Below are 55,778 nucleotides of genomic sequence, written 5' to 3'. Positions count from 1 at the left end.
CCTCATTGCTGAAACGAGCGGGCAGGATTTGCAGACGCTCCCAGACCACGGTGCTGAGCATGCTCTGCACCTTGTTTTTCAGCGGGTTGAAAATCAGATCTCCAGCCTGAGCCACGCCGCCGCCGATGACGAAGGCGTCCGGGTTCAGAAGCCAGGCGATGCTAGAGATAGCGGTGCCAAGCCAGTCGGCCACTTCGGCCCAGATCTGGCGGGCGATGTCGTCTCCGGCCTGCGCGGCGTCGGCGATCTTCTTGGGCGTGCATTCGGCCATGTCCTTCTCGATGCCTGCCTCGGAATAGCGCAGCACGGCATGCTCAGCGATCTGCTGGTTGCCAGTGTACTTTTCCAGCGCGCCCAGATTGCCGTAGTGGCCGGGCTTGCCGTTGTAATCAATGCTCATCTGGCCGATCTCTCCAGCCACGAAGCCGCTGCCGCGGAACATCTTGCCGTCCAGCACCAGACCACCACCGATGCCTGTGCCCAGGGTCATGCCAATAACGTTTTTCAGGCCACGCGCCGCTCCATGGCGAAACTCCGCGTAGGTCATCGCATTGGCATCATTTTCCACCAGCACGGGCAGGCCGGTCTTCTCGCCCAGAATGGCCTTGAGCGGCACATGCTTCCACCCCGGAACGTTGGTCAGCTCATGCACAAAACCATGATCGAAATCGACAAGCCCAGGCACGCCCACACCGATGGCGCAGATGGCGGGATAGGTGGCGCGCAGCTTGGCCACGCGTGCGGCCATCTCGCCGATGAGCGCGGCCGGCCCGTGAAACTGCGTGGTGGGGATGGGCTCGTCGGTGACGAGAAGTTCATCGCCACGGCAAACCCCGAGTTTCACAGAGGTGCCGCCGAAGTCGATGCCGATGGAAGTTTTGTCAGATTCAGCCATATCGCGTCCCGCTTCACAGCAGGGCGCGGAGATTGCCCACCAAACGCAGCCCGTGCAAGGTCAAATCGGGGTCGGTGGCAATGTCTTCTCCCATGCCGGAGATGATCCATTCGGCGTCTCCCCCGGTGGCGACGACGCGGATATCCGCTCCCCCAAGCTCCTTTTTCAGGGCCTCCAGGATGCCCTTTACCATGCCGCGATAACCAATGGCGGCACCGGCGAGGATGGCACCTTCGGTGGATTGGCCGATCGCGGTCTCGGGCTCGCGCAAGTCCACGCTGGGCAGCAGGGCGGTGCGCTCATGGAGGTAGTCAGTCATGAGGCGCAGGCCGGGGGCGATAACACCGCCGATGTAGGACTTGTCGGCAGAGAGGATGTCAAACGTCACGGCGGTGCCGAAGTCGATCACGATGCCGGGCGCACCATGCATGTGAGCGAGCGCCACAGCGTTGGCGAGGCGGTCTGCGCCAATGGTTTCGGGTTTTGGATAACGAATGCCAATGCCCAGCGGGGCATCATAGCGCAGCTCGATCAGCTGGCTGCCGAAGACCTCGCGGAAGGCCGGAAGCACCTTGGGCACCACGCTGCAGATCACGGCGCTGTCAAACTGCCAGCCTTTCACCACCTCGCGAACAGCATCAGGAGAAAGTTCACGAGTAGGATGTTCACGACGCTCCAAGATTTCTTCGCTCGATGCGAGACCGAATTTGGTGCGCCCGTTGCCGACGTCGATGAGCAGCTGCATGCGGCTCATGGCTTGGCCTGTTCTGCTGGCTTCTGCCCGCCTTCCTTTGGCGGCTCGCCAAAGGTGCGCACTTCGATCATGCCTTCGGGTGCGGTCTTCTTGGCCGGCTCTGGTTCGACAGGTTTCACAGGGGTGGTGGCAACAGTGGCACCCGCAGCCTGGGGTTCCTCCACGGGCAGGGCCTTCAGCGGATCTTTGACCACATGCACACAGGGATAGAGCATGTTGTAGTTGTGCCTCAGAGCAGCAGGAAAGGCTACACGGCCAGGCTCGGTGACGTTCTCCCGCAGGAGCTTGCCTGCCAGGCTGCCGAAGACATCACTGCCGATCTTGGCGGCCTGGGCCACGGTGCCGCCGACCACCTGACCCGCAGCGCCAGCCGCCTGTTTGCCTGCACTGCGAAACATGTCGCTGCTGATGCGGCGCTCCTGGATGGAGATATAAGCCTGCGCAGAAAGCAGCGTTCCCTCCGGGCTGAAGCTCATTTCCAGGCTGGCATGATCATCCGCTGAGAACATGCCGCGCACGTGGTCCACACGCATGGAGATGAAGATACCGCCGTCCGGCGAGCGTGAGATCTCAGGCTTGTAGCTGCGGTATTCACTCTCGGAAAACTTGTACTCCGCCGCCTTGCCCTTCTCCTTGTTCCAGCCACCTAGACTCTTGCCAAGGGCATCCAGATCCACCTCCACACCCGCACGGGCGGTGGTGGCCAACAGGATGAGCAAAGCAAAGGAGCGGAGGTTCATGACGCCGCACATTGCTGCAAGAAACATTTTTTTCAACTTCGGGGTGGGGTAGGCACGTTTCCCTGCCGCCTAAATGCCAGTCCCAGTGTCACGAAGAACTGGAACACAGCCACGCATGCAATCTTGATGGCATAATCATCGTAGGCGCTGCCACGCTTGCTATTGTATCGCAACAGCGACTCCTTGACGCTTTTCACTTGCTTCGCGTATTTGGGGCTGTTTCTGTCTCCTTCGTAGCGTTCCAGCCCCCCTCCATGGAAAACACAATCTCACTGCCGGAGTGAGCCATGACAAGGACCACCTGTGCAGCGCACCAAACTAGGTACATGCTCAGTATTAAGGATGCGATGATGAAAAAGCGAGCCATGGGAAACTAATGCGATCGTATCCAGCAGTTCCACAGTCGCCAAGACCAAACCTCCGATGCAATGCCTGCGGGCCATTCCCGCTTTCAGATAAACAGGTCGCAGGCCGTGTTCTTCTGAGCCGGCATGCCGGCTGGTCTCACTCCCAGCAGTAGCAGCGCAAGAATCAACTGCAGCCCCGCCATGGAACCTATTTTGAGCGCATAGACCTCGAAGGCGGAGTCGCGTTCATCATGCATCCTGAGCATCAGGTTTGTGGTGTCCCGCAGCAGCGTCGCATATTCCGGGCTGTTTTTGTCGCCGCCGTACGCCTCCAGCTTCTGGATCGGAGACTCAATGTCGATTTGAGCGTGTGATCGGATTTTGAAAAGACCCAAGGCGCACCAGGCCATGTAGAAACTCAGTACCAGGGATGTGAAGCTGCAAAACCGCACGGCGGCGGAACCCGCAGCCTTGCCCCCTCTCAGAGCCAGACAAACCATCACAATGCACTGCACCACCGCCGCACGACCAGTGCTGGCGGCCTTTCTCTCGAAGTTCCGGCCAAACGCATGGCTTGTCTGGATCATACGCCTCTTGTAGTATTGAAACAGCTTTGCATATTCTTGGCCGTTTTTGTCATCTTGGAAGTCTTCCAGAAACTCCATCGACAATCGAATGTCGCTGCCGGAGTGCGCTCGAGCCATGATCAGCCCAAGTGCACAACAAGCCAGGTAGAGACTGGGCAGAAGAAGCAGGATCTTGAAAAACCTGATCATGAGAAATCAGGAATCATCGTATCCACAAACAGCCTTTGCCAGCAAGGCAGAAAACCCAATGAGGTCTTTCCTCCCCGCCTCAAGTCAGTCGCCCAGTAATGTAGGCCTCCGTCTGAGGATCACGCGGCTTATTGAAGATGGTCATCGTGTCGTCCTCCTCGATGAGGCGGCCTTTGTAGAAGAAGGCGGTGCGGTCGGCGATGCGCTTGGCCTGCTCCATGTTATGCGTGACGATGATGAAGGTGTACTGCCCGCGGAGCTGGTGGATGAGCTCCTCGATGCGCGCGGTGGCGATGGGGTCGAGAGCGGCGCAGGGCTCATCCATGAGCAGGATGCGCGGCTGCAGGGCGATGGCGCGGGCGATGCACAGGCGCTGCTGCTGACCGCCGGAGAGGCCGGTAGCCACTTCGTGCAGGCGGTCTTTCACCTCGTCCCAGAGAGCGGCGGCACGCAGACTGCGCTCGGCGGCCTCTTCCAGATCGTGGCGGTTTTTGACACCGGCCACGCGCAGGCCATAAACGGCGTTTTCAAAGATGGAGCGCGGGAACGGGTTGTACTTCTGGAAGACCATCCCCACGTTGCGGCGCAGGTTGATGACGTCCACCTCAGGTGCATAGAGGTCGATCCCGTCGATCTTGATCTTGCCGCTGACGACGCGTGCGGAGTCCACGAGATCGTTGATGCGATTGATGGAGCGGAGCAGCGTGCTCTTGCCGCAACCGGAAGGGCCGATGAGGGCGGTCACGTCTTCGCTGCGCATGTTCAGGTCCACATCAAAGAGCACCTGGTTGTCGCCATACGCATAGTTGAACTTCTCCACCTGGATGAGCGGCTCTGTGTCGGCGGGAGCTGGAGTTTCGGCGGCCATTTCTCAACTGAAAGTACCACGCAGGTAGGACTCGGTGAGCCGTTCGCGCGGATTGGTGAAAAGTTCTTCGGTGGGGGCAAACTCCACGAGCTTGCCCAGGTGCAGGAAGGCGGTGTAATCCGAGACGCGCACAGCCTGCTGCATGTTGTGAGTGACGATGACGACGGTAAACTCCTTAGCCAGCTGGTGCATCAGCTCCTCGATTTTCAGCGTGGAGATGGGATCCAGTGCGGAGCAGGGCTCGTCCATGAGCAGCACGTCCGGCACTGTGGCGATGGCCCGTGCGATGCAGAGGCGCTGCTGCTGGCCGCCTGAAAGGGCCAGCGCGTTGGCATGCAGGCGGTCTTTGAGCTCCTCCCAAAGTGCCGCGTGCGTCAGCGAACGCTCCACAGCCTCGTCGAGCACGCTTTTGTTTTTCTCGCCGTGAATGCGCAGGCCGTAGGCCACGTTTTCGTAGATGCTCTTGGGAAAAGGGTTCGACTTTTGGAAGACCATGCCCACCTGCTTGCGCAGCTGCGTGAGGTCCACATCGGCGTCGTGGATGTTCTTGCCTTTGACGAGGACTTCCCCCTTCGTCACACGAGCACCGGTGACGCGGTCGTTCATGCGGTTGATGCAGCGCAGGAGCGTGCTCTTGCCGCAGCCAGAGGGGCCGATGAGCGCGGTGACGCGGTGGTACTCCACCGAGAGATTGATGTCGTGCAGCGCCACGCTGGTCCCATACGAGAAATCCATGTCGCGCACCTGCACGACAGGCGGCGGGCTGGACTGGGAAGCGGCGGCGGGGGTCATGAGAGGGGCGGTCATTACCAGCGGTACTTGGCGCGCAGCCGTTTGCGCAGCATCACGGAGCTGGCAGCCAGGGAAGCAACCAGCACGAGGAAAACAAAGACCGAGCCATACTGCGCACGCTCGGCGTACTCGTTCTGCGGGATCTTGGCGGCCAGGGTGTAGATGTGGTAGGGCAGGGCCTGCACGGACTCGGTAAAGATGCCAAGGAAGCGGGCCACGCTCTGCTCCCAGTGGGCAAAGATGGACGCATCTGCCGGGAGCGGCGGCATGTCCTTCTGCCAGGGCAGCTTGTCCTTGAAGGCCAGCGCGGCGGTGAACATGATGGGGGCGGTCTCGCCTGCGGCACGGGCGATGCCGAGAATGCTGGAGGTGAGGATGCCAGGAGTGGCAAAGGGTAGCACGCTGTAGCGGATGGTCTGCCAGCGCGTGGCTCCAAGCGCCATGCTCGTTTCACGGAAGCCCTGCGGCACGGCCTGGAGGCACTGCTCGCTGGCGGTGATGATGACCGGCAGAATGACGAAGGCTAGGGTGAAGCCGCCAGAGAGCACGCAGGTGTCCCAGCCCTCAAAGCTGAGCGTGGTGAAACCGAGCGGGATGGCCAGCACGGAACGCTCTGCGGGCATGTCCACAAACTTGGGCGCAGTCAAAACGAAGGCCCCAAGGCCAAAGAGGCCAAACACCACCGAGGGCACACCGGCGAGGTTCAGGATGGCGAGGCGCACGGTTTCGAGGAATTTGCCATGCTTGGCGTACTCGCTGAGATAGATGGCGCAGGCCACGCCAAGGAAGAGCGCTACACCCACGCTGACGATCACGAGCAGCGCCGTGCCGATGATGGGTCCCAGGATGCCGCCGCCGGAGTAGGAGATGGTTTTCTCCGCACGGAAGTTGTCTCCCAGCTGCTTCTTGATGGCGTCGGCGCCGTTCACATCCGTCTCGATGTGGTTCCCCTGCTGGTCTTCGATCACGTGCAGGGTGGCGGGCAGCTCAGTAAGGAACTTGGTGTTCACAAACGGCCACTTGGACTGGAAGGCCACAGGCGCACCTTTGATGAAGATGTGCAGCATGATGGCCAGCGTGATCAGCACCACGATGTAGCTGCCTGCGCGCAGAGCCCAGCGCGCGGCGGTCTCGCGCTTCTGGATGCCGGAATTGTCTCCGGCGAAGGGATTGTCGTTGGAGGGAGATGGGGTCATGCCTTGTGGGGTTCAAAGCGGCGGGCCACAGCGCGGGCGCACCAGTTGACCAGCAGAGAGATGGCAAAGAGCACGATGCCGACCATGAAGAGCGCCTGCCAGTGCGAACTGCCGCGAGACACCTCGCCAAGCTCCTGTGCGATGATGCCGGTGAGCGTATGCGCCGGATGGAAGATGACACCGGGACCCGCGCTGAAATCGGGAATGGCGATGCGGTTTCCGGCAACGAGCAGCACGACCATCGTCTCACCCACCACGCGGCCGAGGCCCAGCAGGATGGCCGAGAGGATGCCGGAGATGCCAGCGGGGACGATGACACGGAACACGGTCTGCAGCTTGGTGGCGCCGAGGGCGTCCGAGGCATCGATATAAGCACGAGGCACGTTGTTGAGCGCGTCCTCGGAAAGACTGAACATGGTGGGCACGGCCATGAAGGCGAGCAGGCAGCCCGCATTGAACATGTTGAGACGCTCCTGGATGGGGAAGCCGGGCACCCATTGCAGCCAGCTCCACTCACTGACGTCCTTGATCAGATTCCCCAGCAGCGAGATGCCGATGAAGCCGAGCACGACAGACGGGATGGCCTGGATGAACTCGATGATGGGTTTGATGATCTCCTTCTCCCGGTCGCTGGCAAACTGGTTGGTATAGATGGCGGCCACCACGCTGACCGGTGTGGCGATGATGATGGCGATGGCGGCGATGACAAGCGAGCCCGAGAGGAGAGGCACGAAGCCGAAGAAGTCCTGCCAGGAGCTGTTGGTCAGCCACTGGGTGCCAAAGAAGAAGGCGCCGATGACGCTGAAGATGGAGACGGGCTTGTCCCAGTGCCAGCCTTCCAGACGTGCGGCGGCGGCACGCATTTCACGGGCATGGGCGGGCATGTCAGCACGCACTTCATTGATGAGCCTGAGTGCGGCCTCAGTGCCGGCTTCCTTGGGCAGAGCGGCGGCCGCTTTCTCCACGACGGCGGCATATTTCTCCACCTGCTCCCGTAGCTCGGCGGTGCGGTCAGTGATTTCCTTGGTGCTCTCCGCCAGATTCACGGGTTCGGCCACCGACGCCTCCGCCTCCTTGGTCAGGCTGGCTTTTTCATCGGCGTCTGTTTCCTTGGCGGCGGCTTCCAGCAGGCGCTGGCGGTTGTTTTCCAGTGCTTCAAACTCCACCGCCTTTTCCTTGGTTTCCAAGGCTTTGGCCTTGAGCTCGTCCAACACTTCCTGGAGCGGCTCGGCGGATTCTTCAAACTCTTCCTGGGCGGTGACGAGGGCGGCAAATTTGCTGCGCGCCTCACGATCCTTGGTGCTGAACTCCGTCGAGAGGGACTGGAGCAGAGGTGGCATGTCGGTGCTTTCCGGAGTGAGGGTGGCAAATTCGCTCTTCAGTTGCTCACGCTCTGCGGCGGTGAAAAGATCGGGGTAGGCCAGTGACTTGGCGGCTGCAGTGGAGGCCTCTTTCAGCTCACGGCGCAGCACCTCGATCTGGTCTGCCGCAGGAGGAGGAGTTTTTTCCAGAGCCTGCGTCAGCGACTCACGCGGGCGGGCCGTTTTATCCTCGACCTGCCGCTTGAGGAGGAAGGCGGCATCGCGCCGGTCACGGGCGGTCTTGCTGAGGGTTTCCAGCGATGCGCTCAGGGCCTGGCGCAGGCTGCTGGAGAGCGCCTGGTTGCGCTGCAGCGGCTGGTCGATGATGTCGCAAAACTCCAGCCCGGCCCGGCGGTAGGTCTGCAGCTCGCGCTGGTAGGTGGGCAGAAAGTCGATGCCCTCCCGCATGAGGAAGACCATGATCAGGACCAGCACGATGATGGCCACGCTGGCATTGCTGCCGAAGAAGTATTTGATCAGTTTCTGAGGATCGAGGCCGAGAATCGTGTGCTTGCGACTCCGGAGCAGTACGCTACGCAGCGGCGGTCTGCTGGGCGGCGTCTGGAGGCTGTTCATGCGGGCGGTAAGATTGGGCGGCCGGGTCAGAAAGCAAAATCCGGCGGCGAGACTTTTTCTCTTCCGCCGGACAAGCGATTCGGTCAATCAACAGTTACTTTGCAATGCTAAGCGGCACGAAGCCAGCCTTGCTGACAATGGCGTCGCCGGCGGGGCTGAGGCAGAAATCGATAAATTCCTTGGTCGTGCCGGCAGGTTCGCCGCTGGTGTAGAGGAAGGTGGGGCGGGAGAGTGGGTAGGATTTCACGGCAGCGGGGTTGGGCAAGGAGCCGGCAATGGAGACGACCTTGAGGCCCTTGGCACCGGAATAAGCGTAGCCGACGTAGCCGATGCCGTTCGGGTTGGAGCCCACTTCAGCGGCGATCTGCTCGTTGCCAGCCATTTTCTGGCTGTTTTTGCCATATTCACGGCCCTTCATGGCCAGACCGATGAAGTCTTTGTAGGTACCGGAGGAGGTATTACGCGTGTAGACGGAGATTGGGCCGGGGGTGCCGCCGACTTCGCTCCAGTCCTTGATGTCGCCAGCGAAGATCTGCAGCAGCTGCTTCTTGGAGAGGTCGGAAACGGGGTTGTTCTTGTTCACCACCACGGAGATCATGTCCCAGGCGACTTCGAATTCGACGATGGACACGCCCTTGCTGCGGCAGAGGGTACGCTCGTCGGCCTTGACCTTGCGGCTGGACATGCCGATCTCGGCGGTGCCGGAGGCGAGGTTGGTAAAGGCGGTGGAGGAGCCTTCGGCAGCAATGTCAAAGCTGACCTTGCCGCCCTGCTTTTTGAAGGCTTCAGCCAGCTGGGGCACCAGCTTGGCGCCAAGGGTGTCCGAGCCACGGATGCGCAGAGTGGTCTGGGCCTGGAGCGAAAGCGCCGCAGCAAAGGTGGTGGCAAGGGTGAGGAGGGCGATCTTCATAGATAAGAGGGGTGTTGAAACAGAGCGGTTGGCGTAACTGCCGCGCATAAGAATGCGGACGGCGCGGATATTGATGCCAGGGGGCGGGTGGTCAAAATTCAGACTGTGACGAAACCGTCACAAACAGGCTATAGAGCTCGAAACGCCAGCTCAAGCACCTTTTGAATGTGAATAACCTGCAATTAGTGACGAAAGCGTCACATTAAGAATCTGGAAGGGGTCTTTGGTTACAGGCATGTGACTTTGCTGCCCGAGGGAAGCCATTTTCCCGGAGGCGCCTGTTTTTAACTCACCTGAACACCCGCACATGCGCATCATACGTTCCCGCCTCTCCCACACCTTGGCCGCCTTGGCGGCTGCCATCCTCGCTCTGCCGCCACAGATGCCCGTCATGGCCGGTCCGGCCATGGAAAAGCTCTTTCTCCTCATGAAGGCGAAGGGCACACTGAGTCAGGAAGAGTATGATATGCTGGTGGCTGCCTCCCGTGAAGAAGACAAGGAAAGAGACAAAGCCGTGGCTGCAGCTGTAGCCGCCGCACCTGCGACCACGAGCACTCCTGCCGCAGCTGGAGCGGCCCAGCCGGCCAGCACCACAGCGTTGGAAAAACGACTGGCCGCCACTGAAAGCAAGGTCGGCCACCTGGAAAACGCCCTCGGTCAGACCACGAATGCAGCCTCGCTGGACAAGCGCCTGGCACAGACGGAGAGCAAGGTGGGCAATCTGGAAAGCGCCATCTCCACCACCCGCGGCCAGATCGAGGACATCTCCAAAATCACCGACAACACCTCCCCCTCCACCATGTCTGCAGCAGAGCTCGACACCTTGCTGGCCGACAAGTGGTATGAACGCCTGAAAATGAAGGGCTACCTCCAGGTGCGTGCGGATTCCGTCATGCGCGAAGACGGAGGCCCGCTGCATGTTCAGAATGACGCGTTCGCCAATGACCAGTCGAGCATCGGCATCCGCCGCGGCCGTCTGGCCTTTAGCGGCGACCTGACCAACCACGTCTATCTTTATTTCCAGGCAGACTTGTTTGGCGGCGTCAATGGTAATGGCGGTGTGCAGGCGCGCGACTATTACGCCGATGTTTCCCTCGACCCTGCTCGTGAACATCGCGTCCGCATGGGTCTGTCCAAAGTTCCTTATGGCCATGCCATCTTGCAATCCTCCCAGAATCGACTCGCCTTGGAGCGCCCTGAAGCCATCAGCACAGCTATTGAAGGCGAGCGTGACTTCGGCGTTTACTACATGTATGCCCCTTATGAGATCCGCGAACGTTTCAAAAACCTCGTCAAGATGGGGCTGCGCGGATCGGGTGACTATGGCATGATCGCCTTTGGTGCTTTTGCTGGCCAGGGCATCAACAAGCCCGATACGAATGGACAGCCGCACTGGGTGGCCCGTGCCACCTATCCCTTCGAGTTCGAAAACGGTCAGTTTCTCGAGCTCGGCATTCAGGGCTACGCTGGGAAATTCAACACCACCACGGCACCCATCCCTGGCGTGGGCACTCCCGCCAATGGCAACGGAGGCAACCGCGGTTTCACCGATGCACGTGTCGGTATTTCCGCCATCTTATACCCACAGCCTTTTGGCATCGAAACGGAATGGAACTGGGGTAAAGGACCTCAGCTTTCCAATGACATGCGCACCATTACCTCTTCCAGTCTGAGTGGTGGCTATGTGCAGGCGAATTACCGTCACGTGTTTGCCAACCAGAAGGAACTCATTCCTTTCGCCCGCTGGCAGACCTACAATGGCGGACGTAAATTTGCCGTCAACGCTCCCAAGGACAAGGTCAACGAAGTGGGCTTTGGTTTCCGCTTCATCCCCTACCCGGAACTGGAACTCACGGCAATGTACATGCACGGCATGCGCACCAACACCAACCTGGCTCCCTACAGCAATGTGAATTATGACTACGTCGGCATCCAGGCGCAGGTGAACTTCTAAACCCCCATTTTGCTTTAGGTTGAGTTGGCAAGCCGGGCGCATCCGGGAATGCGTCCGGCTTCTTCATTTTCAGTGATTCAGGGGGAACAGGAAGAGGGGTTGCTTTGTCTTAAGTCTTCCCTTAACTTGTCCTTTTACGTTTACCCCAGTTCACCGGGCCCATGGAAACCACACTCCAGCAGATTCTGTATGTCGCGGCGGCTGTCGTTTTTGCCATGGGCTGCCGGTCCTATGACAACCGCTTTATCCAGAAGCTGGGCTGGCTGGCTCTGCTGGGAGCCTCCTACCTGGGCGGCTACTTCCTGACCAACACCCATGTTGGCGGGGCCATCTTTGTGGGAGCATGGTTCATGCTGCCATGGATGGAGATCGTCTTCCGCGTGCGCCGCCTGCGCTTTCCGATCAAGAGCGAGGTGAAGCACCGCTTTCCACCTTCACGAGAAGTCTTCCCCGAACTCTCGGACCTCAGCAGCGAGGCGGACAACGAGGGCTTTGTGGAGGTGGGAGACACCGGCTGGCAGTTCAGCCAGACGGACTACTTCATGCGGCTCTTTTACCATGAAGCCAAGCGCACCCAGGCCTCCATCGCGCTGGTGCAGCAGGGAGATTTTGGCTTTCCCTACGTCAGCCTGACCTCGCGCGCCAGTAGCGGCGTGACTTTCACGACCACAAACTACCCCTTTGCAGCCACCATGAAGCACTCGCCCAAGCAGCGGCTGAACCGCTTCATGCACGCGGGCTCCTTTGCGGAGCTGATGGACCGCCACGAGCACTTTCTACAGAGCGAGGGCATCCGCGTGGAGGATCTCTCGCTGCAGGACACCGAGTACCTGCACGCCTACATCGAGCGGGACATGAGCATGCAGATCGACCACAACATCACCGCCGGCGTGATCGAGCCCACGGGCAACGGTGAATTCCGCTACTCCTGGCGCGGCTGCATCTTTCTCTACTGGCAGGTGGTGAAGGACATGCTGCGGGTGTGAGTAGCCATTATGACCCCGGTGCTGGCTGCGGCTGATTGCGTGCTGCCTCGGCCGCACGGCGGGCGGCTTCTTCAGCGCCACGACGTGCCTGCTCTTCAGCCTGTCTCCTGGCCGTCTCCATGGCTTGTTGCGCTGCTTCCTGCTGAGCTTTCATCTGCTCTTCCATCTGACGACGCGCCATCTCCTGGGCTCGCTGTGCGGCCTCCTGCTGGGCTCTCATCTGCTCTTCCGCCTGCCGACGCGCCATCTCCTGCGCCTGGCGCTCGGCTTCGCGTTGTGCTCTCATTTGTTCTTCGGCGGCACGACGGGCTTGCTCCTCAGCTTGGCGCTGGGCCATCTCCTGGGCTCGCTGCGCTGCTTCCTGCTGGGCTTTCATCTGTTCCTCGGCAGCGCGACGGGCCTGCTCCTCAGTTTGGCGCTGGGCCATCTCCTGGGCTCGCTGTGCTGCTTCCTGCTGGGCTTTCATCTGGTCCTCGACAGCGCGGCGGGCTTGTTCTTCAGCCGCACGACGGGCCTGCTCCTCAGCTTGGCGCTGGGCCATCTCCTGGGCTCGTTGCGCTGCTTCCTGCTGGGCTTTCATCTGTTCTTCGGCAGCGCGGCGGGCTTGTTCTTCAGCCGCACGGCGGGCTTGCTCATCAGCTTGGCGCTGGGCCATCTCCTGGGCTCGCTGCGCTGCTTCCTGCTGGGCTTTCATTTGGTCCTCAGCACCACGGCGGGCCTGCTCTTCAGCCGCACGACGGGCCTGCTCCTCTGCTTGGCGCTGGGCCATCTCCTGGGCTCGTTGCGCAGTTTCCTGCTGGGCTTTCATCTGGTCCTCGGCAGCGCGGCGGGCTTGTTCTTCAGCCGCACGGCGGGCTTGCTCATCAGCTTGGCGCTGGGCCATCTCCTGGGCTCGCTGCGCTGCTTCCTGCTGGGCTTTCATTTGGTCCTCAGCACCACGGCGGGCCTGCTCTTCGGACTGACGCTGGGCCATCTCCAGACTGCGACGGTTGGCTTCTTGCTGTTGCTGCATGGCGGCGGATTCTGCCGAACGGCGGGCTTTTTCCTGGTCTGCGGAAGCCTGTTCGGCAGCTTGGCGCTGCTGAGTGGCTGCCATCTCCTGCTGCTGCGCGGCGGCTGCCTGCGTGCGGTTCTTTTCCGCGTCTGCGGCGGCTGCCTGATCTGCGGCCCGTTGTTTCTCGGCATCGGCGCGTCCGCGCATTTCATGCTCACGGCGCTGGCGCTCCTCCGCCATGCTGCGCTGTTGATTCGCGGTGGCTTGTTGTTGCTGCTCGGCTGCCGCTGACTGCATAGCACGACGCTTTTCCATTTCTGCAGACGCCGCCTGCTCTGCGGGACGACGTTGCTCTGACTGGGTGCGCTCATGCATCTCCTGTGCATGCCGCTGTTGCTCGCCTGCCATGCGCTGCTGCTGTTCAGCAGCAGCCTGCTGCTGAACGGCGCGAGCCTGCATGCGGTTTCTTTCGGCCTCTGCTGCCGCTGCGGCCTGCTCTGCGGTGCCTCTATCGGTCATGGCACGCTCTGCAGGAATGGCAGGGCGCATGTTTTCCTGCGGACCCACACCCGGTGTCACAGACGAATGGCGGGCAGGACCAGCGGGATGCCGCTCATGCTGCCTGCGTTCAAAGTCCTGCCTCTCGTTGGCAAGGCTTTCACGAATCTCGGACGCGGTCCGCTGCGGCACACCAGCAAAGCCGCTGACAGGCACCGGACGCTGAACGTGCTCGCGGATCTCCGGACGCCTGACGCGCACGCCAGGGCCGACAGCTGGGAGGTCCACCATGGCCATGGGCGACTCCGGTCTAGGATGACCATGCTGCTGGCGTGAGAACTGATCCGCATGAACCACCTGCACCTGGCGCTGCGGTACCTCATGGGCACAGGCGCGCTCCATCTGCGCACGCGGGGGCCCTCCCTGCTGCACAAAGGCATGGTGGTGGCCGCTGCGGGGCACGATCTGCGTCACGTTCACACTCTGGCGGTAGATCGTGGTGCGCTGGGTCACCGGGGCATAGACATTGACATAGGTGGGGCTGACAAAGCGGGTGATGGGGATGAAGACGTAGCTCGTAGGGCCGAGACTGTAGCGGGAGTCGCAGTCACGATACACGCCATTGCAGGCACCCGGCTCCGGAGGCAGCGGCGCCCAGCCCACGCAGTCGGGGCTCTGCCGCCACGCCACCCATCCAGGCGCCCACTCGCGGCCCGGCACCCAGATCCAGCCATAAACAGAGAGCTCCACCCAGCGGCCGTAATGGTAGGTGATCCAGCCAAAGGGCTCGTTGGACTGCCAGGCCCAGCCAAAGGCAGACCAGGACCAGCAGCCATCCCAGTAGGGCCTCCACCCAGCCACCGTGACGGTGGGCTGCCAGCAGTAACCGTAGCCAGCCACCTCCAGCCATCGCCCATAGGGGGCCAGATTTTCATAAAACAGCGTATAATCCGGCACTGCCGCCGGCTGCTGCACCACGCTCGGCGCAGGGGGCACCGCCGCCGCGATGCGCCGACTGACGGCATCGCTCTGGCGGCGCACGTCTTCGGCCTGCTCACGCAGTCCTTCGTTTTCGCGCTTCAGAGCATCCAGAGAGGAGCGCAGGCTGGTGTTTTCATTCTCCTTGAGAGACTGCTGCATCTCCGCGAGCTGCTTGTCCATCAGGGCGGTCTTGGTCTCGATCTCCAGAGCCTGACGCTGCAGCGCATCGCGTGCCTCGGCCAGCTGGCTGTCAGCGGTGTTTGTGGAGGCGGAAGGGGGAGATTTGTCACAGCCAGACAGCGAGAGGATGGCTGCGGCGGTGCTCAGTAAGCGGAAACATGATTTCATGGCTGATGGGAGCTATGACTCCCGCCGCCCCCTTTCTATTCAATGACGCCACGAAACAACTACCGCCGGCGCTTCACCACCTGCTGGGTCTGGCGTGTCTTGAGCAGGAGATCCGCCTCCAGCACGCCGCTGAAGTGAGTAAGGGGATAGACGACACTCCTGCGGCCAATGATGCTGCCGGGACTGATGACGCTGTTGCAGCCGATCTCGGCGTAGTCTCCCACGATGGCTCCAAACTTTCGCAGGCTGGTAGGAATGAGATCGCTGCCGGATTTCACAGTGACCTCCAGGCGATCCAGCCGCACATTGGAAAGCACCACGCCCGCCCCCAGATGGGCCTTGTGGCCGAGAATGGAATCACCCACGTAATTGTAGTGCGGCACCTCGCAGCCGTCGAAGACCACGCAGTTTTTAAACTCACAGGAGTTTCCCAGCACACAGCCGTCTCCGATGATGACATTCTCCCGGATGTAGCAGCCAGTGCGGATCTGGCAGTTTCGCCCGATCCATGCCGGACCTTTGATCACCGCGCCGGGCTCGAGCACCGTTCCTTCATCGATAAAAACATCTTCCCCGATATAAGCACCAGGGGGCACCTGAGTGCGGATTTCCCGCGAGAGACGGAAGTCGAGGTAGGACTCGATCCGCGCCAGCGCCGTCCACACCGGGGAGTCATCCGGAAACAGGATGCCATGCTTGGTGTGGGTGAGGTCGAGATAATCGCGGGCGGGAAACATCAATCAAAGAAGGCGTGGATCGGTGAGGGGCTCTCAAGGCGGGCCTGCCAGCAAACGAGCATTCGGCGGCGGCACAAGCAGTCCTGCTGCTTTTAGTTCTTCCACGCGCTTGCTGATAGTCTCAATATCGGGCTGTTCCGCTTTTTGTCTCTCAGCAGTGTAATCTCCAGAACCCAGGCTGAACTGCTGCTGGTAACGGGCATAGTCCACCGGACCAAGCGCGTCCCGCAGAACGCTCCGGGCTTTCTCGTTGATCTGGTGCAGGGTGTTCATGATGGAGGCAAAGATCGCGGATAATCGAAAGGATTCAAGACTTTGACGTGAATCGCCCCAGCGCCCGGGTCGCACGGCGGAGGAATTTGTCATCCGTGGTAAGGAGATAATCGCAGGAAGCAGCTTCAGCGGCGGCCACATGCAGGGCGTCGAAATGACGGATGTTCCAACCTTCCAGATCATGGGCGCGCTTTTCGATCTCGGAGTGCGCCGCAATATTCAAGATGGCAGGCTGCAGAAGAGCCATCACATCCGCTCGTCGCGCGACATCAGGATTGTCCAGAATCTCTGCCAGCAGATAGTCACTGCTCACCAGTTCGTCCCGGCCTGCTTTCGCAGCATCAAGAATGTATATGACCGATTCGGCCTCCAAATGAACCCGCACCTGCGTCTGGTCATCCCAAAGACGGTTCAAACTGCAGGTGTCGAGAAACAGGCGCATGGTGTCCTCATACCCTCACACCGTCAGAATCTCCTTCTCCTTGGAAACCACATGCTGGTCGATCTCCGCGATCTTCTTGTCCGTCATGGTCTGGATTTCCTTCTCCATGCGGTGCAGGTCGTCCTCGGTGATGTGGCCGTCCTTCTCGCCTTTTTTGAGGGCTTCGAGGGCATCGCGGCGGGCGGAGCGCACGCGCACGCGGGCGTCTTCACCCAGGCTCTTGCACATCTTCACCATCTGCTCACGGCGCTCCTGGGATAGGGCGGGGATCGGCAGGCGGATCACCTTGCCCTCAATGCTGCCATTCAGACCCAGGCGGGACTCACGGATGGCGCGGTCGATGTCCTGCAGCGTGGAGGAGTCAAAGGGCTCAATGCGGATCAGCCGCGCGTCGGGCGTGGTGATCATGGCCAGCTGCTTCATCTTCATGTGGCTGCCGTAGCTCATCACATGCACGTCCATGTTTTCCACCAGCGTGGGGGAGGCCTTGCCGGTGCGCACGGTCGCAAATTCATGGATGGCGTGCTCCACAGCCTTCGTCATGGCCTCGTCGGCCTCCATCATCGTCAGTTCAGGGTCCATATCAGTCTTGTGTTAGAAATTGTTCAGCCTTTGGCGTCCACCATGGTGCCAATGTGCTCGCCAACGAGCGCACGGCGAATGTTGTCGGGCTCATTCATGCTAAAGACGCCGATGGGCATGTTGTTCTCCATGCAAAGCGAGAAGGCGGTGGAGTCCATCACCTTGAGCTGGCGTGTCAGGCACTCGTGGAAGCTCACGCGGTCAAACTTGACGGCGTTCGGGTTTTTGTTGGGATCGGAATCGTAGATGCCGTCCACCTTGGTGGCCTTGAGCACGATCTCGGCATTGATCTCGCTGGCGCGCAGCGCGGCCGTAGTATCAGTGGAGAAGAAAGGATTGCCCGTGCCTGCGGCGAAGATGACCACGCGGCCCAGCTCCAGGTGGCGCATGGCTTTGCGGCGAACGAAGGGCTCGGCCACGTTGTCCATCTTGATGGCGCTCTGCACGCGGGTGGGCACGTCCATCGCCTCCAGCATGCTCTGCACGGCCAGGGAGTTCATCACGGTGGCCAGCATGCCCATGTAGTCGGCGGTGGCGCGCTCCATGCCTTTGTTGCTGGCGGTGATGCCGCGCCAGAAGTTCCCGCCGCCCACCACGAGGGCGATCTCCAGGCCCGTCTGGTGCGCCGCTTTGATCTGCGCCGCCATGTCTTCGACGATTGGAGGAGAAATGTTTTCCTGGCTGCCCGGCTCTCTCAGCGCTTCACCGCTGAGTTTGAGCAGAACGCGACGGAATTTTCGAGGAGCAGTGGAGTCGGCCATGAAAGATCAGGTGATTAACTCATAAAGCATGAGCGCAGGGGCCTTGCAAAGCTAATTCTGCATGTCACACATCACGCCATACCATGAAGGACGACCCGACCATTCCCGCAGACGCTCGCTTCGAGACGCGCGCCATCCATGTAGGCCAGGACTACCGCAGCGAAACCGGCGCGGTGATCCCCCCGATCTACATGACCTCCACCTTTGAGAGCGGGAATCCCGGCAGCTTTGACTACACCCGCTCCGGCAACCCAAACTTCCGCAACCTGCAGACCACCCTGGCCAGCCTGGAAAATGCCAGGCACAGCACCGTCTTTGCCAGCGGGCTCAGCGCCATCTCCGCCATTCTCTTCTCCCTCCAAACGGGGGATACCATCCTCTCCGAGCAGCAGATCTACGGCTGCACCTACCGCATCTTTGAGAAGGTGCTCAAGCGCTTTGGCGTGAAGATCAAGTACGCCAATCTCACCAATCCCGAAAACTACGACCTCATCACCCGCCTGAAGCCTGCGCTCGTCTGGCTGGAATCTCCCACCAACCCGCTGCTCAAAATCCTCGACATCAAGGCCATCAGCGAGGTGGCGCACAAAGCGGGCGCTGTGGTGGCCATGGACAACACCTTTGCCTCCAGCCTGCTGCAGCAGCCGCTGGATCTGGGTGCGGACCTCTCCCTGCTCAGCACCACCAAGTACACCAACGGCCACAGCGACTGCCTCGGCGGTGCCGTGTGCACCAACTCCGACGAGTGGCAGGACAAGATGATCTTTGCGCAAAAAGCCATCGGCCTGCAGCCCAGCCCCTTCGATGCCTGGCTGACCTCCCGCGGGGCCAAGACCGAGGCCGTGCGCATGGAGCGCCACTGCTCCAACGCCCTGGAGCTGGCCACCCGCCTCGAAGGCCGCAAGGGGGTGAAGAGCGTGAAGTACCCCTTCTTGAAAAGCCACCCACAGTACAAGCTGGCCAAAAAGCAGATGTCTGCCGGCGGCGGCATGCTCCTCGCCGACTTCGGCCTCAGCTACGCCGACACCCTGGCCTTCATCCGCCGCCTTCGCCTCTTCACCCAGGCCGAAAGCCTCGGCGGCATCGAAAGCCTCGTGGCCCACCCCGCCAGCATGACCCACGCCTCTATCCCCAAAGACGCCCGCGAAGCCGCCGGCGTGACCGACGGCCTCGTCCGCTTCTCCGTCGGCATCGAGCACGTGGAAGACCTGTGGAAGGACATCGATGCGGCGCTGAAGAAAAAGTGACGGTGTAGCGATGCTTGGCGAGAAAAGCCGCGTCAGCGTCCTGGAGTGCTCCTGTCCTCTGGAGCTTTTCGCATGCAGTGGGCGCACAAAAGATCCAGAGGTCCGCCGCACGTAACAGCCTGCACACCCTCATTCCCGTTGCCTCCCGCCCGCCCCTGAAGAAAAGTGTCATCCCCCAATGACCGACCTGTTTACCCATCCTCTCTGCAATGCCGAAGACCTCGGCAAAGCGATCCCTGACCACGAGCTCGGTGTGTCCGTGTGCCTGCCGCTGTGGAAGCATGTGATCGGCTATGAGGAGGGAGATCAGGAAATCGTGTCAAAGTTCAAATCCGGCTACCCGCGCTTTTGCTGCCCGCCCGCCATCACGCGACTCTTTGCAGCAGCTGAAAAGGAATTTGCCGCATCTGGAGAGCGCTGTCTCGTCTTCCCTCGCGTGGTGCATGCGGAGCGCTGCATCAAGTTCATCGGCACCGGCCGCGCGGTGGAATGGACCGCGCACCAGCTCGGCGTAGCTATCTTTCCTGCAGACAGCTATGTTCAAGCCCGCAAGTTCTGGCGCTTCTGCGGCGAATGCGTCAGCTCCCGCCAGGCTTGCGATGCCCTGGGTGAGCACAAGAGCACCGCAACTGCCGAAGAAGGCAAAGCTGCCAACCGCACCATCCGCGAACGCATCGCCAAACTGGCCGGGCAGCAGCCGGAAGACGTCTTCCTCTTCCCCTCCGGCATGGCGGCGAACTACGCCGTGCATCGCATGCTGACGCATTGCTTCCCGAATCGCAAGACGGTGCAGCTCGACTTTCCCTACGTGGATGTGCTGAAACTGCAGCAGTTCTTCGGCAGCGGCGCGCACTTCCTGCCGCTGGTGAAAGACAGCGAGTACGACGACCTGCGCACACTGCTGCAAAACGAGCCGATCGCGGGCATCTTCTGCGAAGCGCCGAGCAATCCGCTGCTGCGCTGCGTGGACTTCGAGCGCCTGCTCGCCATCCGCGCCGCCGCTCAACCGGGCGTGCCGATCATCGTGGATGACACCATCTCGACCGTGGCGCATGCGAATGCCCACCGTGTGGCCGATGTGGTGACGACCAGCCTGACCAAGAGCTTCTCCGGTGTCGGCGATGTGCTCGCCGGCAGCGTGGTGCTGAACCGCAATTCCCCGCATCATGACGCTTTCTCAGCCTTCCTCACAGCCCATGCCGATCACGAACTCTGGCGCGGCGACGCCGTGGCGCTGGAGCTGAACAGCCGCGATTTCACCGATCGCGCCGCCAAGATGAGCCACAACGCGCAGGCGCTGGCCGATCATCTGCGCGCGCACCCGAAAGTGGATGCCGTCTGGCACGCGAGCCGCGAGGGCGGCCAAGGCTATGAATTCATCCGCCGCGAACAAGGTGGCTACGGCTGCCTCTTCTCCTTCACGCTCAAGAATCCGGAGCAAACCAGCGCTCCCTTTTACGACGCCCTTCGCGTCTGCAAAGGCCCGAGCCTGGGCACAAACTTCACTCTCGTCTGCCCCTACACCCTGCTGGCCCACTATGAAGAGCTCGACTGGGCCGCCAGCTGCGGCGTCAGCCGCTGGCTCATCCGGGTGTCCGCCGGCCTGGAGAATACGCAGGATCTCATCGCCCGCTTTGATGCGGCCTTGGCCTTGGTGTGACCCGTCACTTCCTGACTACTTCAGGACGGACTCCAGCTGGCTCTCCGGCAAGCTCATTGGATGCCCTTCCCACACGACCTTGCCCTCTTTGTCGAGGATCATGGCATGCGGGATGCCCTTGATGCCGAAAGGCTTGCCAAACTTGCCGCTGGTGTCAAAAGCCACATGGTAGTTGATGGGCACTTCTTTGAGAAACTTGCTCACCGTTGGCCGGTCTTCATTGGTCACACCGATGATTTCAAGCCCCTTGGACTGGTACTTTTTATAGACTTCATTGAGGTGCGGAATGCTGGCGCGGCAGGGCGGGCACCAGGTGGCCCAAAATTCCACGATGAGAGGCTTGCCTGCAAAGGAGGGTGCCTTTTCCTTGAACTTGAGGCCGTCCACCTTCACCACGGTGCCCACATTGTTGTTGGTCGCAGTGGCAAAAAGATTCTGCATGAGAAACAAGCCGCTGAAGAGCAGCCCGAGAACAAGGAGATTCGCTTTCATAGGTGGCGGGAACGACAGTTGATTTTAAAATTAAATGAAAACCGCCTCCTTTATTCAAGCCTGATTCTCGTTCTAGACCTGTTCTCGAAAAGAATGTCCGATTGAACCGGCGAGCGCAGCGGCCCCAGTGGCAAGGCGGGAGCGCCGCCTGCTATTTAAAAATAACAGGCAAGCGACCAACGCAGCCAATGGGGCCGCTCCGCCGCTCGGGCAATGTGACAGGCTTTTCGAGAACAGGTCTAACTTGGCAGGACATCACCTGCCCCGGCGCAGCCAGTGCACCAGGAAGTGGCCCAACCCGCTGAATTTGAACTGCGGATCGATCCAGCGCTCGATGACATAGAAGGCAAAGTAGTACGCCCGGCAGAATCCCCACACGCACAGCACCAGCAGCAGCGCCGTGCGCCAGCTCCAGTTTTCAATGAGCAAGATGGCCGCGGACATGAGGCCGATGACCAGAAACAGCCAGCCTTTCAGCCACATGGCACGGGTGGATTGGAGGTCTTTCATGGCTGGGGTTTCGGCAGCCGCAGTCCGCGCGCCTTTGGTTCCTTATTGACAGGCACGCTGAGATAAAACTCATCGAACGGAATCAGCCGGTCATCAGCCTCTGCTAACGCCGTCAGCAGTGTAAAAAACAAAAAGCAGGCGGTTGTCTTCATGCAGCAGCTACACCCCATGCTCTCATGACAAGTCAGGCACTGTCACGCGGAATCGTGCGCTCAGCACAGGCAGATCATCCCCGCTCAGTTTGGCCACACTCACCGATACAGCACCCCAAAGCCACGCATCCAGGTGGTGGCCACGCCAAGCAGGATGGCGAGCGCGCCGATGGGTCCGGCAAAGGGCAGCGTGATGCCGCTAAAGACATCCACCATGATCCATAGCGCGCCCGCTCCGGACAGGGCCGCTGCCACGCCATAGACGTAGCGGCCCACCCAGTGGTCGTTGGTAAAGGCGGCGGCGTTCACCACGGCGGCAAAGATGCAGGCCAGCGCGGCGAAGCGCCCCTCGCTGAGATCCCAGGCGTAGCCCAGCACCAGGCTCGCAATGGCGGCAAAGATCAGCCCGCCCACGACCACGCCCTCCCAGTATTCTCTGGGACGCAACGCCTGCCGGGCAAAGCGGTCCATCACCATGAAGGCGGAGCCAAAGCCGCGCGCCAGATGCGCCCAGAGCACCAGCAGCAGCCATGCTCCAACCACCACCGCCGCCAGGAAAGGCGACACCGTTTTCAGGTAGCTGCTAAGCAGCTTGTACGCAAAGAAACCGCCCAGCATGATGGCCGTCTGCCGGCCTTCCGTGAACTGGTTCATGAAGTGCGCAAACTTCAGCTGCATGCGGTAGGGCCACGAGCGCGCACGAAAGGACTCGATGAGTCCCATGCGCGCATTTTCGCTCATGGGATTGATGCGCAGGGCTTCAAGAAAGTGCTGGTTGGCCTGCTTGTGGTCGCCACGCATGATGGCCATCCAACCGGCGCTGGTATGGGCGCTGTCGTCCTCGGCATTGCGCTGGAGCTGGTAGCGGATGAGGTCTTCGTTGTCTGCGTCCTTCTTCTGCAGCAGCAGAGCGGCGGAGAGCACCTCGGCGGCCATGGTGTTTTCCGTGTCCAGCGCCAGGGCGGCGCGGGCGGCGGCCTCAGCTTGGGGGAAATCCCGAAGGCGCAGGTGCAGGCGGGCCAGCACGGCATGGCTGAAGTCGCTGTCGGGATCCAGGCTCACCGCAGCCTCAGCCTCCTGCAGCGCAGCTTTGATGGCGGAGGTCTGTCCATCCTTGGCATTCGCATCCAGCGTTAGCGCCAGCACGCTGCGGGCAAAGGCGTTCTCGGGCTCCAGCGCCACGGCGCGGCGCGCCGCATCCACCGACTGCGCTGCGGTGTCCGCCTCGTTCATCCAGCAGAGCGCCAGCATCAGGTAGCTGGGCGTGTGCTGCGCATCCAGAGCGAGCGCCTGCTTGTAGCAGGCGATGGCATCCTGAATGCGGTGCTGCGTCTGCAGCAGTCGGCCGCGGGCATACGCCGCGTCTGGATCGGGGTGAAAGTCGTCGGACATGAGGAGCGCCGGGTGGTTCAGCGCTTCATCAGGCCGAGATGCTTCAGCACATCATCGTAGAAGCCGCTTTGATTGGAGTACATGGCGTAGTTTTTGGCGCTCTCAAACCACGCCTTCGTCGTGGCCTTGTGGCGGCCTGCGGCCTTGATGAGATCCTTGGTGGTCAGCGGGATGACCTTGCCGGTGCGCATGACCTCGTTCATCACGTCCTCAATGGCGATGTCAAAGACCGCCTTCAGGTCCGCGCCGGAAAAGCCCTCCGTCTTTTTGGCCAGTGCGCGGGGATCGAGCTCACCGATGGGTTTCTTCTGCGCCATGACCTCGATGATGGCGGCGCGCCCGGCCTCGTCTGGCGGCGGCACAAACAAGGTGCGGTCAAAACGGCCCGGGCGGCGGAAGGCGGGATCGATATGCCAGGGCGCATTGGTGGCGCCGATGATGAGCACGCCGTCGTTGCTGGATTCGGAACCATCCATCTCCGTGAGGAAGGCGTTGATGAGATTGCGCCCGGCGCTTTGGCGCAGGTCGCGCCGGTCTGCGGCGAGAGCGTCGATTTCATCAAAGAACAGGATGCTGGGCGCATTCTGCCGGGCCAGCTCAAACACCTCGTGCATGTTTTTCTCCGAGCCTCCGATCCACATGTCGAGAATCTGGTGCAGACCGAGGGCGATGAAGTTGGCCTTGATCTCGCCGGCGGTGGCCTTGCTGATGAGGGTCTTGCCCACACCTGGCGGGCCGTAGAGCAGCACACCGCCACCCACTTTTTTATCGTAGGCCTTGAAGAGCTCCGCGTGCTGCAGCGGGTAGATGATCTTCATGCGGATCTCCTCCTTGAGCGCCTCCATGCCGCCCACACCGGAGAAATTGAGCTGCGGTTTGCCAAAGTCCGACACCCCCAGGTCAAAGGCCGCACCACCGCGCGGATGGCCGTCGTCATCCGCGCTGTCTTCCTGCACGGACTCGACAAATCCGCCGCCGGAGGTCATGGCACCGCGCTTGCGGCCGGAGTTGTCGCCATCATCGGCGGCGGGTTTGACGCTGTGCAGGTCTTTCTCGATGCCAGGATCTGCCAGGGAGCGGTTCAAAGCCACGCCCTTGTCATACATGGCCTTGGCCTTCGGCAGATCCCCCTCGGTGATGTGAATCCGCGCCAGCAGCAGGTAGGCCGCTGCGCAGGAGGGTGTGTCTGAGATGATCTGCTCTGCACGCACCGCCGCCTGCGAGGTCTTTCCCTGCAGCAGAGCCACGCGGGCCAGCCCCAGGCGTGCGTCCGCATTGGCGGGGTCCTCCTTCAGCACGCGCTGAAAGCTCTGCTCCGCCTCCTCCAGCAGCCCCTCCTCCAGGCAGCCCTCCGCAAACAGCATGAGCAGCGGTGCATTGTCAGGAGAGTGCTGGAGCGCCAGGCGCAGGGCATCGAGGTTTTGCGGCATGCGGCAGACTCCCGCGTGCGGTGGCGGTGGCAAGGTAATTTAACCTCACAATGCGCGACGGTAAGCGGCGATCTTGTTGAGAAAGGCCTGCCACTTCGCCCCCGGGCGTCCACGATCCATCAGGAAATGCGGACAGTTCTTGTGGCCGAGATTGCGGTGGTCATCGTGCCGGATCATGAGCCAGTGCTGGTGCGGCACCACATGGTCCAGAGGTATATTGTATTCCTTCATCAGCCAGGCGGCGAGGCGTGCGGTCTTGTCCACGGTGCGGGAGCGGTCATTGCCACGGTTTTCGCACATCTCGATGCCGATGGAACTGCGGTTGCCGGGGCCGTCGTAGTCGGCGTGCTCACCTCGCTCGTTCACCGGCATGCTTTGATAAATGGAATGGTCATCCACGGTGAAATGCCAGCCAATGTAGCCTATCGCATTATGCCGACCTTTGAGGGAACCCGTCTTTAGCATCTGGGCGTGAGCGTAGGCACCGCAGCCGCGCGCGTAGTTCTCCGTGGCATGGATGGTGATGTAGGTGGGCCGCATGGGCCGGAACTGCCTGCGCGCGTAACGCCCGCTGGGTATCAAATCCACCGTCACGCCCGGGGGCGCCTTCGTGACCGTGTTTTGTGGAACATTCAGCACTGAGCACGAGCTCAGCAGGACCGCCAGGGGCAGGCAGCAGGCAATGTAACGAATCAAGGGGCGGCAGTGCATGGGGTTAGTCTGAGCAAGTTGTGTGACAAAATCTGCATCGCACCAGCCCGCACCGTCAGATTTCAGATGTTTTTTGGCGTTCCCTGCACGATTCCTGCGTTATTCCGCAGAGCTGCAAAGTTTCTCATTTTCGCTCTTCAGGGTAGGCATTTTGACGCGAGAAAAATTTTTTCGCCGTGGAACCCTTGAATCTCCGTTGTGAAACGCGTTTTTGCACAATGGCTGGTAAAAATATCTCGCCAGCACACAATATCTTGTGCATGATCCGCCTCGGCCTGCGCTACATCTAGTATTTATAGAACTGCATCGCAAGCCTGTCAATTTCGAGAAAAAATCAGACTAACCCCTTACTCCGCAACGATTTCGTCATGGAAAAAGTTTACAAAATTGGCAACCGCGAATTCCCACTCGATCAGGACAAGGCCGAGGCCGCCTACGCAGCCAAGAAGGTGATCAATGGTCGCAAGAGCATGACCTTCAACCTCCTCCCGCTGAAGTACCAGTGGGCCTACGACCTATACCGCATCATGAAGGCCAACCACTGGGAGCCTGAAGACATCCAGATGCAGAAGGACGTGGAACAATGGCGTTCCAATGACATTTCCCAGAACGAACGCTGGATCATCATGATGGGCATCGGCTACTTCAGCGCCGCCGAAGGCATCGTGGGAGACAACATCCAGCACGTCGTCCGCGAACTCGTCACCGCCCCCGAGCTCAAGCTCGTCCTCGGCCGCCACGCGCACGAGGAGAACATCCACGCCGACTCCCTCCTCTACATGATCTCCTCCCTGGGCATCAACCCCCATGAGTGCGAGGCCATGTTCGAGCAGATCCCCACGATCGTGAAGAAAAACGAGTTCGTCACCAAGCACTCCAACAACCTCCGCCGCGACCTCGACCTCACCAAGGTGGAAAACATGCAGCTCCTGGCCAAGAACATCTTCGTCTTCGGCCAGTGCATGGAGGGCACCCAGTTCTACGGCCTCTTTGGCATGATCCTCAGCCTCTACCGCCAGAACAAGTTCCCCGGCATCGGCCAGATGTTCCGCTACACCCTGCGCGACGAATCCAATCACATCGAAGTCTTCCGCAACCTGTTCATGGACCTGATCGAGGAAAACCCCGAGATCTGGACCCCCGAATTCCGCCAGGAACTGGTCAACATCATGCGCGAAGGCGTCGCCCTGGAGAAGGAATTCATCCGCGACTGCCTGCCCGTCAACGCCGTCGGCCTCAGCGCCGAGGAATTCGAGCGTTACACCGACTACATCGCCGACCGTCGTCTCGACGGCTGCGGCCTCCCGGTGCTCAACCCCGGCATCAGCAACCCCCTCCCCTGGCTGGCGGAGCTGATGGACATCAAGAAGGAGCAGAATTTCTTCGAAGGCAAGGTGACCGACTATCAGAAGGCCTCCGCCCTCGAAACCTGCTCCGACGACGATCTTTAATTTCTCTGCCTCTAAATTTTCAACGACTGGCCGACTTTTCGCTGGAGATCTCCGGCGGGAATTCCCTCCTCTTTTTGCCCGGTTTCCGCCTCCCCTCTGCTCCGCCACCTCAACCTCTAGCCTGCCCCTCCCGCCATGACTCACGCCCACGACCTGCTCAAAGAAGACAAGGCGCTCAAGCGCTACGCTCATCACATCCCACAGGAAGAAAAGCCCCAGTTCGCGTGGAGCGCCCTCACCGCAGGCGTGGCCGGAATGCCCGCCACCAAGCCCAAAGTGCGCATCGGCAGCAGCGAGCGTGACTTCGACGTGGGCGAAATCGCCGAAACGGTGGGCAATGCCATCACCGACCTGCTCATGGTGCGCGATCAGAAAAGCGAGATCTTCAATGACTCCAACCGCCAGCTGGTGCAGGCGATTTCCCGTGCGGTGGCCGAGGAGGTGGCCCAGCGCACGGCAGACACCGGCGGCGAGACCCCCATGCTGAACGCCAGGGAGATCTACCACGTCATTGAGCGTGCCCTGGTGCGCCACAATGCCCACGACGTGGCTCGCAGCCTGGCCGAGCGCCGCAAGCGCACCGAAAACCTGGCCAATATCGACATGCACGATTCCGGCTCCATCCAACCCCTCATGGTCACCACCAAAGTCATCCGCCGCAACGGCCAGCTCGTCCCCTGGAACCACAACAAGATCGAGATCGCCGTCCGCAAGGCCTTCCTCTCCATGGAGATGGACTCCACGCCCGCCGTCCAGATCGCCGAGGCCGTGAGCCGCTCCATCGCCAATGAAGGCAAGCAGTTCATGCACATCGAGGACGTGCAGAATCTCGTCGAAGAAGAGCTCATGAAGCAGGGCTACTTCAAAGTCGCCCGCGCCTACATCCAATACCGCGCCCTGCGCTCCAACATGCGCACCGCAGACGAGCAGGCCTCCGCCATCCTCGACGAGCAGGAGTCCGACCAGCAGCAGACCCTCATCCTCGTCCGCGTCTCCCCCACCGAAACCTTCCTCTGGGACGGCCAGGACCTCAAACGCCGCATCGACTTCGCCAGCCTCGGCCTCGACCTCTGCCTCACCCGTGCCGAAATCGAGATGGAGCTCCGCCGCTCCATTTTCAGCGAGATCACCGTCGAGGCTCTCAAGACCACCATCATCCTCAATGCGCGCACGCTCATGGAGAAAGATGCCGACTTCGCCAAATTCGCCGGCCGCATGCTCCTCACCTACATCTATGAAGAGGTGCTCGGCTGGAGCATCGTGGACCACGGCATCGACCAGCTCGCCAATTTCCACCGCCGCGGCTTCCGCAAAAACCTCGCCCGTGGCATCGAGATCGAGCGCCTCCACCCCCAGCTCCTCAAGTACGACCTCGACAAGATCGCCGACGCTCTCGACCCCGCCGCCGACCTCGACTTCGACTTCCTCGGCATCCAGACCCTCTATGACCGCTACCTGATCGTGGACAAGAAGGTCAAGCCCTCCAAGCGCCTCGAAACCCCCCAGCTCTTCTGGATGCGCGTCGCCATGGGCCTCTGCGTGCAGGAAAAGGAAAACGCCGAGGAAAAGATCATCGCCCTCTACCGCCTCTACAAAGGCCGCCGCTTCTGCTCCAGCACGCCCACGCTCTTCAACAGCGGCACCATGCACAGCCAGCTCTCCTCCTGCTATCTCTACAAGGTGGACGACAGCATCGAGTCCATCATGCAGCGCGGCATCGCCGACAATGCCTACCTCTCCAAGTGGGCCGGCGGCCTCGGCGGCTCCTGGACCGCCGTGCGCGGCACCGGCGGCTACATCAAAGGCACCAATGGCGAAAGCCAGGGCGTCATCCCCTTCCTCAAGCTGCACAATGACCAGCTCATCGCCGTCAATCAGGGCGGCAAGCGCCGTGGCTCCGGCTGCGCCTACCTCGAAATCTGGCACAACGACATCGAAGACTTCCTCCAGCTTCGCGTAAACACCGGCGACGAACGCCGCCGCACCCACGATCTCAACACCGCCAACTGGATCCCCGACCTCTTCATGAAGCGCATGGAGAACCGCCAGAAATGGACGCTCTTCCGCGCCAACGAAACCCCGGACCTGCACGACCTCTACGGCAGCGCCTTTGAAAAGCGCTACGCCGAATACGAAGAGATGGCCGCCAAGGGTCAGATCTTTGGCCGCACCATCGAGGCGCTCGACCTGTGGAAAAAGATGCTCAAGGCCATCTTCGAAACCGGCCACCCCTGGATCACCTTCAAAGATCCCTGCAACGTCCGCAGCCCGCAGGACCACGTCGGCGTCATCCACAGCTCCAATCTCTGCACCGAGATCACGCTCAACACCAGCTTCGAAGAGACCGCCGTCTGCAACCTCGGCTCCGTCCTCATCGACAATCACCTCGACGACAACGGCAACATCGACCACTCCAAGCTCCGCGAGACCATCCGCGTCGCCGTGCGCATGCTCGACAACGTCATCGACATCAACTACTACCCCACCCCGGCCGCCCAGACCGCCAACAGCCGCCACCGCCCTATCGGCCTCGGCGTCATGGGCCTCGGCTACGCCCTCTACCGCAAAGGCCTGCCCTTCGCCTCCAAGGAAGCCGTCGAGTTCAATGACGAATTCATGGAAGCCGTCGCCTACTACGCCTACGAGGCCAGCAGCGACCTCGCCGGCGAGAAAGGCACCTACTCCACCTACAAAGGCAGCAAGTGGGACCGCGGCCTCCTCCCGCAGGACACCGTCGATCTCCTCGCCAAAGAGCGCGGCGTAGATGTGGAAGTGCCGCGCGGCGGCAAGATGGACTGGTCCGGCCTGCGCGCCAAGATCGCCAAAAACGGCATGCGCAACAGCAACGTCCTCGCCATCGCCCCCACCGCCACCATCTCCAACATCATGGGCTCCAGCCCCTGCATCGAGCCACTCTTCACCAACTTCTACACCAAGAGCAATCTCTCCGGCGACTTCATGGTGCTCAACCCCTACCTGGTGAAAGACCTCAAGAAGCGCGGCCTCTGGAACCCCGAGATCCAGGCCAAGATCAAGTACACCGACGGCGAACTCGAAAGCATCGAGGAAATCCCGCTCGATCTGAAGCGCAAATACGCCACCGCCTTCGGCATCGACTGGGCCTGGCTCATCGACGCCGCCGCACGTCGTCAGAAGTGGATCGACCAGTCCCAGAGCGTCAACCTCTTCTGCGGAGAGAGCGCCATGCAGACCCTCTCCCACATGTACCGCGCCGCCTGGCGCAAAGGTCTCAAGACCACCTACTACCTGCGCACCCGCAGCGCCTCCAACATCGAAAAAGCCACCAGCGAAGTCGAGAAGGAAAAGCGCGGCATCGTCGCCAGCACCCAGGCCGCCGCTAAACGCGAATACACCGCCGAAGAAGTCATGGCCTGCTCCATCGAAGCCATGAAAAACGGCGGAACGTGTGAGGCCTGCCAGTAAGACTGATCAACCCACGACATCTCCTTGATCCATCCAGCGGCGGGCAGCAATGCTCGCCGTTTTTTATATGAAGCTCTCTACTTTAGAAGACGTTACCGGCCAATTGTGCCGACTTTGCCAACGTAATCCTCCAATTAAGAACTCACATATACTTCCCGAGTTTCTTTGGAAGGAGAGCGGCTTGGCGCACAGAAGCGACAACAAGAGATGCCGCTTAATTTACAGGGAAAGCGAACAAAAACCTCGCTTTAAGGTCCTCAATTCTGGACTGACAGAACCGATTCTCTGTCGTTCATGCGAGACAGAACGCTCTAAGTTTGAGACATATATGTCTCAGGTTCTCTATCATGATTCTTGTTTTGTTCGCAAGCCATCGATCGGACATCAAACTATCGACGGTTTGGATTATAAAAAAGTAAAGCTATTTACGATGTACAATCTTTTCATGATGGGTGTTTCCCAACATCCGTTTTACGAACGTGCGAAACTTGGGAAAGTTCACACGGAACGCCTTAGAGCCTGTTATTAACTTTTGCCGAATAGAGAAGAGAGCATGAGGGTGGCGAAGGCCAGCCAATGCATGCCGGTCAGCGTCGAGGCCAGACGCTCGTAGTCTCTGGAGAGGCGCTTGAAGCGTGCGGCCCAGCCAAAACTGCGTTCCACCACCCAGCGCTTCGGCAGCAGCACAAAGCCCTTCTTGGCTTCCGAGAGTTTGACCACTTCAAGGCGGATGCCGTGAGCCTGCGCATCCTCTGCGGGCTTTTCGCCAGTGTAGCCCTGGTCCACGTAGGCAAGTTCCACGTTGTCTCCAGTGGCCTGCTGGATTTGCGCCGCCAGCACTCCGACCTGTGCCCGCTCCTGCTCGCTGGCTGCCGTGACTCTCACGGCCAGCAGATGCCCCAGAGTGTCCACAGCAATATGCACCTTGCTGCCTTTGCGGCGCTTGTAGCCATCATATCCTGCCCGCCCTCCACTTTCAGGCGAGGACTGCAAGGTGCGTCCGTCCATGATGGCTGCTGTGGGCTGGGCCTTTCGCCCCTTGGACAAACGTGAAAGTTCGCGCAAATCATGGGCCATGGCTTCAAAGCAGCACGCTTTCATCCAGCGCTGAGCCTGTTGGTAAACATTCTGCCATGGCGGCAGGTCATGCGGCATCATCCGCCACTGGCATCCGCAGCGCACGATGTAGCGCAAGGCGTTGAAAAGCTCTCGCAATGCATAGTCCCTCTGGGGCGCATCTTCCTTCATCAGCACCAGATAGGGGCGGCAAAAGTCCCATTCTGCATCACTGACGTCACTGGTGTAGGCGGCTCTTGGCTTGTTGGTCGAGGGTTCCATTCCAAGCGTATGGCTTGGAATCTCACAGGTGTACAGCGCTTTTCAAAGTTAATAACAGGCTCTAGAAAGATGATTTTAGAGTCGGACCCGGGAGAACCCTGGCGTTACTCATCCATTTGGTTTCGTTTGAGGGCATCAAAAGAGCCCCTCGAAGGAATCAGTCTTAGCCCAAGCCCCATTCGTTGGAATGACTCTGGACAAATCGTTTACCGCACGGTCATGGCTGGTATATGCTGGATGACTTTCTGTTCAAACCATCCGCATCCCACTCTCGACGTGCCATTGTTCATCGGTCCATCTAGAAGACTTGTCTTTTTTGATGCAAATCCAGCTGAACTACCTTTCATCGCAAACCGAATTGACGAATGGCTTATCAAGCAAGGACACAGTCCAGTATACAACATCCAATAACATCGAGAAGACGGGGTCAGGGTGGAATGGCACTGTGAGCGGGAACGGGGTCAGGGTGCAAAAAATCAAAAATAGCCTCCAAGACTGTGCTCAAGCAATCTCCCGGGCAGCGACTCAATCCAGTTCACCTAATTCCAGAAGGAGATGGCGCTGAGCGAGATTGTCAGTGTCGTTGAAGCGGAGAAGCCACGCCGTGGTTCGGCCCACAGCCGTGAGGCCGAGAATGTAGGGGCCCTCGCGGCGGAAGTGGTCTTCCCAGAGGTCTTTTCGCGGGTGATACAAACGAGTCAGCTCACCCGAGTCGGGATCGATGCTGGAAAGATTCGGACCTTTGACCGCATTACACCAAGAGCAGGCGAGAGCGAGGTTTTCCTGCGCGTCGGTGCCGCCATGCTGCTGCGCGATGATGTGCTCGATGTGGAAAGGGCTTTCCTCCTCATCCTCCTGGCGTAGCCGACAGTACTCGCAACGGTTCCCCGCGCGCTGCCGGACCTCGTTTCGAATGGCGGGTTCCATGCCTCAGGCAGCCTGGCGTTTCAAAAAGAGCCTGGCCTGGAGTTTGAGAATCGACATCATCTTGCCTGCATAGATGTAGCTCCAGTACTCGGACTCCTCATCACGGGCGAGCTTCCCCTCATTGGCCTTGGCCGCCAGTTCTTCCATGCGGGCCGTTTTGGCGGCGTCTGGCTCGATTTGAACGATGTTTGCCGCCGTCTCAGCCGTAAAGCACGGACGGGCGGGATCGAGCATCTTTTCGAGGCTGGAGAATGCGTTCATGGCTCTTGGAATCTGCCACATCGTCTGACGGGCGCAACCATGCTGTGCGCGCTGGAAATACGGCTGGGAGCCCGTTCACGCGTTTGATTCCTCCCGCAAAACCAGGAATTCGTGATGCTATGCTGCCCTGGCCTTGAGCCCCAGATAAGTCAGCGTATCTGCCAGATCCACCAGTCCTTCGGCTTCAGCCCTTTCCTGATCGGTGAGAGTCTGTCCCGCATCCTGTTTGTCCAGCAGGGCGGTCAGCCGTTCACTGACCCCGGCAGGCAGCTTGAACCGCGCCAGATCGCCCGGCAGTTCAAGATCAAGATGGATCGACTGTGACATGACAGAAGTTTATCGTTTGCTTCTGATTGGCGTAACATCTCAGTTCTCCCCACAATCCGCCAGCACCACCTTGGCCGCATTGTACCCGCACAAGCCCGTGACATTCCCTCCGGGATGCGTCGAGCCCCCACAGAGATAAAGCCCCGCAAGGCCGCTGCGGTAATGTCCTGCGCCCGGGAAAGGCCGATGATAACCAATCTGGTCATGGGCAAACGAACCCACCAGCAAATCCCCGCGCATCATGTTGGGCAGCAGGCGCTCGGTATCCAGCGCGCTGCGCGTGAAGGAATCCAGCACCGCGCTCTCCAGATTCGGCGCGTGGCGCTGCCACAGCGCGAGCATGCGGCGGCCATGCGCGTCCTTCTCCGCGTCCCAGTTTCGCGCATCGCCACGCAGAGCGTAGGGCAGCTTTTCCCACATGAAGGCGGTATGGCAGCCTGCGGGGGCCTGGGACGGATCAAACAACGTGGGGCACGCGCCCCACATGACCGTGCGCGGAATCTCTCCCCGCTCATGGGCAGCCACGATCTCATGAAACTGCGTCACATCATCCAGGCCGAGGATGGTCATGAAGGCCTGGCTCAGTTCCGGATGCTTCTCCGCTGCGGTATAGCGCGGCGGCTCGCTCAGATTGAGATTCAGCGCGAACAACGGCGCCAGCAGGTTGTACTCAAACGCAGCGGCTTTTTCCCGCAGGTGCGAAGGCGCAACATCCGCCGGGATGAGATCCAGAAACGTCTGCTGCGGATTCAGCCCGCTGGCGACGAACTGCGTTGCCTCGATGCGGTCGCCGCTCACGGACTCCACCCCGCAGGCGCGGCCGCCGCGTGTGAGGATCGAGCGCGGCTGCCAGCTGGTAAACACCTCGCCGCCATGCTCATGCAGATCCGCGCACAGCGCCTCGGCCAGACGGCGCGAGCCGCCGATGCACATCTGCGCCTTGCGCGGACTGGCCAGCAGCGCGGGGATGGAATGCCCAAAACCCTTCTGCCGTAGATCCACCTCGCGCAGGCCGTTGAAGAACAGCAGTCCCGCCCGCACGGCAGGGTGCTCAAACTCGCGCATGACAAACTCCACCGGAGACAGCGCCTGCACCTCCAGCAGCGTGCGGCCCAGGGTGCTCTGCTGCAGCCGCGCCACGCGCTCCTCCGGCGGCAGCGGCAGGCTGCGCGACTCGGGAATAAGGATCTGCTCCACGATGGGCCGGAAGCGCTCCGTCCACTCACGCAGGCGCTCCGCATCACGTGGAGAGATGGCGGCAAAGGAGGCGCAGGTCTTTTCAAAATCCGTCCACCACTCCAGCACGCGGTCGTCCGGCAGGATCATCGCCACATTGAGCTCCGGCTCGATATAGCGCACCCCATAGCGCTCCACCTCCAGCTCCTGATACCACGGCATGGTGGTGATGGCCCGGTGAAAGAAGGAGTGCGTGTTGTGCTGGAATCCCGACCCAGACGGATGCTCCACCGTGGCCAGCCCACCGCCCGCCACCGCATTTTTCTCCACCACCGCCACCTTCAGACCCGCACGCGCTGCATAGCAGGCAAGCACCAGCGCATTATGCCCGGAACCAAGGATGAGGCCGTCGTAGGTCATGATTGCCTGTTAAAACGCGGCCATGAGCTGATCTCACACATGAGAGGATAACATCAGCAAGCACGCTCCACCGTAGGATGGGTGTGGCGACAGCCCGCCCGTCCATCAGCGCTCCACAAACATCAGGACCTTCCCGCCTCTCAGTCGGGCGCTTTGGCGAAAGCCCCCACTGGTACATAAAAATGCCACGGACTCCAAACACCCCCATCCTTACCACCCGAACGGCGCACGATCCACGAACGCCCTCACACCACGATCAATCGAAAACAGTTCCGCTCTCTCCTTGCCCCAGCCGCCTCTCTTCACACCAGCCCCAAAGGGGCGGCCTATCGTAGCCCAGGGATGCCGAGCTTTAGCGAGGTTTCCCTGGGTTCTGCCAGCCAGCCCAGGAAAGCAAACCCATCGCCTTCTTCGCGCGCCGCGCCCTCCAGCAGCGTCTCCCCGCCACTCCGCCTCGCCCCCTTCACCACCATCCCACATGCCAGGCGCGCTCGCGCCATCACTCCCTCCCCGGCACACACCACGTCTGCAAATGAATGTTCTGCCGTGTGTGATGCACCGCAGGCTCGAAATTCGTCCACACAAGGCTCATCTTCCCAGGTGCCTCAACTTTCCACTCGCTCAGATTCGGCGAGGCATACTTGCGCTGCTGCCGCGGATCCACCTTCTGCTCCCCATCTTCAAACGCCAGATCGTCGAGCTTCCAGCCATCCAGCGTGACGTGAAACTCCGCCTTGCCAATCGTCCCTTTCCAGCTGCCGCCCGTGCGCGTGGTGTACGAGAAGTAAGTGTCTCCCATGACAGAGCGGCCATTCGTGGCAATGTACTCCCGCTCCACAACCACATCGCGATCCGGCGGAAACGTGACGGTGATGGTGTAAAAGTCGGCCGTAGCTCCTTCAGCAGAGTTCCCGAGGTGACACTTGGACGTTTCCAGATCCTGCCAGCCACGCAGCTTCTTCGACGGCACCTCTCGTCCGTCCACACGGCTGACCATCGAATGGATGGTACCGGTGTCGGCCTCGGTATGAAAATCCGGAAAACCGAGCATCTGCACGGCATCGCCACTCACTTTGCTGCTGCGAAACACAAAGCGGCAGTGCACGTGCGTCTCCGTCCTGCCAAAGGTGATGTCAATCCGCTCCGACACCATCCTCACAACAGATTCCTCGCCACGAAACTCCCCCACCGGCTCCGGACCATGGGCACCCAGATTGATGCTGGCATCATTGGCACGCAGAGGCGCAATGATGACGGCCAGGAGAGCTGTAGAAAAAAGCGTGGTGCGGAAAAGCATTCACCCATACAAGCCAGTGCAAGAGCCACTGGCAAGCATGGGCGCGATCAAATCCAAATCAGCCTGGATCTCGAAAAGAATATCCGATGGAACCGGCGAGCGCAGCAGCCCCTGCGGTAAGGCGGAAACACCGCCTGCTATTTGAAAACAACAGCCAGGCGACTAATACCACTGGCAGTTGAAAACGAGTCTGCACAGGATCACAGACTCAGAGTCTTCCTCGGATAACAAGTGGAATGGCTGGTCCGCTATCTTGGATCGTGGGATGGGTGTGGCGATAGCCCGTAAGTGCATGAGCGTGCCGCAGGTTCTGGGGCCTGAAAGCGCAGCGTCCCATTTGGAGTGCGGTCGCGCAGTGAGGAACGAACGAAGCTACCGCTTTGATTCGCTTCGCTCACCCTACGGGCTCCTTTCAGTCGTCTGTTTGCCTTCGGCTATCTCCGCTACGCTCCGGTTCGCTTCGCTCGGCTCCGCAGGCCGGACAGCTGGCTGAGGCCGAAGAACCTTCACGCCCCCGCGAAAGCGGTGGCTCCGATGCAGGCCTGCGCCTTGCATCTGCGCGACCGCACTCCAAATCCAGATGCACGCCATGCCTGCGGCGACAGAATTGCAGACCCGTTTTCAAGGACTCGTGGTATAATACCACGATCAGTTAACCACAGCTCGATTCACTTCATCGCACCAGCCCCAAAGGGGCTGCGTAATTGAGCCCAGGGTCAGCCGAGCCTCAGCGAGGCAGACCCTGGGTAAGGACGCACACACACGGAAAGCAAACCCATCGCCCTCTTTGCACACCGCGCCCTCCAGCAGCGCTTCTCCGCCATTCCGCATACGCCCTGAACGGCGCACAATCTACGGACGTCCTCACACCACGATCAAACAAAAACAGGTCCGTTCTCTCCTCGCTCCAAGTCCCCTTCATCGCACCAACCCCAAAGGGGTTGTGTAGTTGAGCCCAGGGTCAGCCAGCTTGTCCTCCGAAGCTCGCAGAGCGAAGGAGGAAGCCTAAGCGAGGCAGACCCTGGGTATGTCCGAACAAATCCGGAAAGCAAACCCATCGCCTCCTTTGCACACCTCGCTCTCCAGCAGCTTGTCCTTCGTAGCTTTAGCGAAGAATGGGCGTCTCTCCGCCATTCCGCCTCGCTGTGACTCCCTTTGCCGCCCGGGCGGTGACACGCTTCCCGAAAACCGTCTGCACCACGATACGCTGAAAACAGCCCTGCAGGCGGAAGCACGAGCCGACGGAGGGGGATCATCTTGATCCCCCCACCTGCAACGTGTTCGCGGATGGTCCGGAAACGCTGGGCGATGTAGAGGCCTGTGTGGGATCAGGTCGATCCCACGAACCCGTTTTCAGCTATGCGCCGTACTAGATCGCCACTTCCGCGTCCTCGTCTCCGGCATCGACCAGCGGCTTGAGGATCATGCCTGCGGCCACGGTGTTGTTGGTCTGCTCATCCACGAGCACGAAGCTGCCGGTGGTGCGGTTCTTGGAGTAGGCGTCAAAGAAGATCGGCGATGCGCAGCGCAGGCGGATGCAGCCGATGTCATTGAGCGCAAACTCCTTGCTGGCAGCGCTCTTTTCCAGCGTGCTGATGTTCACCTTGTAGAGCACATCCGTGACCACAGCGCGCACATCATTCGTGGTGTGGCGCAGGTGGAAACGGCTGCGGGGCTTGAGCGTCTTCTTGTCCGCAAACCAGCAGATCATCGCGTCAAACTCCTGGGCCGTCTGCGCAGGCTCGCCTGCCTTCACGATCATGCCGCCACGGCTGGTGTCGATCTCATCGGCCACAGTGATGCTGTAGCTGAGCTGCGGGATGGCTTCCTCCTGCGGACCTTCAAAGGTGTGAATCCCGGTGATCTTCGTCTTCATCTCGGACGGATACACGAGCACGTCATCGCCCACCTTGAAGGTGCCGCTGGCCACGCGTCCGGCAAAGCCGCGATAGTCATGCAGATTGCCGAGCTTGGCGTCTTCGCGGTCGGAGATGGGGCGGATGACCCACTGCACAGGGAAGCGTGCTTCATCCACGGCGGTTTCCGTATGCACCTGCGCAGTCTCCAGATGCTGCAGGAGGGACGGACCGGTGTACCACGGAGTGTTCTCCGACTTGTCCACCACGTTGTCCCCATTGAGCGCGCTCATGGGAATCGGCGTCACATGCGGCAGGTTCTCAAGCCCCTTGGCAAAGGCCATGTAGTCAGCCACGATCTTGTCATAAACCGCCTGGTCAAAGTTCACCAGGTCCATCTTGTTCACCGCCAGCACGATGTGGCCGATGCGCAGCAGCGAGGCCAGATACGTATGGCGCATGGTCTGCTCAATGACGCCCAGACGTGCATCAATCAGGATGATCGCAAGGTCTGCGGTGGATGCCCCCGTGACCATGTTGCGCGTGTACTGAATGTGCCCCGGAGTATCCGCGATGATGAACTTCCGCTTCGGCGTGGCGAAATAACGATAAGCCACATCAATCGTGATCCCCTGCTCACGCTCGGCACGCAGGCCGTCGGTAAGCAGCGCAAGATTCACATGCGCATCGCCACGACGCTTGGAGGATTCTTCGACCGCAAGAAGCTGGTCTTCGAAGATCGACTTCGAGTCATACAGCAGGCGACCGATGAGGGTGCTTTTGCCATCGTCGACCGAACCAGCGGTCGTGAAGCGAAGAAGAGAGGATTCAGTAGGGTTAACGAGAACGTCCATGATCTGATAAGGGAAATGAGTTTGTATTATGAGAGGTAAAGAATGACCGGCTCCTGAGCGTTCGCCGCGTCGACAAAGTATGTTTTCAGACACTTAAAATGGTTCAATACGTAGCTACGATCTGTCTCCGATCCGGTCCATCCTTGGGGATAAATTTCAGCCTTACGCGCAGCTTCGATATCAAAGCGATTCCAAAGTTCATCTTCCGAAATGGAGGTCAATGCGGTGGCCACTTCGACGACCTGCTCAGGCAAAAGAAATCGAGCGGGACCATACACCACTTCAACATCACCAATCTCCGTGCCACCCATGACGGCGTTACACAGCGGCTCATCGCCATCCAAAGCGTCGCCTGTCAGAAGGAAATGAATGATCTGCCAGGACTTGTCGATGTCGAGATAACGGCCAGCCTCAAATTCGGTATCGTCTTCTGGAAAAAGCATGTCCAGAATCAAGTCAGGCTCGTTTAGAACCTGTTCGAGCTGGTCATTAGTGACCCGAAGATAGCTGCCGCACATTGACATAAATCAGAAGTACCCTTCCTTCTTGCGGTCTTCCATGGCAGTCTCAGAGCGCTTGTCATCGGCACGCGTTCCGCGTTCTGTCTGGCGTGCAGCAGCTACTTCGGCGACGATTTCGTCGATTGTGCTGGCGGTGGATTCGACAGCACCGGTGCAGGTGGCGTCGCCGACGGTGCGGAAGCGGATGGTCATCTCCTTCACACGGGGCTTCTCTTCATCGAGCAGCGGGATGATGCCGGTGCTGGCATCGAGAAGCTGGCCGTGGCGCTCGATGATCTTGCGCTGATGGCTGAAGTAGAGGCTGGGCAGGGGAATGTTTTCCTGGCGGATGTACTGCCAGATGTCCATCTCGGTCCAGTTGCTGAGCGGGAACACACGGAAGTGCTCGCCGAAGTGCTTGCGGCCGTTGAAGATGTTCCAGAGCTCAGGGCGCTGGTTCTTGGGGTCCCACTGGCCGAACTCATCGCGGTGGCTGAAGAAGCGCTCCTTGGCGCGGGCTTTCTCTTCATCACGACGACCACCGCCAAGGCAGGCGTCAAACTGATGCTCCTCGATGGTATCGAGCAGTGTCACGGTCTGCAGCTTGTTGCGGCTGGCGGTGTGGCCTTTTTCTTCCTGCACGCGGCCTTCATCAATGGACTTCTGCACGAGTCCCACAGTCAGTGTGGCACCGATCTCCTGCACGAACCAGTCACGGTACTCCATGGCCTCAGGGAAGTTGTGGCCGGTGTCCACATGCAGCAGCGGGAAGGGCAGCTTGGAGGGATAGAAGGCTTTGCGCGCCAGCCAGGCCATGACGATGGAGTCCTTGCCACCGGAGAAAAGCAGGGCGGGTTTCTGGAACTGCGCAGCGGTTTCCCGTAGGATGTAGATGGCCTCGGATTCGAGGAATTGGAGATGAGTGATCGCAGACATGGGACGGATGGAATTAAAGGATTTTGAAAACGCGGAGGGAATTGACGACGACGATCAGCAGACCCACGAGCACCATGAAGGGCTTGTGCGGGATGTGCTTGGCAGCCCACGCAGCCAGCGGCGCGGCGATGACACCACCGAGAGCGAGCGCGACGATAATGTTCCAATGCGTGAGGCCGATCGTGAGGAAGAAGGTGATGGACGCGGAGAGTGTGACGAAGAACTCCACGGCATTCACGCTTCCAACCGTGATGCGTGTGTCATTGCCACGAATGATCAGATTGGAGGCCACAATCGGCCCCCAGCCGCCGCCGCACATGGCATCCACCAGCGCCCCCACAAAGCCCAGCGGTGCGAGATGCGTGGTGACCTTCTTTGGTGGCACCCGTGTGAAGGCCTTGGCAATAATGACCACACCCATGACGATGAGGTACATGGAGATGTAGGGCTTGAGCACCTTGCCATCAATGGAGGTCAGGATGTAAGCACCCATCACGGCACCAATCACCGCAGGGACGAGCAACCGCCGGAACAGATTACGGTCCACATTCCCAAACGCATGATGCGAAAGGCCCGAGGCCCCGGTGGTAAAACACTCCGCCGCATGCACCGTGGCACTGACCACCCGCGGCTCCACGCCAAAGACTGACAGCAGCGACGAGGCGCTGACGCCATAAGCCATGCCCAGCGCGCCATCGATCAGCTGAGCCACAAAGCCCGCCACCACGTAGAGTCCGAATTCTGGAGTCAGAAAATCCATGGACGCTTACGCTTTATCGGTGACCAGCTTGGCGTGCAGACCGCACTCATGCTTTTCATCGCCCTTGGCGGGATCGTAGTAGGTGCGCTCGTTCGGCAGCGAGTGCTCAGCCAGATAGGCATCCATCTCCACCGGCGTCCAGTCGAGGATGGGGTTCACCTTGAGGCAGTTGAACTTGGCGTCCCACATGAAGGGCTGCAGCGTGGCGGCCCGCTGGGGGTTTTGCTCCTTGCGCAGCGCGGTGATCCACACCTTCGGTGCCAGTTCGCACATGCCGCGCTCAAAGGGCTCCAGCTTCATGATGCGGCTGAAGGATTCCACACGCTCCACTTCATCCGGCATCGGCACCTGCCCACCATTCAGCGCCAGCCAATGCGCGGCGGTCATCTTCGGCAGATAAGGCTTCAGGTTGAGATTCAGACGCTCGCGGCTCTTTTCCGCAAAGCGGTAGGTTTCAGGAAGGTTGGTTCCATGATCCACCCAAAGCACTGGCACATCCGCCTGCTGCTCCGCCACCAGATGCAGAATCACCGCCTCATACGGACGGAAGTTGGTGGTCACGATGGCACCGCCAGCGGCATGAGCGAGGGCAGTCTGAATGATTTGCTGCGGAGACTGGCCGCGGGCCGTGTCGTTGAGAGCTTGGATTTGTTCAGGATTCATGCGAGGGGGAGCGATCATTCACCTAATTCTCGATGTGTAAAGTAGGAAATTAAACAAACTTGCTGAATCCGACACAAAAATGGGCATAAAAAAGGGCGCGGATGTTATCCGCGCCCAAAGATAAAAATCGTCTGTAACTGAACTTACGCCTGAAGAGCGGGCTCAATATTCACACGGGTACCATCCTTGTCGAAAAGCACCTTTCCGTCCACGAGGGCGAAGATGGTGTGGTCGCGGCCGATGCCGACATTACGACCAGGAACCCACTTCGTACCACGCTGGCGAAGGATGATGTTGCCTGCGATGACGGCTTCGCCGCCGAATTTCTTGACGCCAAGACGCTTGCTCTGGCTGTCGCGACCGTTTTTAACGGAACCTTGTCCTTTTTTATGGGCCATGAGAGGAGGGGGAGTGGAGGATTAAGCGTTGATGGCGGTGATCTGCACGAGGGTCAGCGGCTGGCGGTGACCACGGGTCTTGTGGAAGCCCTTGCGCTTACGGAACTTGAAGGTGGTTGCCTTGTCAGCCTTGTGCTGGCTGAGCACCTTGGCGGAAACGGTGGCACCTGCCACAGTAGGAGCGCCCACTTTGATGCTGCTGCCTTCACCGGCGACGAGCACCTGGTCGAAAGTGGCGGTTTCGCCTTCAGCAGATTCGAGCTTCTCCACGTCGAGCTTGTCGCCCACGGAGACTTTATACTGCTTGCCGCCTGTTTTGATGATTGCGTATGCCATAACCTGAAAAAGTGAGAGTTCTACGTCCTCCTTGGGAAGAGGGGCGCGGAGGTTTCCACACGTCCCCCCATTCGGCAAGAGAAAATTCCCTCGAAATCTTTAGAAAAGATAAAATTAGGCTCCCGGAGCCGGGGAATTTCCAAAAAAATGCGTCAGCGCCTCCATCATTCCCTCGCTGGCACGACGGGAAGCGATGAATCCGCCTCGTGAGTGCACGACCTGCTTGATCGGATCCAGCGCATTCACCGGGCAGGCGATCATGTGCGCATGGCGCGGGTCCAGCATGCTGAGATCATTGAAATTGTCTCCTGCGGCAAAGCAGGCCGCCGCATTCAATCCTAGCAGGCGCGCCAGTTCGCTGAGCGCGGTGCCTTTGCTGTAGCCGCTGTGGGAAAAGCGCAGGTAGATGCCATTGCGATGGTAGCCGATGTCCGGATATTGCTGCGCGTGTGAGTCGATGTAGGCGCATATCGCGTCCATCTCGAGGTCATTGCTGCCCACGATGCCCATCTCTCCAGCGCTCCCGGTGATGAAGGAGGCCTGGGTGTGCGTCTCAACCATCTGCTTGATGGCCTGTAGTGACTGCTGGTGGTCTTTGACAAAACGCTCCTGCGCACGGCGTGCCTTGCGGTTCCATGAACCGTAGTCCGTCCAGCGGCTGAAGAAGCCCGGCTTATAGATGTCGCTCTCCTGCGCGATAATGAAGTCCGGCTCGTAAAAAATGCCGTACTGCGCGAGCCCCTCCAGCGTCTGGCCCAGGCTGCGGCCGGTGTTGATCACCCAGGCAGCGCCCTGGCTGCGCAGAGCCTGAATCATCTGCCCAAAGCCGGGATGGTACACGGGATCGCTCTCAGGATGCACGAGAGTGCCGTCGAAGTCGAAACAGAGAATAAAGCGGTGTTTGGGAGCGGCCATGCAAAGGGGGAAGTCACTTACGCTGCAAAAGAGACCGGCTGCAAGACCGCGATGACACGCCAGAAGGCCATGACACACAGTGCCCATAGGGCGGTTTCGTAAATCACGAAAACGGGCAGCCGCATCTTCCGCCGACGTGCCCGGTGTACCAAGGATTCGCTGGCCCAGATGAGGCTGAGCACGAGTGGCGGATACAGCGCCAGATGCCGGTTTCCCCAAGTAAGCACAGGGATATCCCAGCCAAAATCCAAGGTGCACGCCACACAGGCCAGCACGCTGAAAAACGCCAGGGGCGCCGTCTCTGGATGCAACGCCTGTCCTGCATGGGCAGCACGCGGGGCCACAAAACCGAGGATGAGCAGCAGAATGCCCAAGATGCCTGCCAGACTGATGACGAACAGCCCGCGCTCATGTGGCAGGGAGTCAAAACGCCAGGGCAGCTGCAGGACCGCCTCGGTCATTTTCACCGCGCCTTGATGCAGGCGGGTCTTGATTTGCTCGGGGCTGTGGGTCTCCAGATAACCGGCATAGCCCGGGCGTTTATCTTCAGGCACGGCCAGCAGGGCCTCGCGTGTGTGATGCGCCGTGGTCCACTGCTTCATGGCAGCCGTGTTTTCAAACCAGCGCCAGTAGAAGGGCGAGGCACAGCCCATGTGCTCCTTGGAGTAGGCCAGCATGGGCCCAACGGTGATGAGATGGCAGGCTACCAGCAGCACCAGGCCCAGCAAGTGATTCCGCCACACCCAGAGAGAGGTGCCCTCCTCCTTGGGCAGGTGGGCCTGCACCCAGCCCCAAAGCCAGCGCAGCGTGCTCACAAAGACAAAAGACATCACCAAGGTGGTGGTGGTGGGCAGGGTCAGATTGGCGAGCGCGGAAAGGAAACCGATGAGGCCGTAGAGCCAGAGGGAGTTGCGCTGCAGCGCCGCGATGCAGCACACCCACACCAGCAGGAAGAGCAGCTGGAAGAGCACGTCTGGCGCAAACAGGCGCGCCGAGGGCAGCAGCACCCCGAAGCCGATGGTGAGGATCGTCACCAGTGCGGCGGGGACGGAGAACACCCGCGCCGCAGCCAGACCCAGCACCAGCAGGAACCCGAGGCCTAGACCGGCCAGCCAGCGCCTTCCTGTGCGGAGCACAAGCTCGTCTGCCGATGTCAGATCAGTTGCTGGCGGCTTGTGCCCCTCCGCCACATTCCAGGCAGCCAGCCAGGGCCAGAGAGGACGCACCACGCCATCCGTGCGGTGAGGCAGCCAGTCATTCAGCGGCTGCGAGACGCTTTTGGAAAAGTCCGGGGTGAGGTCATGCCGCGTGGCAATGGCAGCCTCCAGATACTGCCGCTCTTGCTCCGTGATGCCGCCACCTGCACTGCTCTGCAGCTGGAAAGCCTGCAGGTAGCACCACGCAAAGAGCACCAGGCCTGCGACCATCACCATCCAGCGGCCGCCGCGAAGCCAAAGTTTTGTTAACTGGAGAAACACCGTCTTCACCAACATGCACTCTGCGAGTTTGACTTGAGTGTTTGCTTATTTCTTCGGGCGTACCTTGATTTCCACACGGCGGTTCATGCCCTGCTGCTCCACGGTGCCAGAGGTGCTGACGATGGGTTTTGATTTGCCCATGCCCACGGCCTGGATGCGATCCGTGCCCAGCCCCAGAGATTCCCGCAGCCAGTTCACCACCGCGCTGGCGCGGCGCATGCTGAGTTCCAAATTGTAGTCTTCTCCACCGAAGCTGTCGGTGTGCCCCTCGATGATGAAGAGGGAGTCTGGATTTTTCTGGATGAGGAAGCCGAGCTTCATGAGGCTGAGGCGGGCCGTTTCGGCCAACTGGTCACTGCCATACTCAAAGAGCAGATCCGTGGGCATCAGGATCGGGGCGGTGCTGCCACCCATCTTGCCGCCGCCACCGAGGAGATCGTCGAGATTGCTGAAGCCCTTCACACGCGCACCCGCAGCCGTGGCGGTGCCCTGGCTTTTCACGGCATCCAGCAGACCGGTGTCCACCTTGCCTCCATCTCCAGGCTCCAGCGCGCCTGCATCCAGCAGCATCTGCTTTTCTGACACGGGCTTGGACAGCACATCCCGGCGCACGCTGGCCATCTCTGCGGCGATATCCGGCGCCTCCAAGGCCTGTGGGGCCAGGAGCTTGGCCATCTCGCTGCCTTTGGGAGTGCCGGGGGCTCCGTCTCCGGGGTCGTTGGCACGGATGAAGTTGGTGATCTCCTTCACATTCGGAGTGAGGTCGATTTCCTGGTTTTTGGGCAGCTCCTGCAGCTTGTCAAAATCGTCCAGTTTGGGCTCGAAGGCCTTCATGTCCGGCACATTTCCCGGCGCGATAGTCTCGGGAATCTGCTGAATGGCCTTCTGATCTTTCAGGAGCCGCTCGTCGATGCGGATGCGTTCGGGCACCTCGCGCATTTTGGCCGGTGTCACATTGGAGATGCCCAGGGTGTCAAAGCCCACGACCAGCATCATGTGAAAAACCACGGAGAGAATGAGCGCAAACATCATCCACCACTTCAGGCTCCAGTCGTCTCGGGAACGAAAGGAGGACTGTGGAGTGGTCCACTCGGGGGGATGGGTGACTGCGGCCATGACGTACCAACGGTACCATGAGCCCAAAGCTTTGCACGCGGCACTTTAACCGTGACATTGGCTACACCAGATTCGTATCCTTCGGTTCCAACCCCACACCCCACCACCATGAACCGACGCGCCTTCCTCACCACCAGCACTGCGGCATTCGCAGGTGTGCTGGCCGCCCCCTCCACCAGCCTCGCGCTGGATCTCACCCAGGCTCCTCTGCCCTACGCCCCCGAAGCCCTGGAACCGCACATCGATGCGCTGACCATGAACATCCACTTTGGCAAGCACCACACCGCCTACATTTCCAAGCTGGGAGATGCGCTCAAGGCCGCCAGCATCGGCAAAACTGACGCCATCGAGCTAGTGAGCGACATCAAATCCCTGCCTGAGGCCTCCCAGACTGCCATCCGCAACAACGGCGGCGGCCATGTGAACCACACCTGGTTCTGGAAATGGATGGCCCCGGCTGGCAGCGGCCCGAAAAGCCCCGAAGGCAAGCTGGGTGCTGCCATCCAGAGCACGTTCTCCAGCGTGGACGACTTCAAAAAGGTCTTTGGCGAGGCCGGGGTGAAGCGCTTTGGCTCCGGCTGGGCCTGGCTGATCGTGACCAAGGACGGTAAGCTCAAGGTCACCTCCACGCCGAATCAGGACAACCCGCTCATGAAGGGCATTGTGGACGAGGCTGATCTCGGCACACCGATCCTGGGACTGGATGTGTGGGAGCACGCCTACTACCTGAAGTACCAAAACAAGCGCCCCGACTACATCGCCGCCTGGTGGAATGTGGTGAACTGGGCCGAGGTGGCCAAAGGCTACGAGGCCGCCATCAAGGCCTGACGCCTAAATGACGAAATCAGAATGCCGAATGATGAACAAGACAGTGATGCCCTGAGGCAGAAGCCTCGCTTGTTTCGTCATTCGGCATTTCCCAGCCACGCCCTCCTGTTCTTCCCATGACTGAACTCATCGAGGTCAAGCTCACGGAGCTGAACCAGCTGTTCAATTCCCTGGACCCATCCCCCTTTCACGAGCGGGATCTCGACCATGATGCAGAGGAGTTCATCGTCAGCTGGGCACAGGAGCACCCGCACAAGCATGACCTGAAACTCTTGGTGCATCTGGCCAAAGCGCCCGCTGGCGTGGCCGATGCGCAGAAGCTCGTCTCGGACTCCATCGCGCATTACTTCGAGTACCGCGCCGAAATGACGCTGCGCGAATTCAAACGCTTGATGCGCGAGGGGCGGAAGTCACTGCTCATCGGCCTGCTCTTCCTGGCGCTGTGCCAGTTTGCCGCCAGGCTTCTTGCGCCATCCACCGCCAACTGGCAGAGCTTTGCTGGCGAAGGGCTCACCATCATGGGCTGGGTGGCCATGTGGAAGCCGCTGGAGATCTACCTCTACCGCTGGTGGCCCCTGCTGGCACTGAGAAAACTCTATCAGCGTCTCAGCCGCATGCCTGTGGAAGTCCGCTGCTCTTCTTCCACTTGAAACTTTAAACCTTAAACTTGGGAACCTATACATCATGAACCGCACCTTTTTCATCACCACTCTCCTCACCCTCATCATCCCCGCCATGTCCATCGCCGCAGACCCCGTCAAACATGTGAAAGCCGACGAAGCCGCCAAGATCATCTCCGCTGAGAAAGTCGTGATCGTGGATGTGCGCACGCCGGATGAATTTAAAGACGGTCACATCAAGGGCGCGAAAAACATCGACATCATGTCTGCCGACTTCGAAGCGCAACTGGCCAAGCTGGACAAAACCCAGCCCACACTGGTGCACTGCCAGGCCGGTGGCCGCAGCACCCGTGCGCTCCCGTCTTTTGAGAAACTCGGCTTCACCCACCTCATTCACCTGGACGATGGCTTCGGCGGCTGGGTGAAGGCTGGTAAGCCTGTGGAGAAGTAGCACTGGCACGTATTTGTCTGATGGTGCCTGATGGCAGAGCTCCCTGAGCAGAAGCAAAAAACATTGGGAGATTCCACTTCATGTGGCATCCTTGCACCATGCCTACAACACTGACGCTAGACGACGATCTTGCCGGATTGCTCCGCACCGCAGCGCAGCAAAAGGGCCAGCCTGTGGCCGAACTGGCTTTCAGCCTGCTGCGAACCGCTCTGGACAAACCTGAGAGGCAGCGGTCTGCGGCCACACCATTCCGCATTCACCCGCATCAGGGGGTCTTTGCTCCCGGTGTTCCGCTCCAAAAATTGAACCGTCTTGCCGACGAGCTCGATGTGGAGTGCTTTCTGGACCGGCAGAAATCATGATCCTGCCAGACCTCAACCTGCTGATTTACGCCTACAATCTGTCGGCACCTGATCATACGGCTGCCCGGTCGTGGTAGGAGGATGTGATGACACGGGGAGTGGAAGTGGGGCTGCCGTTGAATGTGGCGCTGGGTTTTATTCGCCTGATGACGAACCCCAGAATCATCCAGCCCCCAATGCAGCTCTCCGCAGCTTTGTCATAAGTTCGCCGCTGGTTCTCCGCTTCAAACGTCATGCTGCTGCACCCCACGCCCGAGCATTGGGATGTGCTGGAAAAGATAGGCTGGACAGGCGCGGACGTGTCTGATGCTCACCTCGCTGCACTGGCCATCGAACATCATGCCGAGTTGCACACCAACGACCTCGACTTCTCTCGTTGCCCAGGGCTGCACTGGAGAAATCCGCTGGCCCAGTGATTCATACTTCTTTCACCAGTCTCTTCACCACCTCCGCCGCGAGCACAAAGCCAAACGTGCCGGTGACGTGGGTCGCCGCGCCAAAACCAGCGGCGCAGTCGAGACGCAGGCCGGTTTCGGCACCGGACTCGGGCTCCAGTGAGCAGGAGCCATCCGCCCAAGGATAGACCGGTTTCTCGCTGGAAAAGACGCAGGGGATGCCCATCGCCAGAGGGCGGCCCTCCTCGCTCTTGGGAAAGCCGTGCTGGCGGCGCAGGCACTGGCGCACGCCTTTGAGCAGCGTGTCCGCCCCGGCAAGACCGAGGTCTGACGTGCGAATGAGTGTGGGATCGCGCCGACCACCCGCAGAGCCGGAGGTGATGACGGGCATGCCGCGTGCCTGGCATTTGGCCAGAATCAGCGCCTTGATGGAGGTGCGGTCCACGGCATCGACCACGAAATCAAAACCTGGTGCCAGCAGCCGGTCTGCGTTCGATTCGGTGAGGAACTCAATGACGCGGTTCACGCGGCAGGCGGGATTGATCTCAGCCACGCGTGCGGCCAGCACATCCACCTTGGAAACACCCACGGTATGTGCCAGCGCCGGGAGCTGGCGGTTGGTGTTGGTGATGCAGACGTCATCCATGTCGATCAGCGTCAGCGCACCGACACCGCTGCGCGCCAGCGCCTCCACCACCCAGGAGCCGACGCCGCCCACGCCCACAATGGCCACATGCGCAGCCTGAAGGCGTGGCAGTGCCGCAGCTCCATAGAGCCGCCCAATGCCGCCAAAGCGCTGCGTGTATGCTTCATCCATGCAGTCGTTTAATACGTGCGTCACAAAAGATCAAGGAGCCGGAATCTCTGACGCCGGTGCCTCACCGGGGTCAGAGACCCCGGCGCCTTGGCGTTAAGCTCAGCAATGATGCGCGCCACGTGTGTTCACATGCAGCGAGTAGAGGCTCTGAGAGGCGGTGATGAACAGGCGATTTCGCTTGGGCCCGCCGAAGCAGAGATTGCTGACGGTTTCAGGGAGCTTGATGTAGCCGAGCATTTTGCCTTCGGGATTGAAGACATGGACGCCATCGTAGCCATCGCCGATCCATCCGGCGCTGGCCCAGAGATTGCCCTCAACATCGCAGCGGATGCCGTCTGAGTTGCCTTTCGCTTTCTTGTCCGCCAGCGCGCCTTTGTTGGTGGTGAAGACCTTGCCGTTTTTCACCGTTTTGCCATCCACGTCATACACACGGATGTTTTTTGGCGAGCCGGTATCCACGATGTACACCTTCTTGTAGTCTGGCGAGAAGCAGAGCCCGTTGGGCTTTTCCAGATCTTCGGTGATCTTGGTGATCTCACCGCCCGGGTCAATGCGATAGACGGACTCCTTGAGATGGAGCTCTCCTTTGTTTCCTTCGTAATCCATCATGCTGCCGTAGCCGGGATCGGTGAACCAGATGGAGCCGTCTGCATGCACCGCGCCGTCGTTTGGAGCATTGAGCGGTTTGCCGTCAAACTTGTCCGCCAGCACGGTGACGCTGCCATCGAGTTCATAGCGCACCACGCGACGCGTGGCGTGCTCAAAGGAGATCTGGCGGCCCTGCAGGTCGAAAGTGTTGCCGTTGCTGTTGTTGGCGTTGTTGCGCATGACGGAGACATGGCCGTCTTCGGGAAGGTAGCGCATCTGCGCGTTGTTGGGGATGTCGCTCCACACGAGGTAGTTGCCAGCGCCGTTCCAGGCGGGGCCCTCGGCCCAGAGCATGCCGGTGTGCAGGCGGCGAATGGGGGAGTTTCCCTGAATGAGTTTTTCAAACTCGGGCTCCAGCACGATGACGTCCGGGTCTGGATAACGCTCCGGTGTCTGGCCGGACCAGTCGCGGGAGAGCAGGGTGGTGGTGGTGGCGGCGGAGACGGCGAAACTGGTGAGGAAGGTGCGGCGGCTGGTGTTCATGGCGTGGTGTGGTTGTAGCGAATGGAACGCGGGAGTAGCAAGGCTTTCATCGTGCTGTGTTTCATAAAAAAGCCCCGGCCGCATCTCTGCAGCCGGGGCCGTGGATTCATTCACACATGGAGCATCACACCACCGGGGCGCCGGGGATGTCCTTGCCAGGGATGGCGATGGGGTACCAGCCGTCTGCGTCCGGCTTCACCGGAGGCTCGGACTCGGGGGTGATGATGTTGGGCATGTGCTGCACCTTGGAGTTCAGCACATCTTCCCATTTCAGCTCCTTGCCGGAGTAGGTGGCCATGCGGCCCATGATGGCGGTCATGGTGGACTCGGCACCGTAGTAGGCGTTGTTCAGCGGCTTGTTTTCGCGGATGGCAGCTTGCAGGGTGTCGTGCTCGGTCTGGTACGGATCCGGATCCAGCTTCTTGGCACCGCCTTTGGCTGCACCACCGTCTTTGCCGCCGGGGCGGTACTTCCAGATGGTGTTGCCCTTGTGGTCGTTGGCGTAGCAGCGGCCGCTGTTGTCGAGGTAGATCTTGCCCTTGGTGCCGGTGAATTCTTCTCGCACGGCATTGCTCACGCCGGACTGGTGGCGGCACTGGCTGTTCACGCGCACGCCGTTTTCATAGGTGTACTCCACATAGTGGTGGTCATAGATCTGGCCGAACTTCTTGTCCACGCGCTGCATACGACCGCCCATGCCTGCGGCACTGACGGGGTGGCCGCCGATGAACCAGTTGGCCACGTCGATGTTGTGAATGTGCTGCTCGTTGATGTGGTCTCCGCACAGCCAGGTGAAGAAGTACCAGTTGTTGATCTGGTACATGAGCTCGGACTGGTCGGGGCGCTTGTCGCGGAACCAGATGCCGCCGCCGTTCCAGTAAACCTGGCCGGAGACGATGTCGCCGATGATGCCCTGCTCTTTCACCTGTGTGAGGGCGTCCTTGTAGCAGTTCTGGTAGCGGCGCTGCAGACCGACGACGACCTTGAGGTTCTTCTCATCAGCCACCTTGGCCATCTCAAGCACCTTGCGCACGCCGGGGGCGTCCACAGCGACGGGCTTTTCCATGAAGATGTTTTTGCCGGCATTCACCGCAGCCTCGAAATGATACGGGCGGAAGCCGGGAGGGGTGGTGAGAATGACGAGGTCGCAGCAGTCGATGACTTTCTTGTAGGCGTCTGTGCCAGCAAAGATGCGGGAGTCGTCCACCTTGACCTTGTCAGGCACTTTGTTGCGCAGATTGCTCAGCGCGCCATCGGCCTTTTCTTTGAAGGCGTCAGCCACGGCGTGGAGCGTGATGCCCTGCTGATTGGTGCTGAGGGCCTGGCCGGCGGCGCCGGTGCCACGGCCACCGCAACCGATGAGGCCGATTTTGATTTCATCGCTGCCAGCGGCCCAGGCGGACTGGGCGACGGTCAGCGCACTGGCGGCGGCGGTGGTGCCGATAAACTGGCGGCGGGACGTGGCCGCAGCGGGGGTGGTGGTCGGTGTGTTCATGATGAGATGAATGGTTTGAGGTGGGCTGAATCTCAGGCGAGCGCGTTTTTGATGAGCGCGAAGCCTTCGGTGTAAACTTGTTCGGTGTTGGGGAAGAAATCGCGCCAGACACGCGTAGCGGCGGCCAGGTCGGGCAGGGCGCTGCCGAAGGCCTCGATGGTCATCCAGCCGTCATAGCCGATTTTCTTGAGGTGCTTGATCTGCTCCACGATATTGATGTGGCCACGGCCGGGAGTGCCGCGATCATTCTCAGAGATGTGCACGTGGTTGAGCTTGCCGGAGGCAAAGACGGTGTCGATGGCGGCAATGGGGTTCTTTTCCTCGATGTTGGCGTGGAAGGTGTCGTACATCGTGCCGAAGTTCGGATGGTCCACACGCTTCACATAGGCGGCGGCCTGCTCCATGGTGTTGAGCAGGTGCGCCTCGAAGCGGTTCAGCGCCTCGATGGCGCATTTGACGCCGGCGGCTTCTGCGATGGGGGCGATGGCGCGATGCACTTCCGCAGCGCCTGCGAGCTCAGCCTCGGATGGAAAAGCGCCTGTGAACTGGCCCAGCACCTGGTAGTAAGGGCCTACCAGAGTCTGCACGCCGGCATTGTGCGCGCATTCGATCACACGCTTGAGGTGGTCGATGGCACCCTGGCGGTTTGCTGCCACGGGGCTGATGGCATTGTGGGCTTCATCAGGCAGCACGGTGACAGCAGTGCACTCGAGGCCGTTGTCTTTCAGCACCTGGCCGATGCCCTTGAAGTGGGCAGGATTACTGACGTCAAAGATCGGAACCTCGACTCCATCGTAGCCGGTGGCCTTGAGTTTTTCGATGACAGGGTAGTTAGCCTCAGTGATGTGGCCGGAGTAGAGCAGGAGATTGAATCCGATTTTCATGGGGTGGGACGCGAAGCTAGGGAATAGCGGGCGAATTGGCAAGGCTTGTGTCGGAAGATTTCCCTCAGTGGGCAGAACGCCTCACACGCGCCCCCTATTACGCCGACCTGAGTAAATCGCACCAGGGGCGCAGCGACGGCAAAATTGGCATTGAAAAGGGTGCGCCAGATTTCATTAGTGCACAGGTCTCTTGCCTCGGAGGTTTGCAGGCCGGAATCATACCCCTCATCATGACCGCCCTTCGTTTCATCGCGCTGTCCCTCACCTGCCTCGCCTTGGCTTCCTGTGAAAACATGAAGAAATCCGGCAGCAGTGATCCCTACGCCTCCAACTACAACAGCGACGGCCACTACAATCCCTACCCGAGCCAGGGTGGACGCAGCACCCCCAGCTACCAGACACCCCCGGCCTCCACTCTGCCAGCAGATCCAGAGCCGCCGAACCCTTACGCTTTCGGCAGTTCCAAAAAATCTCCGCCAGCCAGCAGCGGCAGCACCAAGTCATCTAGCAGCAAAAAGACCGTTGCTTCCAGCAGTTCCGCCAAGAAGAAGACCACTCCGACGAAATCCGGCACCAAGAAATCTTCCGGCTCCCGCTACACAGTGGCCAAAGGGGACACCCTTTCTGCCATTGCCCGCAAAAAGGGCACTTCAGTGGCCAAGATCAAGGCAGCCAATGGCATGAGTGGAGACCTGATCCGCCCTGGACAGGCCTTGAAGATCCCGTGAGGATGCTGCCTGCGCTGTTTTATGACTTAAAATCGTGCTCGCCCTGAATTTTTCCACAGTCTAGGCCGTCAATCCTCTGCCATCACAAATCCATGCCTGCCGCAGCCGCGACTGATCCTGGCGAAGTCTCTGACATCGACTTGGTCAAACGTAGCCAAGCAGGCGACACGCGAGCATTTGACACCCTTGTCACTCGCTACCGTGGGAGGATCTACGCCATGACTTACCACCTCATCCAGAACGAAACCGAGGCCTGGGACCTCGCCCAGGAGGCCTTCATCAAGGCCTGGCGAGCCCTGCCAACGTTCAAGCACGATGCGGGGTTTTACACCTGGCTTTACCGGATCGCGCACAATGTGTGCTATGACTGGCTGCGGAAGAAAAAGATCCAGGGCGATGGTGAATTTGACGATGAGCGCTCCGAGCACCGTGTGGCTGTAGGTGCCGAGGCCGCTCCCAAAAGTGATCTGGCGCCCGATGCTGCCATGAGCAATGCCGAACTAGGCAGCCGAATCCGTGCCGCTATCGCCAAGCTTTCGCCCGAACACCGGCAGGTCATCGTCCTGCGCGAGGTGGAAGGGATGGCCTATGAAGAAATCGCCGCCCTCATCCCCTGCTCTCTTGGAACTGTGATGTCCCGGCTCTTCTACGCTCGTAAAAAACTTCAAGAACTCCTCCACGACGTTTATGAAAACTCCCACTGATGATCATGAACTCATCCGCTGGATTGATGGCGAGATGAACGAAGCTGAACGCGCCCAGTTTGAGGAACGCCTCAAGCAAGAACCCGAGCTCGATACAGAAGCCCGGAAAATGCGCTGTCTGAGTGATACTCTCCGCGCTCACATGCCCGCAGTGATGCGGGTGCCACACGCTGATTACTTCAACACCCAGATCGGCGTACGCATCACCCAGATGGCACTCGACGATGCACGCGCCCGCACCACCACCTCCGGCTGGGGCACGCAGCTGCTGCAGTGGTTTCGGCAGCCTTGGTTTGCAATGGCCGGGGCTGCCGCGCTGGCGGTGCTTTGCTTTATGGCGATGAATCCGGTGGGCAGCGGGCCCTCCGGCAGCATGATTCTCAGCTCCTACACCCCAAACACCCATGTGCAGGCGCGCACCTACCACGACCAGAATGCAGACGCCACCGTGCTGATGCTCGACGGTCTGGACGCGATGCCTGCCGATCGTAAGATCAGCGGAGTCAACATTCAGCGCAGCGAGGTGGAACCCGAACTGGCCTCCACCACCATGTATGATGCCAAAGGTGCCGCCGTCCTCATGATCTCCCGCGACGCCTTGGGCAATCCCCTCCTCTCCCCTGAAGGATGAAGGTCTTTCTAAAAGCACTGATCCTGCTTCTCGGCCTGGCATCTGCCACAGCGCAGGAAAATGCGGCTCCGCCTGTTGTGTCGTCTGCGAAACACGCGACAGACGGGCACGTCTGGGGGGCGCTCATCTTTGCCACCAACAATGCCGAACAGCTCACTGGAGCCACGGGTGAAGCCCACGCGGACCTGCCCAAGCTCAATGAGCGGCTGGCCAAGGTGTTTCCCTTCAAGCATTTTGAGATTCTGGGGCAGCACCGGCAGGATATTTTTCGCGAGTATGAATCCTGGGTGGTCCCCTCACGGGATCTCTTCATGAAGATCGACTCCAAAGGCCCGGCTGCTGACAACAATGGCGTCAATCTCCACATGCAGGTATGGCGTCAGCAGCAGGTTCTTGTTAAAAGCGATGCCGTTCTGCGGAAAAACAGCCCGCTTTTCATTGGGGGGCCGTCCTGGAAGGATGGGCGTCTGATATTTGTGCTGTTTTTGGAGCGCAAGTGAGCCTGTCTCTTGGCGGCTGCCTTCTATGAGTGAGGGCATGCCGCACCGTCAATCTGCCGCTTTTCTCGGCATCTATTCATGACGAGTTGTAATGCGCGGACTTGTGAGCCTGGCAGCGCCGTAGTTTTCAGTTGAGATGCGTTGGGACGCGTCGCGGTGTCTTTTGAGCCGCGTTGGGCCTATTGTGTTTCACGGGCGTTGAGGAGCTGGTGTGCAGCACTGCGTGGCGGCGTGTCGTTTGTGCGCCGGGCTGCGGTGTGCGCGCAGTGGTGATTGTCAGCGTGTTTTTAGTCATGTAATTTGGCGCAACAGACAACAAACAAAAAACCCCGCATCCTTTTTGAGGGGATGCGGGGTGATGTTTAATCTGGCAACGTCCTACTTTCGCATGGCCTGTCGCCATACTATCATCGG

At 60.1% G+C, this 55,778-nt stretch carries 55 protein-coding genes and 1 pseudogene (1 of these 56 running past the window's edge); 15 read left to right on the top strand and 41 right to left on the bottom strand.

What is annotated here, in order from left to right:
- The 9 genes from HNQ65_RS16310 to HNQ65_RS16270 all read right to left on the bottom strand — a co-directional run.
- On the bottom strand, positions 1-895 hold the 5' portion of the coding sequence (locus HNQ65_RS16310; protein WP_184340830.1) for an ROK family protein. It extends 44 nt beyond the left edge of the window; the window shows 895 of its 939 coding nt (coding positions 1-895); its start codon is at positions 893-895; its stop codon lies off the left edge, out of view.
- A 13-nt stretch (positions 896-908) separates the two neighbouring features.
- A complete protein-coding gene (locus HNQ65_RS16305) occupies positions 909-1,649 on the bottom strand; it encodes a type III pantothenate kinase (RefSeq protein WP_246438347.1) in 741 nt (246 codons plus the stop codon).
- Complete coding sequence (locus tag HNQ65_RS16300) at positions 1,646-2,389, bottom strand: hypothetical protein (RefSeq protein ID WP_184340828.1); 744 nt, start codon at positions 2,387-2,389, stop codon at positions 1,646-1,648. Before HNQ65_RS16300 ends, HNQ65_RS16305 begins: the two co-directional genes overlap by 4 nt.
- 451 nt (positions 2,390-2,840) lie before the next feature.
- On the bottom strand, positions 2,841-3,512 hold the full coding sequence (locus HNQ65_RS16295; RefSeq protein WP_184340826.1) for a hypothetical protein: 672 nt from the start codon (positions 3,510-3,512) through the stop codon (positions 2,841-2,843).
- A gap of 79 nt (positions 3,513-3,591) precedes the next feature.
- Entirely contained in the window at positions 3,592-4,380 is a 789-nt protein-coding gene (gene pstB, locus HNQ65_RS16290; RefSeq protein ID WP_184340824.1) for a phosphate ABC transporter ATP-binding protein PstB, read from the bottom strand.
- Between the two features lie 3 nt (positions 4,381-4,383).
- Complete coding sequence (pstB, locus tag HNQ65_RS16285) at positions 4,384-5,187, bottom strand: phosphate ABC transporter ATP-binding protein PstB (protein WP_281382113.1); 804 nt, start codon at positions 5,185-5,187, stop codon at positions 4,384-4,386.
- Positions 5,187-6,368: a phosphate ABC transporter permease PstA gene (gene pstA, locus HNQ65_RS16280; RefSeq protein WP_184340822.1), complete on the bottom strand. Its 1,182-nt coding sequence runs from the start codon at positions 6,366-6,368 to the stop codon at positions 5,187-5,189. Before pstA ends, pstB (HNQ65_RS16285) begins: the two co-directional genes overlap by 1 nt.
- Complete coding sequence (gene pstC, locus HNQ65_RS16275) at positions 6,365-8,305, bottom strand: phosphate ABC transporter permease subunit PstC (RefSeq protein WP_221306190.1); 1,941 nt, start codon at positions 8,303-8,305, stop codon at positions 6,365-6,367. Before pstC ends, pstA begins: the two co-directional genes overlap by 4 nt.
- A 94-nt stretch (positions 8,306-8,399) precedes the next feature.
- Entirely contained in the window at positions 8,400-9,215 is an 816-nt protein-coding gene (locus HNQ65_RS16270) for a PstS family phosphate ABC transporter substrate-binding protein (RefSeq protein ID WP_184340820.1), read from the bottom strand.
- Positions 9,216-9,522: 307 nt separating this feature from the next.
- On the opposite strand from HNQ65_RS16270, the gene HNQ65_RS16265 reads away from it, so the two are divergent.
- Together HNQ65_RS16265 and HNQ65_RS16260 are read left to right on the top strand one after the other, a co-directional pair.
- Positions 9,523-11,169 (top strand): porin, encoded by a 1,647-nt coding sequence (locus tag HNQ65_RS16265; protein WP_184340818.1) that lies wholly within the window; start codon positions 9,523-9,525, stop codon positions 11,167-11,169.
- A gap of 161 nt (positions 11,170-11,330) precedes the next feature.
- The gene (locus HNQ65_RS16260; RefSeq protein WP_184340816.1) at positions 11,331-12,155 is read left to right on the top strand and encodes a hypothetical protein; all 825 of its coding nucleotides are present in this window, start codon (positions 11,331-11,333) and stop codon (positions 12,153-12,155) included.
- Positions 12,156-12,162: 7 nt separating this feature from the next.
- On the opposite strand, the gene HNQ65_RS16255 is transcribed toward HNQ65_RS16260, so the two are convergent.
- From HNQ65_RS16255 to pyrH, 6 genes are read right to left on the bottom strand one after another with little or no spacing between them, the layout of a single operon-like run.
- Positions 12,163-14,976, bottom strand: coding sequence for a DUF6600 domain-containing protein (locus HNQ65_RS16255; RefSeq protein WP_184340814.1), 2,814 nt, complete (start codon positions 14,974-14,976; stop codon positions 12,163-12,165).
- 59 nt (positions 14,977-15,035) lie between these two features.
- Positions 15,036-15,713 (bottom strand): acyltransferase, encoded by a 678-nt coding sequence (locus HNQ65_RS16250; protein ID WP_184340812.1) that lies wholly within the window; start codon positions 15,711-15,713, stop codon positions 15,036-15,038.
- 33 nt (positions 15,714-15,746) lie between these two features.
- Positions 15,747-15,986 (bottom strand): hypothetical protein, encoded by a 240-nt coding sequence (locus HNQ65_RS16245; protein WP_184341286.1) that lies wholly within the window; start codon positions 15,984-15,986, stop codon positions 15,747-15,749.
- Between the two features lie 34 nt (positions 15,987-16,020).
- Entirely contained in the window at positions 16,021-16,428 is a 408-nt protein-coding gene (locus HNQ65_RS16240; protein WP_184340810.1) for a hypothetical protein, read from the bottom strand.
- Between the two features lie 15 nt (positions 16,429-16,443).
- A complete protein-coding gene (frr, locus tag HNQ65_RS16235; RefSeq protein WP_184340807.1) occupies positions 16,444-17,010 on the bottom strand; it encodes a ribosome recycling factor in 567 nt (188 codons plus the stop codon).
- A gap of 23 nt (positions 17,011-17,033) precedes the next feature.
- Entirely contained in the window at positions 17,034-17,771 is a 738-nt protein-coding gene (gene pyrH, locus HNQ65_RS16230; RefSeq protein ID WP_184340805.1) for a UMP kinase, read from the bottom strand.
- An 83-nt stretch (positions 17,772-17,854) separates the two neighbouring features.
- On the opposite strand from pyrH, the gene HNQ65_RS16225 reads away from it, so the two are divergent.
- Both HNQ65_RS16225 and HNQ65_RS16220 read left to right on the top strand, forming a co-directional pair.
- Complete coding sequence (locus tag HNQ65_RS16225) at positions 17,855-19,018, top strand: trans-sulfuration enzyme family protein (RefSeq protein WP_184340803.1); 1,164 nt, start codon at positions 17,855-17,857, stop codon at positions 19,016-19,018.
- Between the two features lie 178 nt (positions 19,019-19,196).
- Entirely contained in the window at positions 19,197-20,678 is a 1,482-nt protein-coding gene (locus HNQ65_RS16220) for a PLP-dependent transferase (RefSeq protein WP_184340801.1), read from the top strand.
- Positions 20,679-20,693: 15 nt separating this feature from the next.
- Here the strand turns inward: HNQ65_RS16220 and HNQ65_RS16215 are convergent, their stop codons facing one another.
- From HNQ65_RS16215 to HNQ65_RS16190, 6 genes are all read right to left on the bottom strand, one after another.
- The gene (locus HNQ65_RS16215; RefSeq protein WP_184340799.1) at positions 20,694-21,170 is read right to left on the bottom strand and encodes a TlpA disulfide reductase family protein; all 477 of its coding nucleotides are present in this window, start codon (positions 21,168-21,170) and stop codon (positions 20,694-20,696) included.
- A 255-nt stretch (positions 21,171-21,425) separates the two neighbouring features.
- The gene (locus HNQ65_RS16210) at positions 21,426-21,680 is read right to left on the bottom strand and encodes a hypothetical protein (RefSeq protein WP_184340797.1); all 255 of its coding nucleotides are present in this window, start codon (positions 21,678-21,680) and stop codon (positions 21,426-21,428) included.
- Complete coding sequence (locus HNQ65_RS16205) at positions 21,677-21,832, bottom strand: hypothetical protein (protein ID WP_184340795.1); 156 nt, start codon at positions 21,830-21,832, stop codon at positions 21,677-21,679. The genes HNQ65_RS16210 and HNQ65_RS16205 overlap by 4 nt, the downstream gene beginning before the upstream one ends.
- A 99-nt stretch (positions 21,833-21,931) precedes the next feature.
- Positions 21,932-23,224 carry a tetratricopeptide repeat protein gene (locus HNQ65_RS16200; protein ID WP_184340793.1) on the bottom strand — a complete coding sequence of 431 codons (1,293 nt, stop codon included), beginning with the start codon at positions 23,222-23,224 and terminating at the stop codon, positions 21,932-21,934.
- 17 nt (positions 23,225-23,241) lie between these two features.
- A complete protein-coding gene (locus HNQ65_RS16195) occupies positions 23,242-24,654 on the bottom strand; it encodes an AAA family ATPase (RefSeq protein WP_184340791.1) in 1,413 nt (470 codons plus the stop codon).
- 45 nt (positions 24,655-24,699) lie between these two features.
- The gene (locus HNQ65_RS16190; protein WP_184340789.1) at positions 24,700-25,365 is read right to left on the bottom strand and encodes a peptidoglycan recognition protein family protein; all 666 of its coding nucleotides are present in this window, start codon (positions 25,363-25,365) and stop codon (positions 24,700-24,702) included.
- Between the two features lie 368 nt (positions 25,366-25,733).
- Here HNQ65_RS16190 and HNQ65_RS16185 point away from each other — a divergent pair, with 368 nt between their 5' ends.
- Positions 25,734-26,816 carry a ribonucleotide-diphosphate reductase subunit beta gene (locus HNQ65_RS16185; protein ID WP_184340787.1) on the top strand — a complete coding sequence of 361 codons (1,083 nt, stop codon included), beginning with the start codon at positions 25,734-25,736 and terminating at the stop codon, positions 26,814-26,816.
- Positions 26,817-26,951: 135 nt separating this feature from the next.
- On the top strand, positions 26,952-30,260 hold the full coding sequence (locus tag HNQ65_RS16180; RefSeq protein WP_184340785.1) for a ribonucleoside-diphosphate reductase subunit alpha: 3,309 nt from the start codon (positions 26,952-26,954) through the stop codon (positions 30,258-30,260).
- Between the two features lie 525 nt (positions 30,261-30,785).
- Here the strand turns inward: HNQ65_RS16180 and HNQ65_RS16175 are convergent.
- From HNQ65_RS16175 to HNQ65_RS16100, 16 genes are all read right to left on the bottom strand, one after another.
- On the bottom strand, positions 30,786-31,598 hold the full coding sequence (locus tag HNQ65_RS16175) for an IS5 family transposase (protein ID WP_184340783.1): 813 nt from the start codon (positions 31,596-31,598) through the stop codon (positions 30,786-30,788).
- Positions 31,599-32,123: 525 nt separating this feature from the next.
- The gene (locus tag HNQ65_RS16170) at positions 32,124-32,525 is read right to left on the bottom strand and encodes an HNH endonuclease (RefSeq protein WP_184340781.1); all 402 of its coding nucleotides are present in this window, start codon (positions 32,523-32,525) and stop codon (positions 32,124-32,126) included.
- Positions 32,526-32,528: 3 nt separating this feature from the next.
- Positions 32,529-32,786, bottom strand: a complete 258-nt coding sequence (locus HNQ65_RS16165) for a hypothetical protein (protein ID WP_184340779.1) — start codon at positions 32,784-32,786, stop codon at positions 32,529-32,531.
- Positions 32,787-32,903: 117 nt separating this feature from the next.
- Positions 32,904-33,113 (bottom strand): hypothetical protein, encoded by a 210-nt coding sequence (locus HNQ65_RS16160; RefSeq protein ID WP_184340776.1) that lies wholly within the window; start codon positions 33,111-33,113, stop codon positions 32,904-32,906.
- Positions 33,114-33,152: 39 nt separating this feature from the next.
- Entirely contained in the window at positions 33,153-34,709 is a 1,557-nt protein-coding gene (locus HNQ65_RS16155; protein WP_184340774.1) for a phytoene desaturase family protein, read from the bottom strand.
- A gap of 499 nt (positions 34,710-35,208) precedes the next feature.
- Complete coding sequence (locus HNQ65_RS16150) at positions 35,209-36,006, bottom strand: hypothetical protein (RefSeq protein WP_184340772.1); 798 nt, start codon at positions 36,004-36,006, stop codon at positions 35,209-35,211.
- Positions 36,007-37,375: 1,369 nt separating this feature from the next.
- Positions 37,376-38,716: a sulfate adenylyltransferase subunit 1 gene (locus HNQ65_RS16145; protein WP_184340770.1), complete on the bottom strand. Its 1,341-nt coding sequence runs from the start codon at positions 38,714-38,716 to the stop codon at positions 37,376-37,378.
- Positions 38,717-38,742: 26 nt separating this feature from the next.
- On the bottom strand, positions 38,743-39,234 hold the full coding sequence (locus HNQ65_RS16140; protein WP_246438354.1) for a YfbM family protein: 492 nt from the start codon (positions 39,232-39,234) through the stop codon (positions 38,743-38,745).
- Between the two features lie 9 nt (positions 39,235-39,243).
- Positions 39,244-40,152, bottom strand: a complete 909-nt coding sequence (gene cysD / locus HNQ65_RS16135) for a sulfate adenylyltransferase subunit CysD (RefSeq protein WP_184340766.1) — start codon at positions 40,150-40,152, stop codon at positions 39,244-39,246.
- A gap of 13 nt (positions 40,153-40,165) precedes the next feature.
- Positions 40,166-40,912, bottom strand: coding sequence for a sulfite exporter TauE/SafE family protein (locus tag HNQ65_RS16130; protein WP_184340764.1), 747 nt, complete (start codon positions 40,910-40,912; stop codon positions 40,166-40,168).
- Positions 40,913-40,918: 6 nt separating this feature from the next.
- Positions 40,919-41,575 (bottom strand): phosphoadenosine phosphosulfate reductase domain-containing protein, encoded by a 657-nt coding sequence (locus HNQ65_RS16125; RefSeq protein WP_184340762.1) that lies wholly within the window; start codon positions 41,573-41,575, stop codon positions 40,919-40,921.
- A gap of 143 nt (positions 41,576-41,718) precedes the next feature.
- Positions 41,719-41,973 carry a 50S ribosomal protein L27 gene (gene rpmA, locus HNQ65_RS16120; protein ID WP_184340760.1) on the bottom strand — a complete coding sequence of 85 codons (255 nt, stop codon included), beginning with the start codon at positions 41,971-41,973 and terminating at the stop codon, positions 41,719-41,721.
- A 21-nt stretch (positions 41,974-41,994) separates the two neighbouring features.
- Positions 41,995-42,309, bottom strand: coding sequence for a 50S ribosomal protein L21 (gene rplU / locus HNQ65_RS16115; RefSeq protein ID WP_184340758.1), 315 nt, complete (start codon positions 42,307-42,309; stop codon positions 41,995-41,997).
- A 114-nt stretch (positions 42,310-42,423) separates the two neighbouring features.
- Positions 42,424-43,224 carry an HAD family hydrolase gene (locus HNQ65_RS16110; RefSeq protein ID WP_184340756.1) on the bottom strand — a complete coding sequence of 267 codons (801 nt, stop codon included), beginning with the start codon at positions 43,222-43,224 and terminating at the stop codon, positions 42,424-42,426.
- A gap of 17 nt (positions 43,225-43,241) precedes the next feature.
- On the bottom strand, positions 43,242-44,717 hold the full coding sequence (locus HNQ65_RS16105) for a hypothetical protein (RefSeq protein ID WP_184340754.1): 1,476 nt from the start codon (positions 44,715-44,717) through the stop codon (positions 43,242-43,244).
- Positions 44,718-44,747: 30 nt separating this feature from the next.
- A complete protein-coding gene (locus tag HNQ65_RS16100; protein ID WP_184340752.1) occupies positions 44,748-45,818 on the bottom strand; it encodes an OmpA family protein in 1,071 nt (356 codons plus the stop codon).
- A 108-nt stretch (positions 45,819-45,926) separates the two neighbouring features.
- Between HNQ65_RS16100 and HNQ65_RS16095 the strand changes: the two genes are divergently transcribed.
- The 5 genes and pseudogenes from HNQ65_RS16095 to HNQ65_RS16075 form a co-directional block, all read left to right on the top strand.
- Positions 45,927-46,646, top strand: a complete 720-nt coding sequence (locus tag HNQ65_RS16095; protein ID WP_221306189.1) for a Fe-Mn family superoxide dismutase — start codon at positions 45,927-45,929, stop codon at positions 46,644-46,646.
- A 116-nt stretch (positions 46,647-46,762) separates the two neighbouring features.
- Entirely contained in the window at positions 46,763-47,296 is a 534-nt protein-coding gene (locus tag HNQ65_RS16090; RefSeq protein ID WP_184340749.1) for a hypothetical protein, read from the top strand.
- Between the two features lie 34 nt (positions 47,297-47,330).
- On the top strand, positions 47,331-47,717 hold the full coding sequence (locus HNQ65_RS16085) for a rhodanese-like domain-containing protein (RefSeq protein WP_184340747.1): 387 nt from the start codon (positions 47,331-47,333) through the stop codon (positions 47,715-47,717).
- Between the two features lie 98 nt (positions 47,718-47,815).
- The gene (locus HNQ65_RS16080) at positions 47,816-48,079 is read left to right on the top strand and encodes a hypothetical protein (protein WP_184340745.1); all 264 of its coding nucleotides are present in this window, start codon (positions 47,816-47,818) and stop codon (positions 48,077-48,079) included.
- Positions 48,080-48,309: 230 nt separating this feature from the next.
- Positions 48,310-48,495 (top strand): annotated as a pseudogene (locus HNQ65_RS16075) (PIN domain-containing protein); the annotation flags it as partial.
- Between the two features lies 1 nt (position 48,496).
- Here the strand turns inward: HNQ65_RS16075 and HNQ65_RS16070 are convergent.
- The 4 genes from HNQ65_RS16070 to HNQ65_RS16055 all read right to left on the bottom strand — a co-directional run bounded on the left by HNQ65_RS16070 (position 48,497) and on the right by HNQ65_RS16055 (position 52,801).
- Entirely contained in the window at positions 48,497-49,291 is a 795-nt protein-coding gene (locus tag HNQ65_RS16070; RefSeq protein WP_184340741.1) for a tRNA threonylcarbamoyladenosine dehydratase, read from the bottom strand.
- A gap of 99 nt (positions 49,292-49,390) precedes the next feature.
- A complete protein-coding gene (locus HNQ65_RS16065; RefSeq protein ID WP_184340739.1) occupies positions 49,391-50,422 on the bottom strand; it encodes an SMP-30/gluconolactonase/LRE family protein in 1,032 nt (343 codons plus the stop codon).
- Positions 50,423-50,546: 124 nt separating this feature from the next.
- On the bottom strand, positions 50,547-51,917 hold the full coding sequence (locus HNQ65_RS16060) for a Gfo/Idh/MocA family protein (RefSeq protein WP_184340737.1): 1,371 nt from the start codon (positions 51,915-51,917) through the stop codon (positions 50,547-50,549).
- A 32-nt stretch (positions 51,918-51,949) separates the two neighbouring features.
- Positions 51,950-52,801, bottom strand: a complete 852-nt coding sequence (locus HNQ65_RS16055; RefSeq protein WP_184340735.1) for a sugar phosphate isomerase/epimerase family protein — start codon at positions 52,799-52,801, stop codon at positions 51,950-51,952.
- Between the two features lie 230 nt (positions 52,802-53,031).
- Here HNQ65_RS16055 and HNQ65_RS16050 point away from each other — a divergent pair, with 230 nt between their 5' ends.
- The 4 genes from HNQ65_RS16050 (at position 53,032) to HNQ65_RS16035 (ending at position 55,364) form a co-directional block, all read left to right on the top strand.
- Positions 53,032-53,529: a LysM peptidoglycan-binding domain-containing protein gene (locus tag HNQ65_RS16050; protein WP_184340733.1), complete on the top strand. Its 498-nt coding sequence runs from the start codon at positions 53,032-53,034 to the stop codon at positions 53,527-53,529.
- 92 nt (positions 53,530-53,621) lie between these two features.
- Positions 53,622-54,233 (top strand): sigma-70 family RNA polymerase sigma factor, encoded by a 612-nt coding sequence (locus HNQ65_RS16045; protein ID WP_184340731.1) that lies wholly within the window; start codon positions 53,622-53,624, stop codon positions 54,231-54,233.
- Positions 54,217-54,864 carry an anti-sigma factor family protein gene (locus HNQ65_RS16040; protein ID WP_184340729.1) on the top strand — a complete coding sequence of 216 codons (648 nt, stop codon included), beginning with the start codon at positions 54,217-54,219 and terminating at the stop codon, positions 54,862-54,864. Before HNQ65_RS16045 ends, HNQ65_RS16040 begins: the two co-directional genes overlap by 17 nt.
- Entirely contained in the window at positions 54,861-55,364 is a 504-nt protein-coding gene (locus tag HNQ65_RS16035) for a hypothetical protein (protein ID WP_184340727.1), read from the top strand. The genes HNQ65_RS16040 and HNQ65_RS16035 overlap by 4 nt, the downstream gene beginning before the upstream one ends.
- Positions 55,365-55,778: the final 414 nt, after the last annotated feature.

It is taken from the genome of Prosthecobacter vanneervenii (assembly GCF_014203095.1).
Lineage (GTDB): Bacteria > Verrucomicrobiota > Verrucomicrobiia > Verrucomicrobiales > Verrucomicrobiaceae > Prosthecobacter > Prosthecobacter vanneervenii.
The sequence above is the reverse complement of the archived record's forward strand: the minus strand, read 5'-3'. Positions and strand labels throughout refer to the sequence as shown.

Bases quoted from the DNA above. Each gene is read 5' to 3' on its own strand.
- HNQ65_RS16305 (WP_246438347.1), bottom strand. From the start codon at position 1,649: ATGAGCCGCATGCAGCTGCTCATCGACGTCGGCAACGGGCGCACCAAA.
- HNQ65_RS16300 (WP_184340828.1), bottom strand. From the start codon at position 2,389: ATGAACCTCCGCTCCTTTGCTTTGCTCATCCTGTTGGCCACCACCGCC.
- HNQ65_RS16295 (WP_184340826.1), bottom strand. From the start codon at position 3,512: ATGATCAGGTTTTTCAAGATCCTGCTTCTTCTGCCCAGTCTCTACCTG.
- pstB (WP_184340824.1), bottom strand. From the start codon at position 4,380: ATGGCCGCCGAAACTCCAGCTCCCGCCGACACAGAGCCGCTCATCCAG.
- pstB (WP_281382113.1), bottom strand. From the start codon at position 5,187: ATGACCGCCCCTCTCATGACCCCCGCCGCCGCTTCCCAGTCCAGCCCG.
- pstA (WP_184340822.1), bottom strand. From the start codon at position 6,368: ATGACCCCATCTCCCTCCAACGACAATCCCTTCGCCGGAGACAATTCC.
- pstC (WP_221306190.1), bottom strand. From the start codon at position 8,305: ATGAACAGCCTCCAGACGCCGCCCAGCAGACCGCCGCTGCGTAGCGTA.
- HNQ65_RS16270 (WP_184340820.1), bottom strand. From the start codon at position 9,215: ATGAAGATCGCCCTCCTCACCCTTGCCACCACCTTTGCTGCGGCGCTT.
- HNQ65_RS16265 (WP_184340818.1), top strand. From the start codon at position 9,523: ATGCGCATCATACGTTCCCGCCTCTCCCACACCTTGGCCGCCTTGGCG.
- HNQ65_RS16260 (WP_184340816.1), top strand. From the start codon at position 11,331: ATGGAAACCACACTCCAGCAGATTCTGTATGTCGCGGCGGCTGTCGTT.
- HNQ65_RS16255 (WP_184340814.1), bottom strand. From the start codon at position 14,976: ATGAAATCATGTTTCCGCTTACTGAGCACCGCCGCAGCCATCCTCTCG.
- HNQ65_RS16250 (WP_184340812.1), bottom strand. From the start codon at position 15,713: ATGTTTCCCGCCCGCGATTATCTCGACCTCACCCACACCAAGCATGGC.
- HNQ65_RS16245 (WP_184341286.1), bottom strand. From the start codon at position 15,986: ATGAACACCCTGCACCAGATCAACGAGAAAGCCCGGAGCGTTCTGCGG.
- HNQ65_RS16240 (WP_184340810.1), bottom strand. From the start codon at position 16,428: ATGCGCCTGTTTCTCGACACCTGCAGTTTGAACCGTCTTTGGGATGAC.
- frr (WP_184340807.1), bottom strand. From the start codon at position 17,010: ATGGACCCTGAACTGACGATGATGGAGGCCGACGAGGCCATGACGAAG.
- pyrH (WP_184340805.1), bottom strand. From the start codon at position 17,771: ATGGCCGACTCCACTGCTCCTCGAAAATTCCGTCGCGTTCTGCTCAAA.
- HNQ65_RS16225 (WP_184340803.1), top strand. From the start codon at position 17,855: ATGAAGGACGACCCGACCATTCCCGCAGACGCTCGCTTCGAGACGCGC.
- HNQ65_RS16220 (WP_184340801.1), top strand. From the start codon at position 19,197: ATGACCGACCTGTTTACCCATCCTCTCTGCAATGCCGAAGACCTCGGC.
- HNQ65_RS16215 (WP_184340799.1), bottom strand. From the start codon at position 21,170: ATGAAAGCGAATCTCCTTGTTCTCGGGCTGCTCTTCAGCGGCTTGTTT.
- HNQ65_RS16210 (WP_184340797.1), bottom strand. From the start codon at position 21,680: ATGAAAGACCTCCAATCCACCCGTGCCATGTGGCTGAAAGGCTGGCTG.
- HNQ65_RS16205 (WP_184340795.1), bottom strand. From the start codon at position 21,832: ATGAAGACAACCGCCTGCTTTTTGTTTTTTACACTGCTGACGGCGTTA.
- HNQ65_RS16200 (WP_184340793.1), bottom strand. From the start codon at position 23,224: ATGTCCGACGACTTTCACCCCGATCCAGACGCGGCGTATGCCCGCGGC.
- HNQ65_RS16195 (WP_184340791.1), bottom strand. From the start codon at position 24,654: ATGCCGCAAAACCTCGATGCCCTGCGCCTGGCGCTCCAGCACTCTCCT.
- HNQ65_RS16190 (WP_184340789.1), bottom strand. From the start codon at position 25,365: ATGCACTGCCGCCCCTTGATTCGTTACATTGCCTGCTGCCTGCCCCTG.
- HNQ65_RS16185 (WP_184340787.1), top strand. From the start codon at position 25,734: ATGGAAAAAGTTTACAAAATTGGCAACCGCGAATTCCCACTCGATCAG.
- HNQ65_RS16180 (WP_184340785.1), top strand. From the start codon at position 26,952: ATGACTCACGCCCACGACCTGCTCAAAGAAGACAAGGCGCTCAAGCGC.
- HNQ65_RS16175 (WP_184340783.1), bottom strand. From the start codon at position 31,598: ATGGAACCCTCGACCAACAAGCCAAGAGCCGCCTACACCAGTGACGTC.
- HNQ65_RS16170 (WP_184340781.1), bottom strand. From the start codon at position 32,525: ATGGAACCCGCCATTCGAAACGAGGTCCGGCAGCGCGCGGGGAACCGT.
- HNQ65_RS16165 (WP_184340779.1), bottom strand. From the start codon at position 32,786: ATGAACGCATTCTCCAGCCTCGAAAAGATGCTCGATCCCGCCCGTCCG.
- HNQ65_RS16160 (WP_184340776.1), bottom strand. From the start codon at position 33,113: ATGTCACAGTCGATCCATCTTGATCTTGAACTGCCGGGCGATCTGGCG.
- HNQ65_RS16155 (WP_184340774.1), bottom strand. From the start codon at position 34,709: ATGACCTACGACGGCCTCATCCTTGGTTCCGGGCATAATGCGCTGGTG.
- HNQ65_RS16150 (WP_184340772.1), bottom strand. From the start codon at position 36,006: ATGCTTTTCCGCACCACGCTTTTTTCTACAGCTCTCCTGGCCGTCATC.
- HNQ65_RS16145 (WP_184340770.1), bottom strand. From the start codon at position 38,716: ATGGACGTTCTCGTTAACCCTACTGAATCCTCTCTTCTTCGCTTCACG.
- HNQ65_RS16140 (WP_246438354.1), bottom strand. From the start codon at position 39,234: ATGTGCGGCAGCTATCTTCGGGTCACTAATGACCAGCTCGAACAGGTT.
- cysD (WP_184340766.1), bottom strand. From the start codon at position 40,152: ATGTCTGCGATCACTCATCTCCAATTCCTCGAATCCGAGGCCATCTAC.
- HNQ65_RS16130 (WP_184340764.1), bottom strand. From the start codon at position 40,912: ATGGATTTTCTGACTCCAGAATTCGGACTCTACGTGGTGGCGGGCTTT.
- HNQ65_RS16125 (WP_184340762.1), bottom strand. From the start codon at position 41,575: ATGAATCCTGAACAAATCCAAGCTCTCAACGACACGGCCCGCGGCCAG.
- rpmA (WP_184340760.1), bottom strand. From the start codon at position 41,973: ATGGCCCATAAAAAAGGACAAGGTTCCGTTAAAAACGGTCGCGACAGC.
- rplU (WP_184340758.1), bottom strand. From the start codon at position 42,309: ATGGCATACGCAATCATCAAAACAGGCGGCAAGCAGTATAAAGTCTCC.
- HNQ65_RS16110 (WP_184340756.1), bottom strand. From the start codon at position 43,224: ATGGCCGCTCCCAAACACCGCTTTATTCTCTGTTTCGACTTCGACGGC.
- HNQ65_RS16105 (WP_184340754.1), bottom strand. From the start codon at position 44,717: ATGTTGGTGAAGACGGTGTTTCTCCAGTTAACAAAACTTTGGCTTCGC.
- HNQ65_RS16100 (WP_184340752.1), bottom strand. From the start codon at position 45,818: ATGGCCGCAGTCACCCATCCCCCCGAGTGGACCACTCCACAGTCCTCC.
- HNQ65_RS16095 (WP_221306189.1), top strand. From the start codon at position 45,927: ATGAACCGACGCGCCTTCCTCACCACCAGCACTGCGGCATTCGCAGGT.
- HNQ65_RS16090 (WP_184340749.1), top strand. From the start codon at position 46,763: ATGACTGAACTCATCGAGGTCAAGCTCACGGAGCTGAACCAGCTGTTC.
- HNQ65_RS16085 (WP_184340747.1), top strand. From the start codon at position 47,331: ATGAACCGCACCTTTTTCATCACCACTCTCCTCACCCTCATCATCCCC.
- HNQ65_RS16080 (WP_184340745.1), top strand. From the start codon at position 47,816: ATGCCTACAACACTGACGCTAGACGACGATCTTGCCGGATTGCTCCGC.
- HNQ65_RS16070 (WP_184340741.1), bottom strand. From the start codon at position 49,291: ATGGATGAAGCATACACGCAGCGCTTTGGCGGCATTGGGCGGCTCTAT.
- HNQ65_RS16065 (WP_184340739.1), bottom strand. From the start codon at position 50,422: ATGAACACCAGCCGCCGCACCTTCCTCACCAGTTTCGCCGTCTCCGCC.
- HNQ65_RS16060 (WP_184340737.1), bottom strand. From the start codon at position 51,917: ATGAACACACCGACCACCACCCCCGCTGCGGCCACGTCCCGCCGCCAG.
- HNQ65_RS16055 (WP_184340735.1), bottom strand. From the start codon at position 52,801: ATGAAAATCGGATTCAATCTCCTGCTCTACTCCGGCCACATCACTGAG.
- HNQ65_RS16050 (WP_184340733.1), top strand. From the start codon at position 53,032: ATGACCGCCCTTCGTTTCATCGCGCTGTCCCTCACCTGCCTCGCCTTG.
- HNQ65_RS16045 (WP_184340731.1), top strand. From the start codon at position 53,622: ATGCCTGCCGCAGCCGCGACTGATCCTGGCGAAGTCTCTGACATCGAC.
- HNQ65_RS16040 (WP_184340729.1), top strand. From the start codon at position 54,217: ATGAAAACTCCCACTGATGATCATGAACTCATCCGCTGGATTGATGGC.
- HNQ65_RS16035 (WP_184340727.1), top strand. From the start codon at position 54,861: ATGAAGGTCTTTCTAAAAGCACTGATCCTGCTTCTCGGCCTGGCATCT.